Below are 45802 nucleotides of genomic sequence, written 5' to 3' on the forward strand. Positions count from 1 at the left end.
ATCTGCTGATGCAGGTAGGGGTTTTGTTTTTAGTAGAAATCATCGATTTTACTGACACGTTGCTGTTGAACGGGTCGGTCACAGAATTTCTTGACGACCATAGAGCATTGGAACCACCTGATCCCATCCCGAACTCAGCAGTGAAACGATGCATCGCCGATGGTAGTGTGGGGTTTCCCCATGTGAGAGTAGGTCATCGTCAAGATTGAATTCCCAGAACCCCTGTCTGCATCAGCAGCCAGGGGTTTTGTCGTCTTGGGCCGGTAATCGGATCAAGCCCATGATGCCCCGGCAAACCCCCAATGCCGTTGCTATGCTGTGAGAGTCGGGCCTTGGCGACCAAGGGCCCGCGACGTCACTGGTCATGGGGATTCCAATAATGAAAAACCCTTATGCTCCCGGCTTTTGGTGCGCCACCGCGGCATTGCTGCTGCTTTCGGCCACTTATTTCTATGGCGTCATGCTCACTCACCAGATCGACAAGGCGCTGCTGTTCCTCGATAGCGCGGCGGCGTTGATTGGCGTGATATCCATCGCAGTCGTGGCCTGGGCATCGCTTCAGGGCCAGCGCATCAAGAAAAAACACCTTGAACAAGGCAAGACTCTGGTGCTGATTTGGGACACCAAGGTGGCGCTGCGCCGCGTTGAAACGGTGTTTGATCGTTACTTCTGGGGCAGTTACTGGCAGCCTGGTCGCACATTCCAGGAAGTCATGGGCGAGCTCACCGGTACCCCGCTGGAAAAAAGCCTCGAAGCGCTGAAAACCCAGTGCGCTGCCCTGGACAAGCAGGTTACTCAGGAGGGCTGGCACTGGCTCAACAACGCCCGCGAGTTGTGCGATGTGGCTAACGCCATGGCCCGTGAGCGCTATCAACTGGACTTCTGCGACTCACGTACTGAGTCATCGGGTGCGGCAGTGATCAATCGCGATTTCGAAGTGCTGGTGTACACCTGGACGGCCCGTCTCAAGACTTTCGACCATCAGCTCGACGAGATCGAAGTCCAATATTCGTAGACCACCTCGCAAGAAAACGTTTTTACCCCTTTAAACATTGGGCCCGCAGGGGTGCCTGATGGTAATCTCCCCTCCTCTTTACGGCGTCGAGCCACACCCTTCGCGGGTCACGGAAGACGACGGCTTTCTTCAACCATGGATATCGATCGGGTCACTCATGAATAAATCAGCAAGCGTACTTCTGGGAATCGTTGTGGCTGTCGGTGCTATCAGCGCGGGCGGCGCCTGGTACACCGGGACCAAACTCGAAGGCGTTTTGACGAACGCTATTGCCGACAGCAATAAGCAAATGCAGACAGCCTTGGCCGGTTCCAACAGCACTGCCACCCTGGAGCTGGTTTCCATGGACCGTGGAACGTTCAGCAGCACCGCCCACTACCGTCTCAAAGGCGAGGGCGAGATATTCGGCGGCGAGCCGGTTGAGCTGCTCTTCGTCGACCAGATCGAGCACGGTCCTCTGCCATTCTCGCGCTTGATTACGCTCAAGTGGCTGCCGGTCATGGCCACCAGTCACACCGCTCTTGAGCGCAATCCACTGACTGACAAGTGGTTCGCTGCGACCAAGGACCAGTCCCCGCTCAAGGGTGTGGTCAACCTGGGCTACGACGAGTCCATCAACGGCACCTACGAGCTGCTGCCATTGGAAACGAAGCTGGATGAGCAATCCCAGCTCACCTTCTCCGGCCTGAAATTTGACGTGGCCGCCAGTGCCCAAGGCCAGAAGATCAAGGCCGACGGCTACATGGACAGCTTCAAGTTGACCACCGTCGCCGAAGACCAGACTCCGGTGCAAGTCGAGCTGAACGGCCTGACATTGGCCAGCAACCTGAGCAAAAGCTCCTACGGTTACTACATGGGTGACAACACCCTGCTGCTGAGCAACACCAAGGCCACCTTCGGTGAGCCGAAGTCGGTGCTGGGCCTGAAGAACTTCGAGATGAAGAACAGCAGCACCGAGAGCGGCACCAGCGCTTCGGGGCGTGCCGATTACAAGATCGGTGAGCTGTCGTTCAACGACAAGACCATCGGTTCGGCGCAGATGGCAGTCAGCCTGAAGAACCTGGACATCCCGGCCACCATGTCGCTGATGCAGATTTACCAGACCAAGCTGCAACCCTACGAAAAAGCGGCTGCCGAGGCCGCAGCAACCGGTGAGCCGGCGCCAGAGCTGAGCCTGACCGAAGCTGAAGAAACGCAGGTCAAGGCCGACCTGGAGAAACTCCTGGCCGGCGCCCCGCAAGTGGCGCTGGAAAACCTGTCGTTCAACACCGCCAACGGTGAAAGCCGGGCCAGCCTGATCGTTGATCTGGCCAAGCCGCAGTCCATGGATTTGCCACCGGATGAATTGGGACGTCAGTTGCTCGCCCTGCTGGACTTCAATCTCAAGGTCTCCAAGCCGATGCTGGTGGACCTGATGACCGTACAGGCACAGATGGAAGGCCAGACGGACGCCAAGCTGATCGCCGATCAGGCCACTGCCACCAGCGATATGTTCAGCGCCATGGCAGTCGGTACTCAACTGGCGACCCTTGAAGGCAACGATGTTGTCACCAAGCTGCACTACGCCAACAATCAGGTCGATTTCAACGGCCAGAAGATGACCGTTGAGCAATTCACGGCATTCGTGATGAGTAAGCTGGGTGGTGGCGTCGCCATCCAGTAAGCCGTTCAAGCAACATCCAGAACCCGGCCCGTGCATGATGCATGGGCCGGGTTTTTTTACGCCCATCGATCAGCCCAGCGCCGAAATCTGTACCGATTCTGAAGAATTGTGGCGTTCCTGAAGATGATCCGCCTGAGAGTGCAAGACTAGGCCCATTAGAGCTTGGCTGGATTCCTTTGATCCGGCTTCCTGTTTGATGGGCAAGGGGGCACTGCGACCCGGCTGGCCATGTAAGGATGCTGACGAATGCCGCGTACTGTGGGTCCTTTTATTCAACGTGGTTTGCGCCCGTTGTTTCGCGTCGCGCTGTGCAGCCAATTGTGCTGGCCGATGCTGGCGTTTGCCGATACCGCCTATGACCAAATGGTGCTCGACGCTCGTGCAGGCCATTACACGCCTGCGCTGACCGTGTTGCGCCAGGTGCCGGCTGGCCAGGCCAGCACTGCGCAGATCAGCGACCACCTGCAGATCGCCAGTTGGGCCGGCCTCGACGCCGAGGTGGTGACGGTCTATGAGACCCAGGGCCGCCGTCGAGCGCTGCCTGTCCAGGCGCTGACCACTACGGCTCGCGCCTATCGAAACCTCAAGCGTTGGGATTCGGCGCAAGAGCTGTACCGCCAGGCCTTGGTGATCGATCCAAAGAATCCCGACCTGCAACTCGGCCTGGCCTTGACCCAGGCCGATGGCGGTCAGCCCGACGAAGCCGTCACCCGCGCCAAGGCCATGGTCGCCGCCAAACCGGCAGACCCGATGCGTCGACTGGCGCTGGGTTATGCCCTGACCCGCGCCAACAACCCCCACGAAGCGCTGTTCGAATACGACCAGGCCTTCACCCGCGCGGGCAACAGCCCAGAGATTGCACGCGAATACATCTACGCCCTGCAACGCGCGCGGCTGCCCGAGCCGGCGCTGCGCCTGGCGCGTCTGCAGCCGGGGCTGATCGAACGTGGTGTGCAGCGCCGCCTGGAAGGTGACGTAGCAGCCGAACGGGTGCGCCTGGCGGACATGACCAGTCGCAGTGAACAGGAGCGCTTCGTCATTGCCGACCGCGCCCTGGCCGACTACGACAAGCTGCTCGCCACCTGGACCCCGGTGGCCGAGGCCCATGACGACGTACTCCGTTGGCGCATCGATCGCATGGGCGCGCTCAATGCCCGCGCCCGTCGGGCTGAAGTGATTGCCGAATACCAGAAGCTGATCGCCGAGGGCGTGAGCATTCCCACGTATGCCCTGCGTTGGGTGGCTTCTTCCTATCTGGAGCAGCGTGAGCCGGAAATCGCCGTCGAGCTGTACCGCCGGGTTCTGATCGCGCCGGATGCCGATCCTGCGGAGCGCTTCGAGGACAGCACCGCGCTCTACTACGCGCTGCTGGAAAGTGAAAAATCCGCAGAGGCCCGCGCACTGGCCGAAGACATGGCGAAAGCCCAGCCTCCACGCGTCGAGCTCAAGGGTCTGCCGATCGGCAACCCCAACGATGAATGGATGGATGCCCAGCAACTCGCCGCCCAGGCTGGCACTTACGGCGCCGACCTGCCTTCTGCCGAAGCGCGCCTGGACACCCTGGTCAACCAAGGCCCCGGCAACACCGGCATGCGCCTGGCCCAGGCCGATATGTACCAGGCCCGTGACTGGCCGCGCCGTTCGGAAAACCTCCTCAAGGAAGTCGAGGCCACGATCGCGCGCAACCGTGACCTGGAAATCGCCCAGGCCCGCGCCGCCATGGATTTGCAGGAATGGCGGCAGATGGATGCACTGACCGACGATGTGGTCGCCCGCTATCCGGAAAACGCCCATGTCAAACGCCTGCAACGCCAGCGCGACGTACACGACATGGCCGAACTGCGCATCGAGGCCTACACCGGCAAGAGCTATGGCGGTGGTAACGGTGATGCCGGTGCCGTCACTGGCAGTCGGGACTTTGGTATCGAGACGCTGCTCTACAGCCCGCCCATCGATGAAGACTGGCGGCTGTTCGGCGGTGCCGGCTACGCCACCGGTGATTTCGAGGAAGGCACCGGCCACCATCGCTGGCAGCGCCTGGGCGTGGAGCGTCGCACCCGGGACATGACGCTGGAAGCGGAGGTCTCCAATCACTCCTATGGCTCCGGCGACAAGCAGGGCGCGCGGCTGGCCGTGGCGCGGGACATCGACGACCACTGGCAGTACGGCGGCAGCCTGGATTACCTCTCGGCCAATACCCCGTTGCGGGCGCTCAACAGCGGCATTCGCGCCAACGGCGGTAGCGGTTTCGTACGCTGGCGGGCCAATGAAAGCCGCGAGTGGCGACTGGCTGTCAGCCCGTCCCATTTCAGCGATGGCAACAACCGCCTCGAAACCCAGCTGACCGGTCGCGAGGGCATCTACAGCGCGCCGCGCCTGCAAGTGGAGCTGGGGTTGGAAGTGGGTGCCAGCCGTAATAGCGGTTCCAACGAAGTGCCTTATTTCAATCCGAAATCGGATTTCAGCGTCATGCCGACCGTGAGCGCCAACCACGTGTTGTACCGCCGCTACGAAACCACGTGGAGCCAGCAGTTCCAGGTCGGTGCCGGTACCTACAGCCAGCGCGACTACAACACTGCGGCCATGGGATTGCTCAGCTACGGCCAGCGTTTCATCTGGAACGACGTGCTGGAGGCCGGTGCCGCGCTGAGCTGGCTCAACCGCCCCTACGACGGCGATCGCGAAAGCGATCTGCGCCTGCTTGTCGACCTCACCTATCGCTTCTAGAAGAGTTTGAAGATGCCTGTTATTTCGCGATTCATCCTTCTGCTGGGGGTCTTGCTGATCAGCGCTTGTGCCCAGCAAGCCCCGGCGTTCACGCCGCCCTCGCAGCGCCCGCTGGCGGCCAATGACGCCCCATGGCCAAAGAACCATGTGCTCGGCATCGCCTACCACGATGTCGACGACCGTGACCCGGACCAGGCGCTGGTGGCCGTGCGTACCGAACGCCTGATCGAGCAACTGGCGTGGCTGCGGGAAAACAACTACCAGCCGGTCACAGTGGATCAGATCATCACGGCCCGCAATGGCGGCCCGGAACTGCCGCCGCGTGCGGTGCTGCTGAGTTTCGACGACGGCTACGCAAGCTTCTACACCCGCGTCATGCCCATCCTGCGCGCCTATAACTGGCCGGCGATCCTCGCCCCGGTCGGCAGTTGGGTGGACACGCCGCTGAATCAAACGGTGGATTTCGCCGGGGTACCGCGCAAGCGTTCCGAGTTCCTGACCTGGGAGCAGATTCGCGAGGTTTCCAAATCGGGCCTGGTGGAAATCGCCGCCCACACCGATGCCAACCACAAAGGCATCCTCGCCAACCCGCAAGGCAACCAGCAACCCGCCGCGACCACCCGACGCTACGACCCCGTCACCGGTCGTTATGAGGCCGAGGCCGATTTCCAGGCTCGCTTGCGCAAGGACGTGGCGGCCATTTCCGAGAAAATTCGCAAGGTCACCGGCTACAGCCCGCGCGTCTGGGTCTGGCCTTACGGTGAAGCCGACGGCACGGCGTTGCAGGTGATTGGCAGCGAGGGTTATCAAATGGCCCTGACCCTGGAAGACGGTCTCGACAGCCTGGGTAACTTGATGAGTGGTCCACGCTTCCTGGTGGCGTCCGATCCGGATGGTGCCCGTTTCGCCGAAAGCATCGTCTCCGTACAGACGATGGACCCGATGCGCGTGGTGCATGTCGACCTGGATTACGTCTACGACCCGGACCCGGTGCAGCAGGACGTCAATGTCGGCAAGTTGGTCCAGCGCATCTCCGACCTGGGCGCCAATACGGTGTTCCTGCAAGCCTTCGCCGACCCGAAAGGCGACGGCCTCGTGCATTCGTTGTACTTCCCCAACCGTCACCTGCCGGTACGTGCCGACCTGTTCGACCGGGTTGCATGGCAGTTGCGCACCCGGGCCAATGCCAAGGTCTATGCCTGGATGCCGGTGCTCAGTTTCGCCCTGGACGCGAAGCTTTCGCGGGTACAGCGCTGGGATCCGAAAACCGGCAAGACCGGCGTCGCCCCTGACCAATACGTGCGCCTGTCGCCATTCGACCCGAACGTGCGCAAAGTCATCGGCGAGATCTACCAGGACCTGGCGCGGATGAGCTCGTTGGATGGCGTTCTGTACCATGACGATGCGGTGTTCTCCGACTTCGAGGATGCCAGCCCTGCGGCCCTGAAAGTCTATGCCGCCCACGGTTTGCCGACGTCCATCGCCACTCTGCGGGACGATCCGGCGGCGATGCGACGCTGGACCCGCTTCAAGAGCCGCTACCTGATCGACTTCACCCATGAGCTGACCGCCAAGGTCCGGGCGATTCGCGGTCCGCAGATCCTGACGGCGCGCAATATCTTTGCCGAACCGATGCTCAATCCAGAAAGCGAAGCCTGGTTCGCCCAGAACCTCGATGACTTCCTCGGTGCCTACGACTGGACGGCACCGATGGCCATGCCGTTGATGGAAAACCAGACCCTCCAGCAATCCGGCCCCTGGCTCGATCGCCTGGTGGACACCGTCAAGGCCCGCCCCGGCGCGCTCAAGCGCACGGTGTTCGAATTGCAGGCCCGGGACTGGAACAGCAAGCCGGTCAGCGACATCGGCGGCAAACAATTGGCCGACTGGATGGGGCGTCTCAAGCGCAAAGGCGTGACCAGTTTCGGTTACTACCCGGACAACTTCATCGAAGACCAGCCCGCTGTGAAAACCGTGCGGCCGGCGCTCTCCAACAAGTGGAATCCTTGACATGCTCGACAGACTGCTCGCTCTGCTGGTGCTGGCGATCGTCCTCGGGGTGCCCCTGGGCCTGATCTTCCTGGTCACCGGGCAATTCCTGATGGACTTCGTGTTCTTTTACCCGCTGTTCATGTCCGGGCTGTGGATCGCCGGCGGCCTGTATTTCTGGCTGCACTGGGAACGCCACTGGCCGTGGAAGGACGACACCTTGCCACCGCCCCTGGCCGGCGAGCCGTTGATCAGCATCCTGATCCCGTGCTTCAACGAAGGCGATAACGTCGCCGACACCATTCACGCGGCGCTGGGCCAGCATTACCCGAACATCGAAGTCATCGCGATCAACGACGGCTCCAAGGACAACACCGCCCAGATGCTTGATCGACTGGCAGCTGAAGACCCGCGCCTGCGCGTCTTGCACCTGGCAGAAAACCAGGGCAAGGCCGTGGCCCTGCGCATGGGCGCCATCGCGGCGCGCAGCGAATACCTGGTGTGCATCGACGGTGACGCGCTGCTGGCGCCGAACACCTGTGCTTACCTGGTGGCGCCGATGCTAGACAACGCCCGCCTCGGCGCGGTGACCGGCAACCCGCGCATCCGCACCCGCTCGACCTTGGTGGGCCGGGTCCAGGTCGGCGAATTTTCCTCGATCATCGGCCTGATCAAGCGCACCCAACGGGTGTTCGGGCGGATCTTCACTGTGTCCGGCGTGATCGTCGCGTTCCGTCGCACGGCCCTGCACCGGGTTGGCTACTGGAGCCCGGACATGATCACCGAAGACATCGACATCAGTTGGAAGCTGCAACTGGATCACTGGAGCATCTTCTACGAGCCGCGCGCGCTGTGCTGGATCCTCATGCCCGAAACCCTGCGCGGCCTGTGGCGGCAACGGCTGCGCTGGGCCCAGGGTGGTGCGGAAGTGCTGTTCAAGAACATCCGTGGCATCTGGCAATACCGCCACCGCTACCTGTGGCCGTTGTTGTTCGAATATTGCCTGTCCACCGGTTGGGCGTTCACGTTCCTGCTGTCGGTGATTTTCTGGGGCGCCGGCAAATTCGTCGAAATGCCGGCGGCCATCGCGGTCGATCACCTCATGCCGCCAGCCTTCACCGGGTTGTTGCTGGCGGTGGTGTGCCTGCTGCAGTTCGCGGTGAGCATCCTGATTGATCGGCGTTACGAAAAAGGCCTCTGGCACATCATGTTCTGGGTGGTCTGGTACCCGTTGGTGTTCTGGCTGATCAGCCTGTTCACCACCTTGGTGAGTTTCCCCAAAGTGCTGTTTGGGCAGCATCAGAAGCGTGCGCGCTGGATCAGTCCGGATCGCGGTATCAAACCGTTCGATGATCAGGAAGAGGAAGTGATCCGATGAAAATTATCAGGACCCGACAACGGCCTTTTCTGGTGCTCATCGATGCGTTTTTTACCGTGCTGGCGTGGGTGGGGCTGTTGTACCTGCTGGTCAATGGGCTGTGGCCGCTGTTCGCGAGCCAGGCCGGTTCGCGCCCGGGAGGGTCCCTGTTCGATACCCTGGGGACCTTGCAGATCTATGGCTGGATCGCGTTGGTCAACGCGGTGCTATTGATTACCTGGGCGCGTTACCAACAGCGCAAAAGCCGTAGCTTCGCCCAGCGCCGGTCGCCGGCCCCGGTAGTGAATGACCAGGGCTTGAGCGCCAGTTTCAAGTTGACCGACGAGCGCCTGGACACGCTGCGCCAGCCCGGCTCGAAGACTATTCACAACAACCAGGACGGCGACATCAGCCACGTCGTGCCGCACTTCCACTTGCTCACCCCCGACTTGCAGCCACCGCCCCTGGCGCCAATGGAGCGGCCTTGCGTGATTCACCTGCCGGCCGATCAGTCCGTGCATTGACGCCATCGCGAGCAAGCTCGCTCCCACAGGGGATTTTGGGGTGTGTGGGACAGATCTACGACGAGAAGTCCCGGATCAGCCGCCATGCCTCGTCCACCGGCAACGGTTGTTTCATGCGCTGGGCCAACGCCGCCATGGCCCGGCCTTCATCACAGGCCACCGCGGCGACAACGAGGCCGTCCTTGCCCAGCAGGGCAATAAAGGGTGGTTGCTCGGGCGTGCCCTTGAATTCCACTTCGTCCCAGTGCTCGGCGTGGCCAAGATAGTCGTAGCGTTTGCCAAAGTGATAGGTCCAGAAAAACGGCACGTCCAGGTAGTGCTCGTCGCCGCCGAGCATGTTCGCAGCGGCAATGCGGGCCTGTTGCTGGGCCAGGCGCCAATGCTCGATACGCTGGGGCTGGCCGTTGAGGGGGAAGGTGGCGATATCACCGACAGCCCATAAGCCATCAGTCACTCGCATGCCCGCGTCGACGGACAGTGACTGGTCCTGTTCCCGTGGCAACCCGGCAAAGGCCTCGGTGGCCGGGCGCACGCCGACGCCAATGATCACCAGGTCCGCGGCAACGCGCTGGCCGTTATCCAGCACCACGGCTTCGACCTTGCCCGCCCCCTCGATCTGCGCCGCTTCGCTGTCGGTGCGGTACACCACACCATTGGCTCGATGTCGGGCCAGGATGGCCTGGCCGACGCTCTCGCCCAACTGCGCGGCGAACGGCACCGGATGCCGGGCCAGGACGGTGACGTCCAGCTCGCGCTTGCGCAGGGACGAGGCCACCTCCATGGCGATGAAACTGTCGCCGATGATCACCACCTGTTGCCCGGGCCGGACCGTGTCGAGAATCTGCCGGGCGTGGGCGATCGAACGCAGCACGAAGACTTGCGGCAAATCGATGCCCGGTAGCGCCGGCGTCTTGGGTACCCCGCCAGTGGCAATCAGCGCGGCGTCGTAGTCCAGATGCCGGCCATCGACGAGCTGGATTTGCCGAGCGTCGGGGTCCAAATGGGTGACCTCGCCATGGAGCCTTTCGATGCGTTGCTGGGTGAAATAGGTTTCATCGCGCAGCGGCGCCGTCTCGTTGACCGCCATGTCGCCGGCCAATACATACTTGCTCAGCACCGTACGGTCGTAGCCGGCTTCGGCCTCGCGGTCGATCATCAGGATTCGTCCGCCAAAACCCTTCTCGCGCAACGCCGCCGCGCAAGCCGTACCGGCAGCACCGGCGCCGATGATGACAAACGTGCGCGGGTCATCGGCCGGTGGGACTTTATCGGTTGGCAACGGTTGATCGTCGACCCAGACGTCACCGTCCCGGACCTCGACGTGATAGCGCGCGAGGCTGTCGAGGGCCGGCGGTTCACACAGGGCGCCGTCTTCAGCGCGGAACGCGGCCTTGTGCCACGGGCAAATCAGCCTTCCATGGCACACCGCGCCCTTGGCCAGTGGTGCGCCGGCGTGCGGGCATTTGCCCTGGAAGGCGCGCACCTGATCGCCAAAGCGCAACAGTAGGATGGACGTGTCGTCGATTTTGACTTCGAGGCCGCGGTCTTCACGAACATCGGCGAAACGGGCGACTTGATGCAGAGACATGGTCATTCTCCGGCAGGCGTTTCTCTTTGGATTCGCAGGACCGGAACGAGTTTCAGCGTAATTGTCACTGCACCCTTGGCGAAGCTGCGGCTATAGTTTGCAAGCCGTCCATGGCCTGACACGCACAAGGTGCCCCGGTATGACCCGATTGAACCCTCTCACCCCTTGGCTGGCGGCTGTCGCCCTGGTGCTGTGTGCACAAGGGGCTGCCCAGGCCGAGGAGCGTTTTACCCTCAGCATCCCCGGTGTGTCGGACGACCGCCTCTTCACGGCGGCGGCAGCCAGTGATGCCAACACCTGTGGTGGCAAGAACATTTCTCCGGCCCTGAGCTGGAACGCCGGCCCGCCCGGCACCCTCAGCTACGCCATCGTCATGTTGGACCCGGACGGTCAAAGGGGCCAAGGTGTCGACCACTGGGTCCACTACGGTATCAAGGCCACCACGCGGCAGATTCCGACGGGCGCCGGCACCAAGTCCTCGTTGGAAGGCATGAGCGGTATCAACAGCAAGAACACCCACGGCTACATCGGCCCTTGCCCGCCAGTCGGCGACAGCGCTCACCACTACCTGATCCAGCTTTTCGCTCTGGACCTGCCGCCGGAAGCCCTGCCCGCCGACCTCACTCGCGCCCAACTGATGGAAAAAATCAAAGGTCACGTCCTGCGCAACAGCAGCGTAGTGCGCCGCTACCACCGCTGACTCGAACAGCACAAAACCCCTGTGGCCAGGGAGCTTGCTCCCGCTGGGCTGAAGCAGCTCCCCACAGTAGCGCTGACGCCCCGACACAAAATTGGCATCACACGCCAAAAGCGAGCACTATCGAGCTCCTGTTCACTCATGCCGGAGGATGGCGATGACGCAGAAACCCGACGGCATCGCCCGCCTCCTGAACTGCCCCACCAAGGGCGACGAGATACGCCGGGCCATCGCCCAGAGCCGCAAGGATTTCCTGCCTGTCGACGAGGCCGAAGATGCCGAGCCAGGCCAGCCACCGGTTCAACCGGTGGACCATGATCGCGACGACTGAGCCGTCGCCCTCTCTCAAACTTATTGTTCAACTCTGCCTATGACTGCCACCCCTGTTCTACCCGGTGACCGATTCAGCCGATCCGATTACAAGACCCTGGGCCTGGCCGCCTTGGGAGGCGCGCTGGAGATCTACGATTTCATCATCTTCGTCTTCTTTGCCCTGACCCTCAGCCAGTTGTTCTTCCCGCCGGAAATGCCCGATTGGCTGCGCTTGCTGCAAAGCTTCGGGATTTTCGCCACCGGCTACCTGGCCCGGCCCCTGGGCGGCATTCTCATGGCGCACTTCGCCGATCGCCTGGGGCGCAAGCGGGTGTTCAGCCTGAGCATCCTGATGATGGCCTTGCCGTGCCTGCTCATCGGCGTGATGCCGACCTACGCGCAAATCGGTTATTTCGCGCCGTTGTTGCTGCTGGCGCTGCGCATCCTGCAGGGCGCGGCGGTGGGCGGTGAGGTGCCCAGCGCCTGGGTGTTCGTGGCCGAACATGCTCCGCTGCATCATCGTGGCTATGCCCTGGGTTTCCTCCAGGCCGGCCTGACCTTCGGCTACTTGCTGGGCGCCTTGACCGCAACAGCGCTGGCGCGGATCTACACACCGGCAGAGATTCTCGATTACGCCTGGCGCCTGCCGTTCCTGCTGGGGGGCGTCTTCGGCGTGATCGGCGTCTGGCTGCGTCGCTGGCTGAGCGAAACGCCGATCTTCATGGCCCTGCAAGCCAATCGCGAAGGCGCTGCGGAACTGCCGTTGCGCACGGTCCTGCGCGACCACCGCCAGGCGTTGCTGCCCGCCGCCATCCTGACCTGCGTGCTGACCTCTGCCGTGGTGGTGTTCGTGGTCATCACCCCGACCGTGATGCAGAAAAGCTTCGGCATGACCCCCAGCCACACCTTCGCCCTGAGCAGCCTGGGCATCGTCTTCCTGAACATCGGCTGCGTCCTGGCTGGGCTCATCGTCGACCGCATCGGCGCCTGGCGCACCGTCATGCTCTACAGCCTGCTGCTGCCCCTGGGCATCGCCGTGCTCTACGCCAGCCTGATCAGCGGCAGCGCCTGGCTGGGCCTGGCCTACGCCGTGGCCGGGCTGAGTTGCGGTGTGGTTGGTGCGGTGCCTTCGGTCATGGTTAGCCTGTTCCCGCCGAAGATCCGCGTGTCCGGCATCTCGCTCACCTACAACATCGCCTATGCGCTATGGGCCAGCATGACCCCGTTGATGCTGATTGCGCTGGTGCCGTGGAGCCCATGGGTGTGCGTGGCCTATTGCGGTGTGATGGGCGCGGTGGGCGTGGCTGCGGCGGCGTATTTTCCAAGGCGGGGGGCGCGTGTTTATGGTTCGGCGTTGGCGTCGGAACCCTGACTACAATCCGTAAGTTTTGTTGTAGGCCTTTTCTGAAGCAGTATGAGCCCGCCTGATTCGAGGTAGATTCAACGCACATTGTGTTTACCATGGGCATCTCTTCTGTTGGGGAGCCTTGCATGAAAGCCAGTACAGCCATTGCTACGTTTCGTCGGTTGCGGACCCAGCCATTGTGGCGGTTGTTGGCCTCCGATCATGGGCCGCTGACCCTGGGACTGCTCCAGACCCATCTGTACGAAAGCGAACGGGGTCTGCCTGCATCCATCTTCCATGAACGTATCGAACGGGAACTCGAAGAGCTTCGCGTGCGAGGCGAGCATCTGGGAACAGCGCAAAGCTATGTAGCGGGCTGGCTGTCGGAAGGCTATCTCGAACGGCGCTTCCCGCCAGGCGCGTCGGAAGAAGAATATGAGTTGTCCACCGCAGCCATCGAGGCGATCCGGTTCGTTTCGGGCATGGAGCAATCTCATTCGGCGGCGACCGAAAGCCGCCTGACTTTGGTCATTCAGGCACTGGTGCATCTGGCAGAGAACACCGATACGGATAAGCACCGGCGCATTGAGCGCCTCTTGGCCGAGCAAGCCCGCATCGGCAAGGAGATCGACGCCATTCAAGGCGGCCAGATGCGCGTGCTCTCAGAAGCCTCTGCCCTTGAAAGTACTCGCGAGATCATCGCACTGGCCGACGACTTGACGGCTGACTTTCGTCGTGTGCGCGATCAATTCGACCAGCTGAATCGGGGATTGCGGGAACGGGTCATGGACAGCGAAGGCAATCGAGGCGAGGTGCTTGATTCTCTTTTCGCGGGCATCGATCTGATTGGCGAGAGCGAAGCGGGCAGGACGTTTTCTGCATTCTGGCGATTGCTCACTGATCCCGAACAGGCGGCTATTCTCGATCAGGCGCTGGATAGTGTCATGTCACGCGAATTCATAGCCCGACTGGATACCGGGGACCGACGTTTCCTTCGACGTATGACGCGTACGTTGCTGGAGCAGGGCGGAGCGGTCCATGAGGTATTGCAAACCTTTGCTCGAAGTCTTCGTCATTTTGTGCAAAGCCGTGAGTACCTGGAACAACGGCGGCTGAATCAAGTGTTAAAAGGTGCTCAACGAGCGGCGCTTGGGCTGAAAGATGAGATCAAGGCGACAGAGACGTTGAATTATCGTCTCGACCTGACCAGTGCCAAGGTGCGCTCATATTCCCAGTGGAAACTCCATGACCCTTCTCTCCAGGCGCTTCCTAGTGAAATGCACGAAGGTGATGCCCCGACCATAGATCTCGAATCGGTCGGCGAACTGGTGGCCCAGTCGGAAATCGATTTCCGAACCCTAAAGGCTAACGTTCTGGATGTTCTGAGCCAACGAGCCCAGGCCACGATCGCCGATGTACTTGAACATTTTCCAGCTACCCAAGGACTGGGCAGCATAATCGGTCTGTTGGCGCTGGGTAGCCGTCACGGCTACAAGGGGCAGTCCCATGAAGTTGTAAGCTGGGTAGGTGGAGATGATTGCCCGCGTAGCGCCCGTATACCCACCCTCTTTTTCTCAAGGGAGCGAATGGATGAATTGGTCTGAAGAGCTGAATACCGACTCGCCTGGCGCCGCTACGACCATTGATGAGGCTGGTCCCGATGCGTTGTTCATCAATGATTGTGGCGAACTGCCACTTGATACACGTCGAGCCTTGGTCCAACTGCTCTCCGGCCCCTCGCTGGATGGCAGGCGGCACCCAAAGTTGTGGCCGATATTGATACGAGACGAAGCGGTTATTCGCCGACGCTTGGCAGATTTATTCCTTGATCTGGTGATCGATATTGACCTGCAAGTGGCATTCATTCGACAAGTCGATACTGGCGATATTGAAGCCCCTAGACTGCTTCGGCGTGCTCAGCTGACTTTCATCGACTCGATACTGCTGCTTCACTTACGTCACCTATTAACTCAGGCGGAATCTCATGGTGAGCGGGCCGTGGTCTCGACAGAGGAAATCGTCGAGTTTCTTCATATCTACGAACGAATCGGAAGTACCGATCAGGCAGGTTTTACCAAGCGGATTTACGCCTCGATCGAGAAAATAAAAAAACACAGCATCCTGCAAAAGATTCGCGCCAGCGAAAATCGATTCGAAGTTTCACCTACCCTGAAGCTGCTCTTTTCCGCCGAGGAGATCCAGGCGCTCACTCGTCTTTATCTGGACATGGCGGCTGGTGATATTCCCATGGGCGAAGAAACTGCAGAACCGGGAGAGGAAACAGACGAATGAATACACTTTCCCGAACCGGTCTGTTATTGGCTCCCGAGCAGTTTCGTATGTCGCGGTTGCAAGTTTACAACTGGGGCACGTTCTCCGGGGTGCACGATATACCTGTCTCTTCGCGGGGTTTTTTATTCGTCGGTCGATCCGGAGCCGGTAAATCGACCTTGCTGGACGCTTTTTCAGCGTTGTTGATACCCCCTCAGTGGGTTGATTTCAATGCTGCTGCCAGAGAAGCGGAAAAAACTGGGCGTGATCGCAACCTGGTCAGTTATGTGCGCGGAGCCTGGGCGGAACAGAAGGATGGTGAGTCCGGTGAAATCGCCACTCGTTATTTGCGCACCGGTACCACATGGTCCGCCTTGGCGTTGAGCTACTGTAACGATGCCGGACAGAGGGTGGTTCTCGTTCGACTTTTATGGGTCCGGGGTAATGCCAATGGCACAGGGGACGTGAAGCCGCATTTCCTGATCTTCGAAAGGGATTTTGATTTGCGCGAACTGGAAGAGTTTTCGAAATGGAATTTCGATGTACGCAAACTCAAGCAGACGTTCCCGGAGGCCGTCAGCCATGACAAGTTTCGTCCCTATTGCGAGCGTTTCTGTCGAATGCTGGGCATCGAGAGTGAAATGGCGCTTCGTTTGTTGCACAAAACACAGTCGGCAAAAAACCTGGGGGATCTCAACATATTCTTGCGAGATTTCATGCTCGACAAACCGGAAACCTTCGAGGTCGCTGACCGGCTGGTAAGCGAATTCGGTGAGCTCAACGCCGCGCATCAAGCTGTCGTCATTGCACGAGAGCAGGTTCAGACGCTGGCGCCTGCCCGGGATTTGTATCAGCAGATGCAGACGTTGCAACTCGAACACTCCAGCCTTGAAGAGCTTCGGATAGGGCTCAACCAATACGAGCAAATGCTACGCATTAATCTTCTGGGCAAGCACATTGCCGACTTGCGTATCGAGGCGCAGGGGCATCAAGGGGAGCATGACAAACTTCAAGCTGTACTGAAGAACCATAACGCAGGACTGCAAGACTTGGAGCGCCGACATGGCGAGTTGGGGGGCGACCAGATCCAGCAATGGAGAATGGATCTTGGGGCTCAGGAGTTGCAGCGCGACGAACGCTTGTTCAAGCGTCGGCAAGTTGATGAAGCCTGCCGGAAACTGGGTTGGACCTTGTGCACCACTCCTCAGGGTTTTGCAGAACAGGTTGGTGAGGCGCGAGAGGAAGCGGAGCGTTGGGAAAGTGGTAATGCAGGGAGTCGAGACCTCCACATTCAATTGGACGGAAAGAAGAAAGAGACCGAGAGCACTTTTGAACGAGTGCGTAGGGAGGTTCATGCACTCTTGCGCCAACCTTCCAACATCCCCGCGGACATGCTTGATCTGCGTGAGAAAATCGCTTCGGCCATTGGTGTTGCCGTCGATGCCTTGCCTTTTGTGGGTGAGTTAATTGAAGTGAAGCCAGAGGAGGCCGCGTGGCAAGGCGCCATTGAGCGAGTGCTACACGGTTTCGCCCTGTCGCTACTGGTGGGTGAGCGCCACTACGCAGCGCTTTCAAATCACCTCAACAACACGCATTTGGGCAAACGCCTGGTTTATTACCGGACGGGTAAGGTCGAGTCCTCGCTGACCAGGCCCAGCGGCGTCGAATCTCTTTTTCTCAAACTGAACGTAAAGAATGGTACTCAGGCCGACTGGCTCAGAACGGAGCTTCAACAACGTTTCAATTATAGCTGCGTCGATTCCGTCCAGGCGTTTCGAGGCGCAGAGCGTGCCTTGACGCGAGAGGGACAGATCAAGCACAGCAAGATCCGCCATGAAAAGGATGACCGTCGTAATATCAACGACCGTCGACATTGGGTTCTGGGTTTTGACAACCGTGACAAGCTGGCGCTGTATCAACAACAAGCGCAGGAGCTGGCCGACGAGATTGCTGGTCTTGACGCAAAAATCAGTGCGCTTTTGGAGCAGGACAAAACTCAAAGGATGCGGGCCATTGTCTGTCAGACGTTTGTAAATGTGCGTTGGCAGGAAATCGATGTTGCACCGTTGCTTGAGCGGATTTCCATGATTGAACGGCAGATCAAGGAAACCTTGTCAGGTAATGTCGCTTTAGAGGGGGTTGCCGAGCAGATCGCGCAATTAAAGGATAGGATCAAGCAAACCTCTGAGACGCTGCTGAATGCACGAGTAGCGTTAGAGACTGCGCAGAAACAGATCAGGATGGACGAGGAGAGGCTTCAGGCACTTCAATGCGACATGCCGGCCGTATCCCTCACACCTGACCAACAGCGAGGATTAAAGGAGCTTTACAACGCTTTATCGGATTTTGTCAACCTTGATAATCTCGACCGTGTGACAAGGTCCGTCGATAAAAAGTTGGGCGATGAGCAGTCAATCGTGGCGCAGAGTATTGCTGAACGCAAAAACGGCATCGAAAGAAGCTTCGACGACTTCAAGCGACGCTGGCCGATGGACGCCGGGGACCTGGATACCAGCCTGCTCAGCGCCCCCGATTTCTTCGCCAAACTGGCCCGGCTCGAATCCGACGGCCTGCCTGCCCATGAATATCGCTTCTTCGAGCTGTTGCGAAATCAGAGTCATCAGAATCTGGCGGCACTTTCCACTTATATGAATGACGCCCGCAAAGCCATTCTGGAGCGGATGGACTTGGTAAACGAAAGCCTCGACCAGGTACCGTTCAATCAGAGCACAAGTCAGAAAACCTTCCTTCGCATCGAAGCCAATGATCGACAATTGTCCGATGTTCGCGAATTTAAACAGCAGATCCAAGAGGTCCTGCTCCATGCATGGAGTGATGACCGGGAGTTTGCAGAATCGCGCTTTATAGAGTTGCGTAAGCTTGTCGAGCGGCTTTCCAGTCAGGACCCCGAACAAAAGCGTTGGCGTGATGCCGTGCTGGATGTTCGTCAACATGTCGAATTCATTGGCCGGGAAATCGACGAAGAAGGTATTGAAGTCGAAATTTATCGAAGCGGCGCGGGAAAATCCGGTGGGCAGCGGCAAAAACTGGCGACGACTTGCTTGGCCGCTGCGCTTCGGTATCAGTTAGGCGGCAGTGACCATGGTGTTCCTATGTATGCTCCTGTAATTCTCGATGAAGCCTTTGACAAGGCTGACAATGAGTTCACTGCGCTGGCGATGAATATATTTACCAACTTCGGTTTCCAGATGATTGTGGCCACGCCTCTTAAATCGGTGATGACTCTGGAGCCTTTCATCGGAGGCGCCTGTTTTGTGGATATCAGTGATCGCAAGACTTCATCTGTATTGCTAATTGAATACGACGACGGCCACCAGAAACTGAAATTACCAGCACATGTGCGCGAGGAGGCGGAGGTTGAAACTCCCTGAGGATGTTCGTGCGCTCCTGATTCGAAAATTTCGCACCAAACACCGTGAATGGATGCGAGCAGGTGTTGTCCCTCAGGAAGCACTGCTCACCTGGCCTCTGGAAATCAACCTGGGTATTCCGACGGAACAGGCTGCCTTGCGCCAATCCGAGGGCGTGCGTACCTGGGTGTCTTCCTGGCAAGCCTGGCAGGGGCCCGGCACTCTGGAGTGGAGTGAGCGGCGCTGGCGTTCGCTGGGCACTCAGCGCTTGCCCCGGAGTCTGATACTGGCAAATCCCGCTGAGATAGCCCTATGGATAGGTGAAACCACACGCTGGGCAACAGCTCAGGATCGCCACACGACATTGATTGGGCGATGGCCCATGCTTAGTGACGTCCTTACGCGACATTTTGATGTGCTGGCTGACTATAGCGAGACTGACTTTACTCACCTTGTTGAAATGCTGAAATGGATTAGCGATCACCCCAATTCAAACCTCTTCCCTCGGCAACTTCCAATCGCCGGCCTCGACAGTAAATGGTTGGAAAGTCGTAAGGGGTTGATCTCTGAGTTATTAGCTTACATTCAGAACGATCCTTTAAGCAGTCGGGACTTTTTCCTGAGATGCGGGCTCAAGCCGCTTCCTTTACTTATGCGGTTGCGCATTCTGGATCCTACCCTTCGGCGTCGGTTCGGCGGGCTGTCTGACATCACTGCTCCTTGGGAAGAGATTGCGGGCATGGACATGCCATTGAGCAGGGTATTTATCGTCGAGAATCTGCAAACAGGTCTCGCTTTTGAAGACTTGCCCGGAACGGTGTTGATCATGAGGTTGGGCTATGCCGTTGACATGTTAGGGCGTTTACCTTGGCTCACCCGCGTGCCTTGTTTCTATTGGGGTGACCTGGACACACACGGTTTTGCCATCGTAAGCCGTGCGCGCAGCTATCTGCCAAGCCTGAGGACGATACTGATGGATGAGCGCACGTTGTTGTCGTACAAAACATTGTGGGGGGAGGAGAAAGAGCCACACCCCTCCATCATGCTGGCCAATCTCACAGTAAGGGAGCAGGTCCTCTATGAGAAGCTCAAGCGCAACACGCTAGGGCAAAACGTGCGTCTGGAGCAGGAGCGAATATCGTGGGATTTCGCTTGGCGGGAGATACAGGAGGTGGCTAGTGATTGAAGAGGGTGTGCATTCGTCAGGCTCCGTACATAGGAATATTGAGGAGGCTACATTTGGGACTGATCGCGCTGCTGATCAAGTCGGAGTCGTTGAGATATGAACACGGATAGCGCCAATACCTCGCAGTTCATCATCTACCAGAGCGAAGACGGGCGAACCCGGTTGGACGTGCGCTTTGTCGATGAAACCGTATGGTTGACCCAAGCCTTGATGGGAGAGTTGTTCAGCACCACGCCAGAGAACGTGTTGATGCATCTGAAGAACATCTTCAGCGAGGGTGAGCTTGATCAAAACGCAACCACTAAGGATTTCTTAGTAGTTCGTCAGGAAGGTACGCGCCAGGTAAAGCGCAATCTCAAGCACTACAATTTGGATGCCATTATCTCCGTTGGTTATCGCGTACAAAGCCATACGGCAACGCGCTTCCGTCAGTGGGCCACGCGGCAGTTGCGTGACTACATAGTCAAAGGCTTTTTGCTAGATGATGAGCGCCTGAAAAATCCCGATCAGCCGTTCGACTACTTTGAAGAGCTGACGCGGCGCATTCAGGATATTCGCACCAGCGAAAAACGCTTCTACCAGAAGATTACTGACATCTACGCCACCAGTGTGGACTACGACCCGACTCAGGAAGCCAGCATCAGCTTCTTCAAGACCGTGCAAAACAAAGTGCACTGGGCAATTACCGGGCAGACTGCGGCCGAGCTTATTCACAATCGTGCGGACAGTGGTAAACCTCACATGGGCCTGACCAACTGGCGCGGTGCAAAGGTGCGCAAACAGGATATCTCTAGTGCTAAAAACTATCTCTCGGCAGAAGAACTTAGCGCTTTGAACAATCTGGTCGAGCAATACTTAGTGTTTGCGGAAGGCCAAGCCATGCGTCGCATTCCAATGTCCATGGCTGAGTGGGTGAGAAAGCTCGATGGTTTCCTGACATTGAACGACCGCGAAATTCTTGATAATGCGGGCCAAATTTCTCATGACTTGGCCAAGCAACACGCCGAGTCACAATACGAGCTATTTCATCAACTGCGTCAGCAAGAAGATGCCGCGAGCGCTGATCAAAATCTCGCCGATCTGAGCCAGCTTATTCACTCGCTATCGAACAAGACCCAATCTGGGCCTTGACGGCTTGACTGCAAGATTTCCAGTCTGCGGCAAGTGGCCACGTTTTATTGGAGTGGACGTGGACGTGGACCCAGGACACCGACAGCTACGTGCGCCAGTACACAGATGGCGAAGGCTTCGACATCGTCTACGACACCGTTGGCGGCCCGACCCTGGATGCGTCCTTCAACGCGGTAAAGACCTACACCGGCCATGTGCTCAGTTGCCTCGGCTGGGGCCAGCACAGCCTCGCGCCGTTGTCGTTCCGAGGGGCGAGCTATTCCGGGGTGTTTACCTTGATGCCGCTGCTGACGGGCAAGGGGCGCGAGCATCATGGTCAGATCTTGCGGGAGGCCGCCGCTCTGGTTGAGGCAGGGCAACTGCGGATCAAGCTGGATCAGCGCCGGTTTGGCCTGGAGCAAGTCAATGAGGCCTTTGCGCAGGTAGCCGAGGGGCGCGGCGCGGGGAAAACGGTGGTGGACATTGGGATTGAGTGAGACGGGGCCGCATTCCGTCAGGGCCAAACAACTTGAGCGCTCGTCCAAACCCCGTAGAATGCAGCCGCCATTGTGCCGCTATCTCTCAAGGACGAATTCAAACATGCGAGTTTTTACCCTGTTGCTGGCCCTCTGTCTTATGGCAGGGTGCGCTTCCAAGCCCGATTACTACATTTCCCCTGCGCCGGTGGCGATCCCTGAGACCGCCACCTATTGGATCGACACGTTCAACGTTGAAGTCGTCGGCAAAAACGAACGCTTCCTGCCCGACGAAAAAGTTCGCGACCAGTTGCACACCGACCTGATCGTCCGTCTGCTCGACGGCAATCGTTATGCCTCCAGCAAGGAAACCGCTGACTATCTGCTGGACGTCAACGCCGTCTATGCGCGCCGGATTCAAGACACCCAAGGTGGTCTCATGAACAAGATCGTTGCCGACGGTACGTATCTGGCCAGTGTCGATTTCAATTATCAGGTCAAGGTGAAGAAGGCCGGTGTCGAAGTGCTGCACTTTGCCCAGGCCCGCCAGGGACTGATGCCGGGAGGGGCGGTCGGGCAACTTGAGGCCATGAGAGGCATTGCGGGCGCCCTGACGAACAGAGGCAACTCTGATGTCGAAGACTATTACACCGGTCATTTGAGCGGATTCATCGACGACGACCTGCGGGGCATTCCGTCCCGCTAACAATGCCTGCTGCAACGGGCTGGCGATTGGTCCGATCGCGGTAACGGCCTGGCCACTTTGGGGGTGGCCAGCGCGGTTTTTTTCAGCGCGCCAAAAAAATTCCTGGTCGTTAACCCGAATCTCGTGTGCCTTGCGTCTGAGCTTGTGTACGAATCATTCATTCACGAGGTTCAGCCCATGTCCCGTCCACTTCTCTTTATGCGTCCTGCTGCCCAAGGCTTCGCCGTGACTTTGCTGGTGGCGTTGGCCGGTTGTGGGTTGTCTTCCCGAGAGGCTGCCAAGCAGTCCGAACCGGTGGCCGTGGCGCCCAGCGTTGTGCCGCAAGGCGAGATCGCCGAAGTGCGTCAGTCGACGGTCAAGCGCATGCTCATGAAGCCGGCAGCGATGCCCGCCCCCAGTGTGGCGAACGATGCCATCGCCGGGGGGGACCGTGCCGAGCCGCGTGAACAGTACGAAAAACTGCCGGACAACCCGATTCACAGCGTGGCCGAAACGCCGGTCTCGACCTTCAGCGTGGATGTCGATACCGGCAGCTATGCCAATGTGCGACGTTTGCTCAATCAAGGCAGCCTGCCCCCCGAAGGTGCCGTGCGGCTGGAGGAAATGGTCAATTATTTTTCGTATAGCTATGCCCTGCCTACCGACGGTTCACCCTTTGGCGTGACCACCGAAGTGGCCCCGTCACCGTGGAACCCCCACACCCGCTTGCTGCGCATCGGCATCAAGGCCAGCGACCGCGCCGTGGCGGATCTGGCGCCGGCCAACCTGGTCTTCCTGGTGGACGTTTCCGGCTCCATGGATCGTCGCGAAGGGCTGCCGCTGGTCAAGAGCACGCTGAAACTGCTGGTGGATCAATTGCGTGACCAGGACCGGGTGTCCCTGGTGGTCTATGCCGGTGAGTCCCGGGTGGTGCTCAAGCCCACCTCGGGGCGCGACAAGGTGACCATCCGCAATGCCATCGATCAACTCGACGCCGGTGGTTCCACCGCGGGCGCCTCGGGTATCGAACTGGCCTACCAGATGGCCCGGGAGAGCTTCATCGACAAAGGCATCAACCGCATCCTGCTGGCCACCGATGGCGACTTCAACGTCGGTGTCAGTGATTTCGACAGCCTCAAGCAGATGGCGGTGGACCAGCGCAAAAGCGGCGTCTCGCTGACGACGCTGGGCTTCGGTGTGGATAACTACAACGAACACCTGATGGAGCAATTGGCCGATGCTGGTGACGGTAACTACGCCTACATCGACAACCTGCTCGAGGCGCGCAAAGTCTTGGTCGATCAGCTCAGCTCCACCCTGGCGGTGGTGGCGCGGGATGTGAAGTTGCAGGTGGAGTTCAACCCTGCCCAGGTCAGTGAGTATCGCCTGCTCGGTTATGAGAATCGCGCGTTGAAGCGTGAGGATTTCAACAACGACAAGGTCGACGCGGGCGAGATCGGTGCCGGGCATACGGTGACGGCCTTGTATGAAATTGTCCCGAAGGGCCAGCCAGGCTGGTTGGAGCCGCTGCGCTATGCCAGCACGCCCCAGTCGGAGGGTAAGTCAGGCGAATTGGCGATGCTGCGCGTACGCTACAAACCTGCTGAGGGCGGTAGCAGTCGATTGATCGAGCATCCGATTGCGGGCGTGCAGGACGAACACAAGGCCAGCGATGACCTGCGTTTCTCGGCCGCCGTGGCGGCCTTCGCCCAGCAGCTCAAGGGGGATGGGCGCTACACTGGGACGATGAGCTTGAAGGACACCGCGCAATTGGCCCGCTCGGCCCGCGGTGAAGACCCGTTTGGGCTGCGTGCCGAGTTTGTGCAGTTGGTGGAGCTGGCCCAGAGCCTCGAGCCTGCGGCCAAGCGCTGATCCCGAGCACAACGGGGATCAAAAATGTGGGAGCTGGCTTGCCTGCGAAGGCGGCGTGTCAGGCACAGCAGTTTCGCCTGACACGCCGCCTTCGCGGGCAAGCCCGGCTCCCACAGAGTCCTCTGCAATCTGCAAGACCGTGTTCTACATCGAAAGGAGTTCGTCACCCACATGCCCGCTGCGCTTGATTCTCCCAGCGACGAATCGCTGCTGGCCCGCTACCGCAACGGCGATGGGGCTTCTTTCGAAGTCCTGTACGCCCGCCATCGGCAAGGGCTTTACCGTTTCCTCGTGTCCTTGAGCAACAAGGCCGAACTGGCCGAGGAAGTGTTCCAGGACACCTGGCTCAGCCTGATTCGCAGCACCACCCAGCCACAAGGCCGGGCGAGTTTTCGTACCTGGCTGTTCCAGATTGCCCGCAACCGCTTGATCGATCACTGGCGCAAGCAGGGTGTCCACAACCCGTTGCACGACAGCTACGACGAGCAGCTTCACGTCCAGCCCGACGACACCTGCAGCCCTGAACGACAGCTGAGCCTGAGCCGCGACCAGGCGCGTCTCGATGCTGCGTTGCAGGCCTTGCCCGAAGATCAGCGGGAAGTCTTCCTGCTGCGCCTGCACGGCGACCTGGAGCTGCCACAGATTGCCGCCTTGACCGGCGCCCCACTGGAAACGGTCAAGAGCCGCTTGCGTTACGCCCAGCAGAAATTGCATCGACTGCTGGCCGAGGAGGTACCCGCATGATCGACCCCAAACACACCCCGGATCCCGACGACGAAATGCTGATCGAGCATTTCCGCCAACACGCCAACGCCGAGCCGCCGGCCTCCCTGGACGCCTTCATTCTGGCTGCCGCCCGCCGTGAAGCCCCGACGCCCGCGCCAAGCCTGTGGCAACGCTGGCTACAGGCCTGCCAACGGCCGCGCTGGCAAATGGCATTCGCCACGGTCGCCGGCGTGGCGCTGATGATCGGCCTGGTGCTGCGTTCGCCCGTGCCCCACGACGAACTGTCCTCTCCCGCCTCGATGGAGTTTTCCGCCGATCGGCAGGAGCCCGCCGTTGCCGCCGCACCACCGCCGGCCATGCCCGCCCCTACACCGATCACCCGCATGGCGCCCCAGGGCGAACTGTCCCGAGCCCCGGCAAGCCCGATGCAATCGTTGGCGGAAAAGCCTGCGGCGAAGATGAGCAAATCGGCGCCGGCTGCACTGCCATCGCTGGAGCAGGGCCTGATGGAAATCCTGCGTTTGCGCGAGGCGGGTGAGAGCAAGGCTGCTGATGAAAAGCTGCTGGCGTTGCATAAGCGCTTTCCCGAGGAGGACTTGCCGGCGCGGTTGGAGGCGCTGCGAAAGCGCTAAGTAAACCCGCGTCGCAAAAGCCCCCTGGTCCTGGCGAACTGGGGGCTTTTCATTTGCATCGGGGGTATAGCAGACAACTTGATTTAGCGAGGGGTCAGGCGTCCACTCACTCGACAATGACGTCAACTGCCCAACTGAAATAGCCCACCGCATCACACTGGCTGTTCACCAACATAAACCTCAACTCACCGCGCTCCTTGCCTTGCCTCAGCGGCTGGCAGCGCCAGAAGTGATCATCAGCTTGTTGGGGAATGGGTTGGGTGAGGTTTTCGATGTCGATGGCGGGTATGGTCTGGCCGGCATTAACCACCAGCTCCGGCGCTGGTAGCACTTCTCCCTTTTCGACCGCGAATCCATAGACCACCACGCTGTGCTCAGCTCGAAGGGCGATGGTGCGACTGCGTAGATGGGTGGTCCGACCGAGGCTTATGGGCAGCACCCTGCTGTCAGTTGTTGTACTGGACAGAAGGGCGCTTCCAAGGAAAAAAAAGAACTGCTCATCAATGGGTGTTGGTGTATCCGGGTCCTGGCTGGCTTGTGGATAACGCGAGAGCAGTGTCTCGCCGTCGACAATAAGGGAAACATGCGCAGTGGCTGTTTCGCTGGAAATAGCGTTGGGTTCGGTAGACATCACGGCTTCCTTTCATGATGTTGGCGAGAGTCGCGGTCGCTGTTGATAGAGCGAAACATCCTGTCCGGTCGCAGCGGCCGCGAGGTCGGTTGGCCCCCTGTCGCCAAGGGGCCGGCTGCATCAGTTATGGATGGAAATGAACGGGTCCCACGAGCAGCAGGCGACAATGCTGCAATTGCGGTCGACGATCAGGAAGTTGAAGTGATAGGTCACGCGGCCACACGCCAGGGTTTCCGAAGACCAATAGTGGTTATCGACCTTTTGGCAGCTGGGTACGGATGGGTTACTGGTGTTGGGTACGGCGACGCAAGCGGTAGCCTTGCGCGGCGAGGGTGGGGAGATCAATTCGTTGCCCGCGTTGCCGATGAACTTGTAGAAGATCACCGCCGTTTCGAAGCTCTGTGACAGGCTGGTTTCACGCCAGCGGATCAGATCGCCGACTTGGGCCTTCAAGTCGAGTTCACCACCGGCCTGGCCACTCACCACGTTGTCCTGGTTCGTCACCATGTAGACATGCTTGAAGTCGATCAGCGTTGGCGAGTTGGGGTTTTTGCTAATGTTCGGGTAGTTTTTCAGGATGGTTTCAGTATCGATTGAAACCAGCACATCCGTGACTCGAGACATTATGAAGCTCCTTGATAGTGGGCCTTTCGGCTCGTGCCAAAAGACAATTACGTTTCACCGCGTCGCGGCCTGCGTGTGCACTATTGGAAGGAATTTTTTTGTCACGGATACGAGCTGGCCTGGCTCCATGCCGACTGGCTGACGATTCAGGTTCCTTCCTGCAGGTCGCGATTCTGACTATAGGTCGGATCAGAAAGCTGTCAAAAAACAAAATCACATTAACGAAAGATGAGGTTGGCGTCCGCAGATCCGCGCGCCAGAGGCGCGGAACGAGAAAACCCAGAAACAACAAAGCCCGCACGGAGCCGAATACGCGAAAGCACAGGTGCGGGCCAAGGTTGAGCATCCGTTTCGCGTGATCAAGCGTCAGTTCGGCTATACGAAAGTGCGCTTTCGTGGCTTGTCGAAAAACATCGCTCAGCAGACGACGTTGTTCGCGTTGTCGAACCTGTGGACGGTGCGAAACCGGTTGATGGGTATGAGCGAGGTGCACCTGTAATGCGGACTAATCACCCCTGGAACAGCACGATTAGAGGAAAGATCCATGAGTTAAGGGCATGAAAGGTCTGTTTTTCGACCGACTCACGATTTTTTGAACCTCAAGTAGCGAAAACATGAAAAATCGGTGGGTACTTCAGACGTTCCTTAGGTCAATTTGCTTTTGGGAGAAACGCCTTCCGTACAGTTCGCGTTTTAACATGGTAAAAATACAATAAGCATGGAAAAAAGGTACATCCGATCAAAGCAGTGGCTATCATGAATAGACCAAGATGATGCAGATCACTACCAACCAAAGTTACTACGTAAATAGCCAGTGACCCGCAGGCTAATTGCAGTGCTCCCATCAGACCGGATGCTGCTCCGGCGCTTTTCGGAAAGTTTGTAATGCCGCCAGCATAGGATAAAGGCAACAAAAAACCATTACCTAATGTCATAATCGCCATATTGACTAAGACAGGTACCGGTGAGGTCATGTTATACAAACCACACAGAAATAAACTGCTAGCGCCAATGGTGAATAGAACATAGCCAACTGCTATTAAATGATTGATGGAGTATTTTTGGATTAGATTGCGCGAGATAAGGTTTCCGACAATATAAGCAATTGCAACGCTGATGTAACAATAACTGATTACGGCCGGCGTCATCCCCATCGCGCTAAAAATAACTGGCGATGCGGCCAAGTAGCCAAAGTAAGCGGCATAGGCAACACCTAAATTTACCGTGTAGGCTAAAAACAAAGTATTGATCAGCAACCCCGGATAATTTTTTATGGTTGCCAACAGCGCATGGTGCCGCTGGTCTTTAGGGAAAGTTTCAGGGATTTTCGTAGCGACTAAAATCAGCGTGGCAATTCCGAGCGCAGCAGTAAATAGAAATGGCGCCCGCCAGGAAAAATGCAGAGTCAAATAACCACCAATAATTGGTGACAGCGCTGGCGAGGCGCCAACGATGGGCATAATCGTAGCAAAGACACGGCCAGCGGTTTTTTTGTCAAAGATGTCGGCGACAATCGCGCGGCCAATCACCACACCAGCACCAGCACCTAGAGCTTGCAACAGGCGGCCGATCGCGAATACCGTAACATTCTGCGCAGTCGCACAGGTAATTGACGCCGCCGTAAATAAAAACAGGCCACCAAGTACCAACGACCGACGACCATAAGTATCAGACAACGGGCCATAAATAACCTGCGCCACAGCTAAGCCGATCAAATAAACTCCAAAAGTTCGCTGTATCGCAGAAATGGGTGAGTCTAATGCAATCGCAGCAACTCCCATACCAGGTAGATTGATATCGGATGCAATCAAGCCGCTAGCACTAAGTAATACTAGCGCTGTGAGTAAAATGCCATAAGGGATCTGAGTAGTGTGTTGACTCATCGCATTACCTCCGCATTAAGTAAAAAGGAGTAATTAGTATTGTGGCTAGTAGCAGAAAGTTGGTTTTTTTCAAAGATGCCTCGCTACAGCGACACGATGTGTCACGCAACTAGTGCACACGCGTGTCGCTTAGACCTAATTCAACATAGTGATTGGATTGGTCCGCGTTATCTCGATAAACCGCTCTGTCGTTAAGCCAAATTCGGTAAACCATTGTTGGCTTTGAAGTAACCAATCTGCAATATCAGGCTGACTGGTTTGCCCCAAATCAGAACTATATACAACGCGCGGCACACGAGTCGCTACTTGTTGAAAATCTTCTTTGCTCTGATAGCCGAGTAGATAAGTAAGAGCTGTCTGCTCTACGTACACCATACTTGACTGGGCCAGATCAAACAGCTCGCTGGCACTTAGCCCGGTTAACGGGTTGGCCGGCTGGTTTAACATCAAACGCGGGACCTGAAACTTCTCCGCCGCATCAATCAACAACAATACCTCTTCACGATTGGCATGGCCGGTAGAGACGACGATGGGATAATCGCGCGCCATACGCAATATATCGCATGTTTGCGACGTCAAATGCCCGTTCCCATCCGATACCTGCAGCGGCTTAATAGGACGATTTTGTAAAATCGGATGACTCAAATTTCGCGTCAGACGACTTTGATGGAAACGACCAGTAACGGTCGGCAAATGCACAATCAAACGTCCTGCTCCCTCCCCATGCTGACAGAGTCCCCGCTCGACGTTGCGCCAATCGATGCCGCCCGCTATTTCATTAAGCACGATGGAGCCAGACACTGGCAAACCGGCACAACGTGCCTCCCACGCTTGTGCGGCACTACAACCCAAATGGTTTTTTAATACCACCCACCCATTTTCGGCTTGATAACGTCGGCCTGCCTCTAATACCGAATGGCGCCGCACATATGAATCTGGTCCCGCATGATAGTGCACATCGATAAACGATACTTGTCGCATATCAAGCGCCGGAATCGGCGCACTCATGCTTTAACCTTTTCGTAGGAGTGACTAGCATCCGAAGAATTTTCTGCGATCCACGGCTGATCGTAGCGAAAGCGCTTGCGCGCTTCGACTAACGGCATGCCGCCACGAATCGCTTCACGAATCTGTTTCTCAGTGCGCTCCACATTTTCCGCACGTGTCAATACATCCAATAATCGATCTGCTGGAATAACCAGAACCCCATTGTCATCCCCTATTAACCAATCACCATTTCTCACGGTGACGTCACCCACTTTAACGTCTTGCTTTAATGCTGTGACATGCACTCGGTTTTTACCTGAAACCATATTCACGGCAGTGCTAAAAAGAGGATAAGACATCAGACCGATTTCGCTTATATCACGTGCCGCGCCGTACACGACGCTGCCTGCAATGCCCTTGAGTTGAGCCATTTCCGTCAGAATACCGCCCCAGTTCGTACAATCGCTACGTCCTTGGTTATCCACTAAAATCACATGCTCAGCAGGGACCTCATCAATATAGTTCCCAGCATTGTGAAAGGTGCTTCCATCATGGTCTAGGTTCTGGTATTGAACCGTAAAAACAGGACCCGCTAATATTACACCCGGCACACGGGTCGTTATTCCACCTAGTGCACCATATAAGCCAAAGCTATCCATCGCATCACTAACTGCCGGAGTGTCGAGCTTCAAAAAACGCAGTCTTAATTCGTTGATGTTCATATTAGTCATGATCTCATTTATGAGTGATTAAATTGGCGCGCAACATAGCCCACGCAATAAATTCGCAAAAATAATTAATGATTTCTGGACCGCGCTTGGGAATAGCTAGTGAAAACTCCCGCTCTTCCCCCAAATAGTGAACGTGGCAGCGCAACTCCAGTGTGCCTTTGTAAGGTGGGTGCGTATCGCCAACCAACCAAGCATGCATAGTGGCCGATTTAGTATCACTTAATTGAAGGTGTGGTAACGATTTGGCAAAGGCTCCTTGCGTCATTTCGTCACGCAAATTCAATACTGGAGTAATATTTTCCCGGACAATCTCCAGGGCGGTACGCCCATCAGTACTGATGACATGTGGCGCAAGCAATATCTCTATCTTTTCTACTAATACAGCTTCTTGCTGACAGTCGCAATCAAGAGCGAGTCGCACATCAACATACGGATAACGCCAAAGATAGCTTGCATTAGCCTCTGGAGTCTGCGCGATGAGCTGATCAACTGCATCGGCGATATCCGACTCAATTACACCCAACAACCGCCATTGGTAGACTTTCTGGTGCTGGATATGGGGCTGTTGCGCCAGAAGTGCGTCGAGCATAGGCAGGCACTCATTTGGAGGGCCGGGTAATACATGAATTATTTTCCCTTGCCACTGCAAGCTAAAACCGCTCGCAGTGCCATGCTCATTAGGCAGTATCACTGCATCTCGCGGAAATAAAGCTTGTTTTCGATTACTTGGATGTACCTTCAATCCAAAATTCTGCAAGCGGTTTTGTATTGCCTGCCAGCTGGCACTATCGAATTCCAGCGGACGCTCGGTGGCGATGGCAATCGCCTCACGTGTTAAATCATCGGACGTCGGCCCCAGCCCCCCACTGATGATCAACGTATCCGACTGGCCAAAGCAGATCCCTAAAGCGTTGTTGATTGCTGCTAACTGATCACCACATGCTATTTGTAAGCCCACTTGATAACCATGGAAATGCAGCTTTTTTGAAAATTCCGCCATATTGCTATTAATAAACTCGCCACGTAATAGCTCATCGCCGATACAAAGAATACTTGCACGATGAATAGCGAGGGGCCGGGCAATCTCGGCTAAAATTGCTTGAGCCATTTCTTGAGTACCCGCATTGCCGCCCAGATCGTATGTGACTGTCTTGCCGCGCTGGATGGTATTCTTTACTGCCTCTTCAATTCTGGCTGCCGGCTCATGAAAGCCAAGGTGGCGCAAGGTTAATCCTATTGTCATAAACATCGCAGCCGGGTTGGCGCGGCCTTTGCCCGCCATTTTGGGTGCGCTGCCATGTACGGGTTCAAAATAGCAGATTTGGTTTCCGATATTGGCGCTTGGGGCAAGGCCCAACCCTCCCATTACGCCTCCCGCCAAATCAGACAAAATGTCACCGAACATATTTTCGGCAACGATCACGCCAAATGCTTGCGGACGACGTTCCAGCCACAAAGCGACTGCATCTACATTATGAATATCGGCTTCGATTTCGGGATAGTCGGCAGCAATAGCATAAAAGATATCTGCTATAAATTGCCCACTTTCGCGCAATACATTAGGTTTGTCTGCTAACGTTACTCGAGCATGCTTGTGCTCAACAGCATAAGAAAAAGCGTAACGAAATAATCTTTCCATACCAAACTTGGTTTGCAAGCGCACACTAAATGCCGCATTCTCCGGTCCACTTTTTTCCAAGTTGGGATGTTTCAGCATTTCTTCCAGTATTATGGGCACGCCGTGTTTATCGAGGCCTGAATACATGCCTTCGGTATTCTCACGGATCACACAACAACGAAACGGCTTCCGATTGCCTAGCATATGTTGTACCGGTCGCACATTTGCGAACAGATCCAGGCGTTGACGCATTTGAATTACAGGAGAAACATATTTTTGATTTTTGCCCTGCAGTGCGGGTGCAAGTTCGGCTTCGGCTTCTTTTTTTCCTTTGCTCGTGATGGCGCCTAATAAAACAGCGTCACTTTCGGCGATTTGTTTCCACGTTGTTTCGGGTACCGGGTCCCCGTCACGCTTCCAGCACTCCCAGCCAATTTCGCCAAACTGAAGTTCAATTGGCAGATTAAGGAGCTTTAATACCGGTAATGCGGCATCGCATACTTCGCGGCCGATACCATCCCCTGGCAACACAAGTAATTTTTTCATTTGATTGTTTTTAATATCCTGACAGGCTGCCCGCTTGATAAATCAAGCCGGCAACTAAAATGCATACTTATTCAGAAGGCGACCGGCCGTTACTTTTCTTAATCAAGAAAATCTGAAATCAATCTAAGTGCTATCTCCGGAGCTTCAATTACCGGCCGCATGCCGCAACCAGAAATTCCACTGCTGATTTGTCGTCGGTTATCACTACTCACTACAATACTATCAGTATTGACAAGGCGTGATGCCGCACCATAAATCTGTAGCATATGACCAGCATAATTATTAACGTGGCTTCGTGCGTCGGCCTTCATTAATTGCGAAAAACCTATTCGCAAACGTTGACCAATACCGCTTTCTTCCACCTTGGTGGGCGGTAACGGTTGATACTTATCATTACGTTCCGGTTTGACGTAATATTCTAGCAAGTCCAACGCTGCCGTCTCACCTTGCATATCCAAACATGTCAGAATGCTTGCTAAATTGCTTTGTAATTCAGCGCTGCATCGTGTCGGTGCTGATAAGCCCAGAACACGTGGACAAGTTTTCAAAAAACCCGACAACAAAGAATTTACCAACGCTCCGCCATAAGCCTGACCAACAGCCAGATCAATCTGCGGATAATTGGCACGCAGATACGCATCCCAATTTTCGGAGGTCGCATGCAATGTACTGCTTTCCTGGGCAAGGGATAAGCTGTCATAGACGTGCACCTGATAACCGCGCGCAACCAAAAGATCCAATAAAGGCATACAGAACGCGCCTTCATCCCACTCGGCCAAAACGGGTGAAAACACAACAGCGATGAAGTCTGATTGGGGGCCAAAGACGGACTTTGTTAAGTCGGGACGACTAGGCAAGTGCATTTGCAAAAACCTCACCAATATTGTTAGCGCTGGCGGTAATGCGCGCTTTATCGTCAATAGATAAATCAAACATGCCAAGTATGAGGTCATCCAGGGGTTGAACCGGACGCGCGCGAGCTTCGATGCCCTCCAAGATTTCGACCTGCTCCAACAGCGATCTACAATTATATTTATCTGCCTGATATGCCAAGCGAAGATAAATAAGCCACGATTCCAATTTCAGATTTCCGGCGCCCTTACCCATGCCACGTAATGAAGCATCGATGAAGGTCGCACCGGCATCAATCGCCGCAATGCTGTTAGCTGTGGCAAGACCAAGATTGTCATGCGCATGAAATCCTAATTCTAAACCGCTGGTTTCGCGGATTAGGCGTACCAGATTCCCCACCCTGGATGGAGTCAGGCTGCCGTTAGAATCAGCCAAATACAGTACATCCGCACCTGCTTCACGAGCTAACGAGGCATGAGCCACTAATTGTTGAAGAGGCTGTTGGCTGAGACGAGTCAAATTTAAGCAGACCGTCATTCCTTGTGCTTTTGCTTCCTTGATATAATCACTTGTTAATTCAGCTCGCTGAATATCCATGCAAAAGCGGAGCATATTGACACCCAGACGACGTAGATGACCAATATCATTTCTTTCTATATTTTTAGGATGTGCCATTACACATAGGCAAGGCTCCGACACGCTGTCGCGCAAAGCGCTGATATAAGAGTTCTCTGAAAGCCCAGTAATACCGATATCGGCTATGGCTTTAAAAGCTCCGTTCCTATATCCAATCTCAACCCAATCGACTCCACTTTTAACCATTTGTTGAATGTGTTGCTGCGCATATTCAAGCGTGAAGTTGAAGTCATTCCGATAGCCGCCATCGCGCAACGTAACATCCAGGTTTTGTATTTCAGATTTCATATATATCCATATATACTTTCAAGACTCATGCAGCGCTAAGAGTTGGAAATAACTATGCCATTAGTGGAAAATAAAAATTCAAGCGCAGCATCGCTCGCTTGAAATTAAAATTTATTTCAAGGTTGTATAAGTGTTCTATTGTCGCGAGTGTGCAGTCATAAACTATGACTTATTCATTTCGCATCCGGCAACTTTAAATTAGCTTAAATCTTGGTTGTGTTTTCGCACACAATCTGCCGATCCGTCGAACCCGTTGAGTTCCCACTACAGGTATCTCGCTTCGACCTACCCCTCAAATCGAGGGGTGATCGAGTTGCACATACTTTAACGCCCACGCATCAGGACAACTGTGCTTACTCCAGCCTTGTTGCGAATAGCCGTCGCGCGCGTATAAGGGGAGGACTTGTACCATTCCTCCGCAATGTCCAAGGACGGAAACTCAATAATCGCAGCTCTATCCGAGGACGGAGCGCCCTCAATTTGGCGCATATCATTTCGACTAACCGCAGATATCACGCGGCCTTGATATGGTTTTAGAGATGGAACGACTAAGGATGCGTACTCCGCATACGCATCTGGATTGCTTACCTGAATAAAGAACACCGCATATCCAGGCTTGTTGGGGCTGGCCATTTCGGGTTGCGTCTGTCCCGACGCAATGCTAGCTGCGAGAGATGTCAAAGTGACAAACGCTAGAATTCCGCTGGCGATCAGACGACGGGGACTCGACTTAGTCATTTTCATACTGACGTTCCTTTTCTGCTCAGTTGCAATCAACAATCAGCATTGCAGAAAACGGTGATACAATCTAAGACTGATATGGACACATTTAAGACCATACGAGCATCACATGGATTTTAAGTTACTTCGCGCCTTTGTCGTTGTTGCTGAGACCGAAAATATCGGTCAGGCGGCTGAACGATTGCACATCTCACAGTCACCGCTTAGTCGTCAGATTATGCAACTTGAAGCGCAACTTGGCCTCACCCTATTCGAACGATCACGCCAACGGGTCAGGCTGACGGGCGAAGGTCGATTATTTCTTCTTGATGCACAAAATCTGTTGTCGCAAGCAGAGCGCGTCAAAGCTCACGCCCGTCGTCTCGCTCAGGGAGAGTCCGGTACTCTTGCAGTCGGCTACGTCGAGGCCATCATGCACGCTGAAGTTTTGCCTCAAGCCCTCCGGCACCTAAGGGCGCAACGACCAACGTCTAACGTCACGCTTCATGCACTATCTTCCGCCGCACAGGTCGAGGCCTTATACCGCCGTGCGATTGATGTAGGAATGCTTTATTCGCCACCCCATGATCCGGATATTCAGGTAGTAGAAATCATGAGTGAGCCCGTGGTCCTTGCATTGGCGTTGGATCATCCATTGGCAGGTCAGCCCGATATTCGAGCTGATGATCTCGACAGTCTGCACTGGATCGCTCTAGCAGAAGCTCGGAATCCCGATGCCCGACGGCGCTTTATTGAAAACTGCCGATCATCCGGCTTTGTACCGGACATCCAAATGGAGGCAGATGACCTACTAACCGCGCTCCGTCTTGTTGGCGCAGGGCTTGGAGTGACACTCGTTCAATCCAGCCTACGCGATGCGCTTCCAGGGCGACTTACTTTTCGTGATCTCCCTTGGTTCCCCTCGGCGGTCAAGGTATACGCAATGTGGCGTAAAGACGATCCGAGGCCACTCGTTGGAGCCTTCAAAAAGGCCCTTTCTCCATAGAGCGGGAGCTTGGGTGCCGCCACCGAATTGACTCAGTTGCCGGGACGTCACTGACCCGGTCTGTTCCTCGCGAATCATTGCCTTTATTGGATTTGTGCATACTGGGAGTTGGGTCAGTCTTGCGTCAGCAGGTGGGTCAATTCGGCATCGGCGTCAACAATGCGTGCCCAGGCTTGAGCATCGGATTTGGTTTCGAACGTTTTGCGCTGGGCTGGATAGCCCTTGCGGCGGATTTGCGCTTCCCACTGATACTCGCCACGATTCCTGATTGTTGCCATTTCGACCATTCCCGCCACGTTCAGTGTGGCAAATTTGTGGCAAAAACGACTTTCAGGACTAGGACAGGTTTCTGTCAGGAGCGCTATCCCCTTGTAATACAAGGGAAAGAAGATGGTGCACCAGGCGGGATTCGAACCCACGACCCCTGCCTTCGGAGGGCAGTACTCTATCCAGCTGAGCTACTGGTGCAGTGCGGGCGCCATGATACTCATATGCGTGGCAGGCGTCCATGCTACTGAATCGCCTGCGTTTTCAGGCGGCTCGACGGCTCTTGGCTACGCTGATCAGAAAAAGCGGGCAAATTCGGCTTTTTCGTTCTTTTTTTCGAACAGCCTATTGTCCTTCACCCCTATCGGCCCTAGGATTCGTTTGAGATTTCAAACGCTCTTGTCTGGGTGCTGAACCGCACGTCTGTGCTTTTGTGCGTTATTTCTGTGCTTCAGCCCGGTGAATGATTTCCCTGACGGCAGCCCCCGAGGCGCCTTTCTACAAATCTAATTCGCTCCGCGCGTGCGCGGTGCTGTTAAGGAAAGCCGACATGCAGCTTAAAGACACCCAGTTGTTCCGCCAGCAAGCCTTCATCGATGGCGCTTGGGTTGATGCGGACAATGGTCAGACAATCAAGGTCACCAACCCGGCGACGGGCGAAGTGCTGGGCACTGTGCCGAAGATGGGCGCCGCCGAAACCCGTCGCGCGATTGAAGCCGCCGACAAGGCGCTGCCGGCCTGGCGTGCGCTGACGGCCAAGGAGCGCGCCAACAAGCTGCGCCGCTGGTACGAATTGCTGATCGAGAACCAGGACGACCTCGGTCGCCTGATGACCCTGGAACAAGGCAAGCCGCTGGCCGAAGCCAAGGGCGAAATCGTCTACGCCGCCTCGTTCATCGAATGGTTCGCCGAAGAAGCCAAGCGCATCTACGGTGACGTGATTCCCGGCCACCAGCCCGACAAGCGCCTGATCGTGATCAAGCAGCCGATCGGCGTGACCGCGGCCATTACCCCGTGGAATTTCCCGGCCGCCATGATCACCCGCAAGGCCGGCCCAGCGCTGGCAGCCGGTTGCACCATGGTCATCAAGCCAGCTTCGCAAACCCCGTTCTCGGCCCTGGCCCTGGTGGAACTGGCGCACCGTGCCGGCATTCCGCAAGGCGTGTTGAGCGTCGTTACCGGCAGCGCCGGCGACATCGGTGGCGAGCTGACCAGCAACCCGATTGTGCGTAAGCTGTCCTTCACCGGCTCGACCGAGATCGGTCGCCAGTTGATGGCCGAATGTGCCAAGGACATCAAGAAAGTCTCCCTGGAACTGGGCGGCAACGCGCCGTTCATCGTGTTCGACGACGCGGACCTGGATAAGGCCGTCGAAGGCGCGATCATTTCCAAATACCGCAACAACGGCCAGACCTGCGTCTGCGCCAACCGTCTGTACATCCAGGATTCGGTGTACGACGCGTTTGCCGAAAAACTGAAAGTGGCGGTCGCCAAGCTCAAGATCGGCAACGGTCTGGACGATGGCACCACCACCGGTCCGTTGATCGACGGCAAAGCGGTCGCCAAGGTGCAGGAACACATCGCTGATGCCGTCAGCAAAGGCGCGACCGTGCTGTCGGGCGGCAAGGCGATGGAAGGCAACTTCTTCGAGCCGACCATCCTGACCAACGTACCGAACAACGCCGCCGTGGCGAAAGAAGAAACCTTCGGCCCGCTGGCGCCGCTGTTCCGCTTCAAAGACGAAGCCGAAGTGATCGCGATGTCCAACGACACCGAGTTCGGCCTGGCCTCGTACTTCTATGCCCGCGACCTGGGCCGTGTGTTCCGTGTGGCCGAAGCCCTGGAATACGGCATGGTCGGCGTCAACACCGGGTTGATTTCCAACGAAGTCGCGCCATTCGGCGGCATCAAGGCCTCGGGCCTGGGCCGTGAAGGCTCCAAGTACGGCATCGAGGATTACCTGGAAATCAAATACCTCTGCCTGGGTATCTGATCTGCTGCAAGCGCAAAGGGCACGAGAGCGCTGTCCCTTTGCGCGTTTCACCCGTTCTGTTTCTTGTGGCCGGAACGCTGCGGCAGTCGATCATCGCATGCTGTCGCAGTTGCCTCCCCGCCATGTATTCCTTGAGCCACGCCGACCGATGAGCGGCGAATGAGGACATTTTAATGAGCAAGACCAACGCAGACCTGATGGCCCGCCGTACCGCCGCTGTTCCACGCGGTGTTGGCCAGATTCACCCGATCTTTGCCGAATCGGCGAAGAACGCCACGGTAACCGACGTTGAAGGTCGTGAATTTATCGACTTCGCCGGCGGCATCGCCGTGCTGAACACCGGTCACGTGCACCCGAAAATCATCGCCGCCGTGACCGCACAGTTGAACAAGCTGACCCACACCTGCTTCCAGGTCCTGGCCTACGAGCCGTACGTGGAACTGTGCGAAAAAATCAACGCCAAGGTGCCGGGTGATTTCGCCAAGAAAACCCTGCTGGTGACCACCGGTTCGGAAGCGGTGGAAAACGCCGTGAAAATCGCCCGCGCCGCCACGGGCCGTGCCGGTGTGATCGCCTTCACCGGCGCTTACCACGGTCGCACTATGATGACCCTGGGCCTGACCGGTAAAGTCGTGCCGTACTCGGCCGGCATGGGCCTGATGCCCGGCGGCATCTTCCGCGCGCTGTACCCGAACGAACTGCACGGCGTGAGCATCGACGACTCCATCGCCAGCATCGAGCGTATCTTCAAGAACGACGCCGAGCCGCGTGACATCGCGGCAATTATCATCGAGCCGGTACAGGGCGAGGGTGGTTTCTACGTAGCGCCCAAGGAATTCATGAAGCGCCTGCGCGCTTTGTGCGACCAGCACGGCATTCTGCTGATCGCTGACGAAGTGCAGACCGGTGCCGGCCGTACCGGCACCTTCTTCGCCATGGAGCAGATGGGCGTTGCCGCCGACCTGACCACCTTTGCCAAGTCCATCGCGGGTGGCTTCCCGTTGGCCGGTGTCTGCGGCAAGGCCGAATACATGGATGCCATCGCGCCGGGTGGCCTGGGCGGCACCTACGCCGGTAGCCCGATCGCCTGTGCGGCGGCGCTGGCGGTGATGGAAGTGTTCGAAGAAGAACACCTGCTGGACCGCTGCAAGGCTGTGGGCGAGCGTCTGGTGACCGGTCTCAAGGCGATCCAGAAGAAGTACCCGGTCATCGGTGAAGTGCGTGCCCTGGGCGCGATGATCGCCGTGGAGCTGTTCGAAAACGGCGACTCCCACAAGCCGAACGCCGCAGCGGTAGCCCAAGTCGTGGCCAAGGCGCGCGACAAGGGTCTGATCCTGCTGTCCTGCGGCACCTACGGCAACGTACTGCGGGTGCTAGTGCCGCTGACCGCGCCGGACGAGCAACTGGACAAAGGCCTGGCGATCATCGAAGAGTGCTTCTCCGAACTCTGAGTGACGGTTGTGCGCTGATCCACAAAAACCCGCCTTCTGGCGGGTTTTTTCTTATCCGCGAAGCTGCCTGGTGGATTTTGAGCTGTCTGGAACGACCACCAACGTCTAAGGTGCAAGTATGGCAAGGGAGCATGCTGCATGACTGCTGTGGATTTACCCGCTGTACCCCGTGTGTTGATCGCCGAGGCCGATCCGGCGTCTCGCGAGCTGCTTGAGCAGGTGTTGTCGGGTGTGCGCTGCGATGCTCGGGTGGACACTTGTGGCGACGGCAAAGAGGCTTTGGATTTGCTGGCGAAGCATCCCTACGACCTGGTGATCGCCGATTGGGAGCTGCCAGGGGTTGATGGCCTGGCGATTCTGCGTGGCCTTCGCCAGCAGCATCGCACGCCGCCGTTGCCGTTCATCCTGATGAGTCGGCGCAACGACAGTGCCAGCGTGCGCGAGGTCTTGCCGCTGGCGCCGACCGCGTATCTGACCAAGCCCTTGAACCGGGAAAGCCTGACCCAGCGTTTGCAGGGGTTGTTAGTGGGCGGCGGTGAAGAAACCTCCAACGATGCGCCGGTTCCGGGGCCGGCGTTGACCTTGCTCACCTTCCTGGAACGTCGGCGTGACCTGTCCGAGGGCGCGCCCTTGATGACCGATGTGCAAGTGGCGGTCAAGCGCAGCCTCAACCCCGGCGGCCTGGACCTGAAACTGCTCGAAGAAGAGATCCGTACCGACCCGCAGATCACCGCGGTGCTGATCGCGGCGGCCAACAGCGCTGCCCAGCATCAGGGCGGTAGCCCGGTGCAGACCGTGGCCCAGGCGCTGCACCAGCTTGGTTCCGGACCAAGCATGAACCTGATCCTCGCCCTGACCCTCAAACGCTGCGCCCGGCTCAGCGTTCCGTGCCTGGCGGATTATGCCGAACGTTACTGGGAACTGTCGCTGCACACCGCCGAATACGCCCGGACGATGGCGCGGTTGCTGGACTTGGAGCACGAGCGTTGTTATTGCGCCGGGTTGTTGCATCGCCTGGGCGACCTGGCGTTGCTGCGCTGCCTGGAAGAGTGGAAGCAGGCCGGTGGTGAGCTGGACGAACCGGAGGAAGTCGGCGACTCGCTGGACACGTTCGGCGCCAGTTTCGGCTCGGCGTTACGTGCCCGCTGGCGTCTGCCGTTGGAGCTGCGGGAGTTGATCGCGGCGGTCTATAGCTTGGGGGGCGGGGTGTATTCCCGTGAAGCCTTGGTGATGAACATGGCGGCGCAGATGGCGCACCTGCCCGCGCATGAGGGCCTCGAAGAACTGGCCCGTAGCCGTACGGCGCGGTTGCTGAAGATCGGCTTGCCGGAGTTGACGCGGTTGCGCCGTAAGTAGCACCAGCACCTAACCCCTGTGGGAGCGGGCTTTGTGGGAGCAAAGCTTGCTCGCGATGCAGGCAACTCGGGTTCAAGTGGACACCGAGGCGCTGCTATCGCGGGCAAGCCTTGCTCCCACAGTTGATCAGTGGCGGGACAACTCACTCAAGCCGCGATGATACGGTTCTTTCCCTTGCGCTTGGCTTCGTACATGGCTGCGTCGGCGCGGGCGAACAGGCTGTCGAGGGACTGGTCTTCGGGGGTAATGGTGGTCAGGCCCTGGCTCACGGTGATGCCGAAGTTCTGCTCGCCGCAGCGAAAATTCAAGCGCTGGATCTCCCGTTGCAACCGCTCGGCCACTTGCAGCGCCATGTCCGGGGGACAGCCGGGGAACACCGCGGCGAACTCTTCGCCGCCGATCCGCCCGAACAGGTCGCCGCGCCGGAGCACGGACCGCCCGCTTTCGGCGATTCTCTGCAACACGGTATCGCCTTCCTGATGGCCGTAGGTGTCGTTGATCACCTTGAAGTCATCGATGTCCAGCAACAGGAACGCCATGGGCGTCCCTTGCAGCCGTGCCTGCTCGAATTCACGGTGGGCGCATTCGAAAAAGTGCCGGCGATTGCTGCTCTGGGTCAGCACATCGGTGGTCGCCAATCGCTGCAGTTCACTTTCCAACAGCTTCTTTTCGGTGATGTCCTCGGCGATGCCAACCACGATCACCGGTTGCCCTGGCTCGGCCTGGCGGTTGATGAAGCATTTGTCGCTCAGCCAGCGGATCTGGCCGTTGCCGGCGATGATGCGGTATTCACGGTCTTCGACGGCGCCTTTGACCAAAACCTCGGCCAGGCTGCGCTCGGCGTACTCCAGGTCGTCGGGGTAGATTGCGTCGCGCCATTCGTTGAGGTCAGCCAGGACCAGGCCGGCGGGGCGGCCGAAGATCCGCTCGTAGGCGGGGCTGACATACAGCACCTGCCGGGTTTCCCAGTTGAACGCCCACAGCACGGCATTGACGCTGACCAGCAACGAGCTGAACAACTGCTCACGCTCGCTCAGGCGCGCCACTTCACCCTGGGCATGCATCAGCGCCATGAGCGTCTGGGCTGCCTCGGGCCAATGAGGTAGGGAGTAATCCTGTAGGTTCTTGTCGACCATCGGCACAAATCTCAAAGAGCATGCACTGCTGTTGGTTCGCACGCGCTTTCTCCAAAACCCGCCTGGATGGCGAAGTGCTCTTTGAGATAGGGGATTTGGGACGAAGTTCCTTTTCAGGCGACGAAGGGCGGGGGATTTAGCCAGTTGAATTATGGGGGCTGGACCTGTGGCGAGGGAGCTTGCTCCCTCGCCACAGTGGTTTTGTCAGGCCGTGGCAGGCCGTAGCGAGTAGGTCTTGAGCTGGTCGGCAAACTCGCGCAGGGACTGGATGCCGCTGGTCTCGGCTTCGCTGACCCATTCCTTGATGGCGGCGAGCATGTCGTGGCCGTTGCTGCTGGTCTTGACCCAGATCTGCTGCAAGGCCAGGCGTTTCTCGTAGATCACCTTCAGCGCCTGGCTGTGTTCGAGCATGTTCTGGATGCGCACATGGTGACGGTCGTCCAGCAGGCTGGTTTCCCGCGACAGCAGGCGTTTGGCCCGGTGGAACTGGTGACGCACCGAGTGATCGACCTTTTCCAGTTCCTGCTTGACCAGTGGCGCGATGACCAGCCGGCGGTACTGCGCCATGATCTGGAAACGGTTGTTGAGGATCGCCATGGCCGTGTCCATGTCCAGGTGGCCCTTGCCTTCGACCCGGTGGGCGATCGGCGCAACCCGCTGGACCTTGGCCAGGCGCAGGAAACTGAACACCCGGATCCAGGCCCAGCCCAGGTCGAACTCCCATTTGCGTACCGACAGCTTGGCCGAGTTGGGGTAGGTGTGGTGATTGTTGTGCAACTCTTCGCCGCCGATCAGGATGCCCCAGGGCACCAGGTTGGTCGCCGCGTCGCGGCATTCGAAGTTGCGGTAGCCCACGGCATGGCCCAGGCCATTGACCACGCCGGCGGCCCACACGGGAATCCACATCATCTGGATGGCCCAGATGGTGATGCCGATGGTGCCGAACAACAGCAGGTCGATGATGCCCATGATCGCCACACCCAGCAGCGGGAAGCGGCTGTAGAGGTTGCGCTCGATCCAGTCGTCGGGGCAGTTCTTGCCGTAGATGCGCAGGGTTTCCGGGTTTTCCGCCTCGGCACGATACAGCTCGGCGCCTTTGCGCAGCACGGTGGACAAGCCTTTTATGACCGGGCTGTGAGGGTCGTCCTCGGTTTCGCATTTGGCGTGGTGCTTGCGGTGGATGGCGGTCCACTCGCGGGTGTTCTGCGCCGTGGTCAGCCACAGCCAGAAACGGAAGAAATGCTTGAGACCGGCGTTGAGCTCCAGGGAGCGATGCGCCGAATAACGGTGCAGGTAGACCGTGACGCCAATGATCGTGACGTGGGTCATCAGCAGGGTGACTGCCACCAGTGACCAGGCCGACAAGCCAAGAAAACCTTCGTACCACATAGGCTGTAGGGCCCTCGATAAAGATAAAAACCACCGTTGCATTATCACCAGCCCCACAGATAAAACCAGTCGGCCTTTCAGATAAGAGTGGCTGAATGTTTCTTCCTCTATAATCCCCACCTCTCTGTAGGGACATGGATGGCCAAATGCCTGCCCATCAACGCAGTGCCATGCGCGTAGCGCTGCTTTACCTTGTATTGTCAGTCGTCTGGCTGCAGCTGATTGGTTATTTATTGAGCAGTTTCTTCGATCAATTCGCCGACAGACAACGCTGGCTGCTGATCAACGGCTATGCCTGGGTCCTGCTCAGCGCCGGGTTGATCTTCCTGGCGCGGGCGCGGATCTCGCGATTTTTCGCCAAGGGCGAGCACGGCGCCGATCGAGAGCGCCTGCGCCAGGCTGCCGCCGTCTTCGATTGCACCCGCGAAGGGGTGTTGGTGACTGACCGCAACGGCCTGATCGTGCACGTGAACCGGGCCTTCATGGCGATCACCGGTTATGTGCGGGATGAAGTGCTGGGCCAGCGCCCCACCCTGTTCAAGTCCGGTCGCCATGGGCCGGATTTCTATCGCGACATGTTTACCTCCCTGGACAGCCTGGGGGAGTGGAGCGGCGAGATCTGGAATCGACGTAAAAGCGGTGAGATCTACCCGCAATGGCAGACGATCCGCGTCATTCACGACGACAGCGGCGAGGTCAGCCATTATGTCGCGGTGTTTTCCGACATCAGCGCCATCAAGGATTCCGAGCACGAACTGGCCTACCTGGCCCATCACGACCCGCTGACAGGCTTGCCCAACCGCCTGCTGTTTTCCGATCGCACCGAGCAGGCCCTGGCGTCGGCGCAGTTGCACAAGCGTGGCTGTGCCCTGTTGCTGCTGGACCTGGATCACTTCAAGAACATCAATGACAGCCTGGGTCACAACGTGGGCGATGAATTGCTCAAAGGCGTGGCCGAGCGGTTCCGCGGGCTTTTTGCGCCGGGCGTGACCCTGGCCCGGCTCGGGGGCGACGAATTTGCGGTGCTGGTGGAAAACTGCTCGCAGCCAGGCCAGGCAGCGGCGCTGGCCCGGCGCATCCTCGATGCCTTGAAAGAGCCCCTGCGGTTCGATGACCACGCATTGTTCATCAATGCCAGCATCGGCATCAGCCTGTTTCCCGGCGATGCCCTGAGCGCCGGGCAGCTGCTGCGCAATGCCGATTCGGCGTTGTTCAAGGCCAAGAGCGCCGGACGCGACGGCTACGCCTTGTACACCGAAGAACTCACGGCCCACGCCCAGCAGCGGGTCGAGATTGCCTTCGAACTGCGGCGCGCGCTGCAGCAACAGGAGTTGCGCGTTCACTACCAGCCGGTCCACGAGCTGGCGACCAGTCGTCTGATCGGTGTCGAGGCGCTGGTGCGATGGGAGCATCCCACGCGTGGATTGGTGTCGCCGGCCGAGTTCATTCCCATCGCTGAGCGTACCGGTCTGATTGCCCAGGTCGATGCCTGGGTCATGGACCAGGCCTGCCGGCAGATGTGCCAGTGGCAGCAGGCCGGCGTGGCGCTGTCGTTTGTCGCCGTCAACGTATCGAGTCGGTTGTTTGCCCGTCGCGAGTTGTATGACCAGGTCGCCCAGGTGTTGCATGACACGGGCCTGGATCCGGGTTGCCTGGAACTGGAAGTGACGGAAAGCGCGGTGATGGAAGACCCGGAGGTGGCGCTGGAGCAGATGCATCGCCTGCGGGAGCTGGGCGTGCGCCTGGCCATCGACGATTTTGGCACGGGGTATTCGTCGCTGCTGCGGCTCAAGCGTTTGCCGGTGCAGAAGCTGAAGATCGATCAGGGTTTTGTCGCGGGTTTGCCGTGGGATGAGGATGATGCGGCGATCGTCCGGGTGATCATCGCCCTGGCCCATAGCATGGGGATGCAGGTGCACGCCGAGGGCATCGAGCAGCGTGAGCAGGCGGTATTTTTGCTTGGACAGGCGTGTGAGTTGGGGCAGGGTTACTGGTTTGGCCGGCCCGTGGCGGCGGCGCAGTTGGATTGGGGGCGGGCGCCGGTTATTGCTTGATCGTCAGGGGGATTGATGGCGGCCAGACAGCTGGCCAGGATTTTGTGATCGGGTACATATCCATTTCTGCGGTAACGGCGGCTTATGG

Annotated in this window: 36 protein-coding genes, 1 tRNA gene, 1 rRNA gene and 2 pseudogenes; 26 read left to right on the top strand and 14 right to left on the bottom strand. The window is 57.6% G+C overall.

What is annotated here, in order from left to right:
* Positions 1-89 precede the first annotated feature (89 nt).
* The 7 genes from rrf (at position 90) to pgaD (ending at position 9275) form a co-directional block, all read left to right on the top strand.
* Positions 90-205, top strand: a 5S ribosomal RNA gene (gene rrf / locus CFII68_RS14735).
* Between the two features lie 174 nt (positions 206-379).
* The gene (locus CFII68_RS14730) at positions 380-1015 is read left to right on the top strand and encodes a hypothetical protein (protein WP_018606580.1); all 636 of its coding nucleotides are present in this window, start codon (positions 380-382) and stop codon (positions 1013-1015) included.
* A 157-nt stretch (positions 1016-1172) separates the two neighbouring features.
* Complete coding sequence (locus CFII68_RS14725) at positions 1173-2678, top strand: YdgA family protein (RefSeq protein ID WP_050585395.1); 1506 nt, start codon at positions 1173-1175, stop codon at positions 2676-2678.
* Positions 2679-2924: 246 nt separating this feature from the next.
* Positions 2925-5405 carry a poly-beta-1,6 N-acetyl-D-glucosamine export porin PgaA gene (gene pgaA / locus CFII68_RS14720; RefSeq protein WP_018606584.1) on the top strand — a complete coding sequence of 827 codons (2481 nt, stop codon included), beginning with the start codon at positions 2925-2927 and terminating at the stop codon, positions 5403-5405.
* 12 nt (positions 5406-5417) lie between these two features.
* Complete coding sequence (pgaB, locus tag CFII68_RS14715; RefSeq protein ID WP_018606586.1) at positions 5418-7415, top strand: poly-beta-1,6-N-acetyl-D-glucosamine N-deacetylase PgaB; 1998 nt, start codon at positions 5418-5420, stop codon at positions 7413-7415.
* A 1-nt stretch (position 7416) separates the two neighbouring features.
* On the top strand, positions 7417-8772 hold the full coding sequence (gene pgaC / locus CFII68_RS14710) for a poly-beta-1,6-N-acetyl-D-glucosamine synthase (protein WP_018606587.1): 1356 nt from the start codon (positions 7417-7419) through the stop codon (positions 8770-8772).
* Positions 8769-9275: a poly-beta-1,6-N-acetyl-D-glucosamine biosynthesis protein PgaD gene (pgaD, locus tag CFII68_RS14705; RefSeq protein ID WP_018606590.1), complete on the top strand. Its 507-nt coding sequence runs from the start codon at positions 8769-8771 to the stop codon at positions 9273-9275. Before pgaC ends, pgaD begins: the two co-directional genes overlap by 4 nt.
* Positions 9276-9330: 55 nt before the next feature.
* Here the strand turns inward: pgaD and CFII68_RS14700 are convergent, their stop codons facing one another.
* On the bottom strand, positions 9331-10863 hold the full coding sequence (locus tag CFII68_RS14700; RefSeq protein ID WP_018606592.1) for an apoptosis inducing factor family protein: 1533 nt from the start codon (positions 10861-10863) through the stop codon (positions 9331-9333).
* Positions 10864-11002: 139 nt separating this feature from the next.
* Here CFII68_RS14700 and CFII68_RS14695 point away from each other — a divergent pair, with 139 nt between their 5' ends.
* The 13 genes and pseudogenes from CFII68_RS14695 to CFII68_RS14640 all read left to right on the top strand — a co-directional run bounded on the left by CFII68_RS14695 (position 11003) and on the right by CFII68_RS14640 (position 25546).
* Positions 11003-11563 carry a YbhB/YbcL family Raf kinase inhibitor-like protein gene (locus CFII68_RS14695; RefSeq protein WP_018606595.1) on the top strand — a complete coding sequence of 187 codons (561 nt, stop codon included), beginning with the start codon at positions 11003-11005 and terminating at the stop codon, positions 11561-11563.
* 154 nt (positions 11564-11717) lie between these two features.
* Entirely contained in the window at positions 11718-11891 is a 174-nt protein-coding gene (locus CFII68_RS27700; RefSeq protein ID WP_018606597.1) for a hypothetical protein, read from the top strand.
* A gap of 39 nt (positions 11892-11930) precedes the next feature.
* Complete coding sequence (locus CFII68_RS14690; protein ID WP_018606599.1) at positions 11931-13244, top strand: MFS transporter; 1314 nt, start codon at positions 11931-11933, stop codon at positions 13242-13244.
* A 119-nt stretch (positions 13245-13363) separates the two neighbouring features.
* Positions 13364-14821, top strand: a complete 1458-nt coding sequence (locus CFII68_RS14685; protein WP_018606601.1) for a DUF3375 domain-containing protein — start codon at positions 13364-13366, stop codon at positions 14819-14821.
* Positions 14808-15509: a DUF4194 domain-containing protein gene (locus CFII68_RS14680; protein WP_018606603.1), complete on the top strand. Its 702-nt coding sequence runs from the start codon at positions 14808-14810 to the stop codon at positions 15507-15509. The genes CFII68_RS14685 and CFII68_RS14680 overlap by 14 nt, the downstream gene beginning before the upstream one ends.
* Complete coding sequence (locus tag CFII68_RS14675; RefSeq protein WP_018606605.1) at positions 15506-18880, top strand: ATP-binding protein; 3375 nt, start codon at positions 15506-15508, stop codon at positions 18878-18880. The genes CFII68_RS14680 and CFII68_RS14675 overlap by 4 nt, the downstream gene beginning before the upstream one ends.
* Positions 18867-20045 carry a DUF3322 domain-containing protein gene (locus CFII68_RS14670; RefSeq protein WP_018606607.1) on the top strand — a complete coding sequence of 393 codons (1179 nt, stop codon included), beginning with the start codon at positions 18867-18869 and terminating at the stop codon, positions 20043-20045. The genes CFII68_RS14675 and CFII68_RS14670 overlap by 14 nt, the downstream gene beginning before the upstream one ends.
* A 96-nt stretch (positions 20046-20141) precedes the next feature.
* The gene (locus tag CFII68_RS14665; RefSeq protein ID WP_018606609.1) at positions 20142-21176 is read left to right on the top strand and encodes a virulence RhuM family protein; all 1035 of its coding nucleotides are present in this window, start codon (positions 20142-20144) and stop codon (positions 21174-21176) included.
* Between the two features lie 68 nt (positions 21177-21244).
* Positions 21245-21652, top strand: a pseudogene (locus CFII68_RS14660) (zinc-binding dehydrogenase); the annotation flags it as partial.
* Between the two features lie 103 nt (positions 21653-21755).
* Positions 21756-22337: a hypothetical protein gene (locus tag CFII68_RS14655; protein ID WP_018606612.1), complete on the top strand. Its 582-nt coding sequence runs from the start codon at positions 21756-21758 to the stop codon at positions 22335-22337.
* 177 nt (positions 22338-22514) lie between these two features.
* Positions 22515-24188, top strand: a complete 1674-nt coding sequence (locus CFII68_RS14650; RefSeq protein ID WP_018606614.1) for a VWA domain-containing protein — start codon at positions 22515-22517, stop codon at positions 24186-24188.
* A 171-nt stretch (positions 24189-24359) separates the two neighbouring features.
* Complete coding sequence (locus CFII68_RS14645) at positions 24360-24932, top strand: RNA polymerase sigma factor (RefSeq protein WP_018606616.1); 573 nt, start codon at positions 24360-24362, stop codon at positions 24930-24932.
* Positions 24929-25546, top strand: a complete 618-nt coding sequence (locus CFII68_RS14640) for a hypothetical protein (RefSeq protein WP_018606619.1) — start codon at positions 24929-24931, stop codon at positions 25544-25546. The genes CFII68_RS14645 and CFII68_RS14640 overlap by 4 nt, the downstream gene beginning before the upstream one ends.
* A 106-nt stretch (positions 25547-25652) precedes the next feature.
* Here the strand turns inward: CFII68_RS14640 and CFII68_RS14635 are convergent, their stop codons facing one another.
* On the bottom strand, positions 25653-26177 hold the full coding sequence (locus tag CFII68_RS14635; RefSeq protein WP_018606621.1) for an AidA/PixA family protein: 525 nt from the start codon (positions 26175-26177) through the stop codon (positions 25653-25655).
* 120 nt (positions 26178-26297) lie between these two features.
* Positions 26298-26801, bottom strand: coding sequence for an inclusion body family protein (locus CFII68_RS14630; RefSeq protein WP_018606623.1), 504 nt, complete (start codon positions 26799-26801; stop codon positions 26298-26300).
* Between the two features lie 244 nt (positions 26802-27045).
* Here CFII68_RS14630 and CFII68_RS14625 point away from each other — a divergent pair.
* A pseudogene (locus tag CFII68_RS14625) lies at positions 27046-27300 on the top strand (transposase); the annotation flags it as partial.
* A gap of 151 nt (positions 27301-27451) precedes the next feature.
* On the opposite strand, the gene CFII68_RS14620 reads toward CFII68_RS14625, so the two are convergent.
* The 7 genes from CFII68_RS14620 to CFII68_RS14600 form a co-directional block, all read right to left on the bottom strand.
* Entirely contained in the window at positions 27452-28684 is a 1233-nt protein-coding gene (locus CFII68_RS14620; RefSeq protein ID WP_018606626.1) for a multidrug effflux MFS transporter, read from the bottom strand.
* A 135-nt stretch (positions 28685-28819) separates the two neighbouring features.
* Entirely contained in the window at positions 28820-29692 is an 873-nt protein-coding gene (locus CFII68_RS0125970; protein ID WP_074849402.1) for a DUF6282 family protein, read from the bottom strand.
* Positions 29689-30393, bottom strand: a complete 705-nt coding sequence (locus CFII68_RS14615) for an RraA family protein (RefSeq protein WP_018606630.1) — start codon at positions 30391-30393, stop codon at positions 29689-29691. The genes CFII68_RS0125970 and CFII68_RS14615 overlap by 4 nt, the downstream gene beginning before the upstream one ends.
* 13 nt (positions 30394-30406) lie before the next feature.
* Positions 30407-32566, bottom strand: coding sequence for an isocitrate/isopropylmalate family dehydrogenase (locus CFII68_RS14610; RefSeq protein WP_018606632.1), 2160 nt, complete (start codon positions 32564-32566; stop codon positions 30407-30409).
* Positions 32567-32664: 98 nt separating this feature from the next.
* The gene (locus CFII68_RS27475; protein ID WP_139212974.1) at positions 32665-33429 is read right to left on the bottom strand and encodes a hypothetical protein; all 765 of its coding nucleotides are present in this window, start codon (positions 33427-33429) and stop codon (positions 32665-32667) included.
* Entirely contained in the window at positions 33416-34342 is a 927-nt protein-coding gene (locus CFII68_RS14605; RefSeq protein WP_018606635.1) for a hypothetical protein, read from the bottom strand. Before CFII68_RS14605 ends, CFII68_RS27475 begins: the two co-directional genes overlap by 14 nt.
* Before the next feature lie 324 nt (positions 34343-34666).
* On the bottom strand, positions 34667-35086 hold the full coding sequence (locus CFII68_RS14600) for a DUF1330 domain-containing protein (protein ID WP_018606637.1): 420 nt from the start codon (positions 35084-35086) through the stop codon (positions 34667-34669).
* Positions 35087-35192: 106 nt separating this feature from the next.
* On the opposite strand from CFII68_RS14600, the gene CFII68_RS26745 reads away from it, so the two are divergent.
* Positions 35193-36068 (top strand): LysR family transcriptional regulator, encoded by an 876-nt coding sequence (locus CFII68_RS26745; protein WP_018606639.1) that lies wholly within the window; start codon positions 35193-35195, stop codon positions 36066-36068.
* 113 nt (positions 36069-36181) lie between these two features.
* Here the strand turns inward: CFII68_RS26745 and CFII68_RS27480 are convergent, their stop codons facing one another.
* Together CFII68_RS27480 and CFII68_RS14595 are read right to left on the bottom strand one after the other, a co-directional pair.
* Positions 36182-36487: a hypothetical protein gene (locus CFII68_RS27480; RefSeq protein WP_156886092.1), complete on the bottom strand. Its 306-nt coding sequence runs from the start codon at positions 36485-36487 to the stop codon at positions 36182-36184.
* Positions 36460-36536: transfer RNA gene (locus CFII68_RS14595), tRNA-Arg, on the bottom strand. Before CFII68_RS14595 ends, CFII68_RS27480 begins: the two co-directional genes overlap by 28 nt.
* A gap of 349 nt (positions 36537-36885) precedes the next feature.
* On the opposite strand from CFII68_RS14595, the gene gabD reads away from it, so the two are divergent.
* The 3 genes from gabD to CFII68_RS14580 all read left to right on the top strand — a co-directional run bounded on the left by gabD (position 36886) and on the right by CFII68_RS14580 (position 41135).
* Positions 36886-38328, top strand: coding sequence for an NADP-dependent succinate-semialdehyde dehydrogenase (gene gabD, locus CFII68_RS14590; RefSeq protein ID WP_018606643.1), 1443 nt, complete (start codon positions 36886-36888; stop codon positions 38326-38328).
* 173 nt (positions 38329-38501) lie between these two features.
* On the top strand, positions 38502-39779 hold the full coding sequence (gabT, locus tag CFII68_RS14585) for a 4-aminobutyrate--2-oxoglutarate transaminase (protein ID WP_018606645.1): 1278 nt from the start codon (positions 38502-38504) through the stop codon (positions 39777-39779).
* 138 nt (positions 39780-39917) lie between these two features.
* The gene (locus CFII68_RS14580; protein ID WP_018606647.1) at positions 39918-41135 is read left to right on the top strand and encodes an HDOD domain-containing protein; all 1218 of its coding nucleotides are present in this window, start codon (positions 39918-39920) and stop codon (positions 41133-41135) included.
* 146 nt (positions 41136-41281) lie between these two features.
* Here the strand turns inward: CFII68_RS14580 and CFII68_RS14575 are convergent, their stop codons facing one another.
* Positions 41282-42271 (bottom strand): sensor domain-containing diguanylate cyclase, encoded by a 990-nt coding sequence (locus CFII68_RS14575; protein WP_018606648.1) that lies wholly within the window; start codon positions 42269-42271, stop codon positions 41282-41284.
* A gap of 204 nt (positions 42272-42475) precedes the next feature.
* A complete protein-coding gene (gene desA, locus CFII68_RS14570; protein WP_018606649.1) occupies positions 42476-43660 on the bottom strand; it encodes a delta-9 fatty acid desaturase DesA in 1185 nt (394 codons plus the stop codon).
* A 146-nt stretch (positions 43661-43806) separates the two neighbouring features.
* Between desA and dibA the strand changes: the two genes are divergently transcribed.
* On the top strand, positions 43807-45714 hold the full coding sequence (gene dibA / locus CFII68_RS14565) for a phosphodiesterase DibA (RefSeq protein WP_018606651.1): 1908 nt from the start codon (positions 43807-43809) through the stop codon (positions 45712-45714).
* Positions 45715-45802 lie beyond the last annotated feature (88 nt).

Origin of the sequence: Pseudomonas sp. CFII68 (genome assembly GCF_000416195.1) — a bacterium.
Taxonomy (GTDB): Bacteria; Pseudomonadota; Gammaproteobacteria; order Pseudomonadales; family Pseudomonadaceae; genus Aquipseudomonas; species Aquipseudomonas kilonensis.

What these genes read in the sequence shown, in the direction of transcription:
- CFII68_RS14730 (WP_018606580.1), top strand. Translation starts at nt 380, where the DNA reads ATGAAAAACCCTTATGCTCCCGGCTTTTGGTGCGCCACCGCGGCATTG.
- CFII68_RS14725 (WP_050585395.1), top strand. Translation starts at nt 1,173, where the DNA reads ATGAATAAATCAGCAAGCGTACTTCTGGGAATCGTTGTGGCTGTCGGT.
- pgaA (WP_018606584.1), top strand. Translation starts at nt 2,925, where the DNA reads ATGCCGCGTACTGTGGGTCCTTTTATTCAACGTGGTTTGCGCCCGTTG.
- pgaB (WP_018606586.1), top strand. Translation starts at nt 5,418, where the DNA reads ATGCCTGTTATTTCGCGATTCATCCTTCTGCTGGGGGTCTTGCTGATC.
- pgaC (WP_018606587.1), top strand. Translation starts at nt 7,417, where the DNA reads ATGCTCGACAGACTGCTCGCTCTGCTGGTGCTGGCGATCGTCCTCGGG.
- pgaD (WP_018606590.1), top strand. Translation starts at nt 8,769, where the DNA reads ATGAAAATTATCAGGACCCGACAACGGCCTTTTCTGGTGCTCATCGAT.
- CFII68_RS14700 (WP_018606592.1), bottom strand. Translation starts at nt 10,863, where the DNA reads ATGTCTCTGCATCAAGTCGCCCGTTTCGCCGATGTTCGTGAAGACCGC.
- CFII68_RS14695 (WP_018606595.1), top strand. Translation starts at nt 11,003, where the DNA reads ATGACCCGATTGAACCCTCTCACCCCTTGGCTGGCGGCTGTCGCCCTG.
- CFII68_RS27700 (WP_018606597.1), top strand. Translation starts at nt 11,718, where the DNA reads ATGACGCAGAAACCCGACGGCATCGCCCGCCTCCTGAACTGCCCCACC.
- CFII68_RS14690 (WP_018606599.1), top strand. Translation starts at nt 11,931, where the DNA reads ATGACTGCCACCCCTGTTCTACCCGGTGACCGATTCAGCCGATCCGAT.
- CFII68_RS14685 (WP_018606601.1), top strand. Translation starts at nt 13,364, where the DNA reads ATGAAAGCCAGTACAGCCATTGCTACGTTTCGTCGGTTGCGGACCCAG.
- CFII68_RS14680 (WP_018606603.1), top strand. Translation starts at nt 14,808, where the DNA reads ATGAATTGGTCTGAAGAGCTGAATACCGACTCGCCTGGCGCCGCTACG.
- CFII68_RS14675 (WP_018606605.1), top strand. Translation starts at nt 15,506, where the DNA reads ATGAATACACTTTCCCGAACCGGTCTGTTATTGGCTCCCGAGCAGTTT.
- CFII68_RS14665 (WP_018606609.1), top strand. Translation starts at nt 20,142, where the DNA reads ATGAACACGGATAGCGCCAATACCTCGCAGTTCATCATCTACCAGAGC.
- CFII68_RS14655 (WP_018606612.1), top strand. Translation starts at nt 21,756, where the DNA reads ATGCGAGTTTTTACCCTGTTGCTGGCCCTCTGTCTTATGGCAGGGTGC.
- CFII68_RS14650 (WP_018606614.1), top strand. Translation starts at nt 22,515, where the DNA reads ATGTCCCGTCCACTTCTCTTTATGCGTCCTGCTGCCCAAGGCTTCGCC.
- CFII68_RS14645 (WP_018606616.1), top strand. Translation starts at nt 24,360, where the DNA reads ATGCCCGCTGCGCTTGATTCTCCCAGCGACGAATCGCTGCTGGCCCGC.
- CFII68_RS14640 (WP_018606619.1), top strand. Translation starts at nt 24,929, where the DNA reads ATGATCGACCCCAAACACACCCCGGATCCCGACGACGAAATGCTGATC.
- CFII68_RS14635 (WP_018606621.1), bottom strand. Translation starts at nt 26,177, where the DNA reads ATGTCTACCGAACCCAACGCTATTTCCAGCGAAACAGCCACTGCGCAT.
- CFII68_RS14630 (WP_018606623.1), bottom strand. Translation starts at nt 26,801, where the DNA reads ATGTCTCGAGTCACGGATGTGCTGGTTTCAATCGATACTGAAACCATC.
- CFII68_RS14620 (WP_018606626.1), bottom strand. Translation starts at nt 28,684, where the DNA reads ATGAGTCAACACACTACTCAGATCCCTTATGGCATTTTACTCACAGCG.
- CFII68_RS0125970 (WP_074849402.1), bottom strand. Translation starts at nt 29,692, where the DNA reads ATGAGTGCGCCGATTCCGGCGCTTGATATGCGACAAGTATCGTTTATC.
- CFII68_RS14615 (WP_018606630.1), bottom strand. Translation starts at nt 30,393, where the DNA reads ATGAACATCAACGAATTAAGACTGCGTTTTTTGAAGCTCGACACTCCG.
- CFII68_RS14610 (WP_018606632.1), bottom strand. Translation starts at nt 32,566, where the DNA reads ATGAAAAAATTACTTGTGTTGCCAGGGGATGGTATCGGCCGCGAAGTA.
- CFII68_RS27475 (WP_139212974.1), bottom strand. Translation starts at nt 33,429, where the DNA reads ATGCACTTGCCTAGTCGTCCCGACTTAACAAAGTCCGTCTTTGGCCCC.
- CFII68_RS14605 (WP_018606635.1), bottom strand. Translation starts at nt 34,342, where the DNA reads ATGAAATCTGAAATACAAAACCTGGATGTTACGTTGCGCGATGGCGGC.
- CFII68_RS14600 (WP_018606637.1), bottom strand. Translation starts at nt 35,086, where the DNA reads ATGAAAATGACTAAGTCGAGTCCCCGTCGTCTGATCGCCAGCGGAATT.
- CFII68_RS26745 (WP_018606639.1), top strand. Translation starts at nt 35,193, where the DNA reads ATGGATTTTAAGTTACTTCGCGCCTTTGTCGTTGTTGCTGAGACCGAA.
- gabD (WP_018606643.1), top strand. Translation starts at nt 36,886, where the DNA reads ATGCAGCTTAAAGACACCCAGTTGTTCCGCCAGCAAGCCTTCATCGAT.
- gabT (WP_018606645.1), top strand. Translation starts at nt 38,502, where the DNA reads ATGAGCAAGACCAACGCAGACCTGATGGCCCGCCGTACCGCCGCTGTT.
- CFII68_RS14580 (WP_018606647.1), top strand. Translation starts at nt 39,918, where the DNA reads ATGACTGCTGTGGATTTACCCGCTGTACCCCGTGTGTTGATCGCCGAG.
- CFII68_RS14575 (WP_018606648.1), bottom strand. Translation starts at nt 42,271, where the DNA reads ATGGTCGACAAGAACCTACAGGATTACTCCCTACCTCATTGGCCCGAG.
- desA (WP_018606649.1), bottom strand. Translation starts at nt 43,660, where the DNA reads ATGTGGTACGAAGGTTTTCTTGGCTTGTCGGCCTGGTCACTGGTGGCA.
- dibA (WP_018606651.1), top strand. Translation starts at nt 43,807, where the DNA reads ATGCCTGCCCATCAACGCAGTGCCATGCGCGTAGCGCTGCTTTACCTT.